At 73.1% G+C, this 55,458-nt stretch carries 54 protein-coding genes (1 of these 54 only partly in view); 19 read left to right on the top strand and 35 right to left on the bottom strand.

Annotation, left to right across the window (positions count from 1 at the left end):
• Positions 1 to 1,345, top strand: the 3' portion of a protein-coding gene (locus tag ACYF6T_RS11630; RefSeq protein ID WP_461695718.1) for an NAD-dependent malic enzyme. 359 nt of this gene lie to the left of the window's left edge; 1,345 of the gene's 1,704 nt are visible here — the last part of the coding sequence; the start codon falls outside the window, past its left edge; it ends in the stop codon at positions 1,343 to 1,345.
• A gap of 23 nt (positions 1,346 to 1,368) precedes the next feature.
• On the top strand, positions 1,369 to 2,136 hold the full coding sequence (locus ACYF6T_RS11625) for a YoaK family protein (RefSeq protein ID WP_461695717.1): 768 nt from the start codon (positions 1,369 to 1,371) through the stop codon (positions 2,134 to 2,136).
• Here ACYF6T_RS11625 and ACYF6T_RS11620 read toward each other — a convergent pair.
• Complete coding sequence (locus tag ACYF6T_RS11620; RefSeq protein ID WP_461695715.1) at positions 2,093 to 3,085, bottom strand: alpha/beta fold hydrolase; 993 nt, start codon at positions 3,083 to 3,085, stop codon at positions 2,093 to 2,095. The genes ACYF6T_RS11625 and ACYF6T_RS11620 overlap by 44 nt on opposite strands.
• Before the next feature lie 401 nt (positions 3,086 to 3,486).
• On the opposite strand from ACYF6T_RS11620, the gene ACYF6T_RS11615 reads away from it, so the two are divergent.
• Positions 3,487 to 5,097, top strand: a complete 1,611-nt coding sequence (locus tag ACYF6T_RS11615; RefSeq protein WP_461695714.1) for a purple acid phosphatase family protein — start codon at positions 3,487 to 3,489, stop codon at positions 5,095 to 5,097.
• On the opposite strand, the gene ACYF6T_RS11610 is transcribed toward ACYF6T_RS11615, so the two are convergent.
• A complete protein-coding gene (locus tag ACYF6T_RS11610) occupies positions 5,057 to 5,338 on the bottom strand; it encodes a substrate-binding domain-containing protein (protein WP_461695713.1) in 282 nt (93 codons plus the stop codon). The two genes, ACYF6T_RS11615 and ACYF6T_RS11610, sit on opposite strands and share 41 nt — an antisense overlap.
• A 792-nt stretch (positions 5,339 to 6,130) precedes the next feature.
• Here ACYF6T_RS11610 and ACYF6T_RS11605 point away from each other — a divergent pair.
• Positions 6,131 to 7,897, top strand: a complete 1,767-nt coding sequence (locus ACYF6T_RS11605) for a tannase/feruloyl esterase family alpha/beta hydrolase (RefSeq protein ID WP_461695712.1) — start codon at positions 6,131 to 6,133, stop codon at positions 7,895 to 7,897.
• 371 nt (positions 7,898 to 8,268) lie between these two features.
• On the opposite strand, the gene ACYF6T_RS11600 is transcribed toward ACYF6T_RS11605, so the two are convergent.
• The 3 genes from ACYF6T_RS11600 to ACYF6T_RS11590 form a co-directional block, all read right to left on the bottom strand.
• Positions 8,269 to 8,433 (bottom strand): hypothetical protein, encoded by a 165-nt coding sequence (locus ACYF6T_RS11600; RefSeq protein ID WP_461695711.1) that lies wholly within the window; start codon positions 8,431 to 8,433, stop codon positions 8,269 to 8,271.
• Positions 8,434 to 8,757: 324 nt separating this feature from the next.
• A complete protein-coding gene (locus tag ACYF6T_RS11595; protein ID WP_461695710.1) occupies positions 8,758 to 9,822 on the bottom strand; it encodes a YihY/virulence factor BrkB family protein in 1,065 nt (354 codons plus the stop codon).
• A 42-nt stretch (positions 9,823 to 9,864) separates the two neighbouring features.
• Positions 9,865 to 12,801 carry an AfsR/SARP family transcriptional regulator gene (locus tag ACYF6T_RS11590; protein WP_461695708.1) on the bottom strand — a complete coding sequence of 979 codons (2,937 nt, stop codon included), beginning with the start codon at positions 12,799 to 12,801 and terminating at the stop codon, positions 9,865 to 9,867.
• Between the two features lie 197 nt (positions 12,802 to 12,998).
• On the opposite strand from ACYF6T_RS11590, the gene ACYF6T_RS11585 reads away from it, so the two are divergent.
• The 5 genes from ACYF6T_RS11585 (at position 12,999) to ACYF6T_RS11565 (ending at position 17,541) form a co-directional block, all read left to right on the top strand.
• Positions 12,999 to 13,766 (top strand): IclR family transcriptional regulator, encoded by a 768-nt coding sequence (locus tag ACYF6T_RS11585; RefSeq protein ID WP_461695706.1) that lies wholly within the window; start codon positions 12,999 to 13,001, stop codon positions 13,764 to 13,766.
• Positions 13,767 to 13,902: 136 nt separating this feature from the next.
• The gene (locus ACYF6T_RS11580; protein WP_461695704.1) at positions 13,903 to 15,057 is read left to right on the top strand and encodes a cytochrome P450; all 1,155 of its coding nucleotides are present in this window, start codon (positions 13,903 to 13,905) and stop codon (positions 15,055 to 15,057) included.
• Between the two features lie 6 nt (positions 15,058 to 15,063).
• The gene (locus ACYF6T_RS11575; protein ID WP_461696010.1) at positions 15,064 to 15,150 is read left to right on the top strand and encodes a hyalucidin A family RiPP precursor; all 87 of its coding nucleotides are present in this window, start codon (positions 15,064 to 15,066) and stop codon (positions 15,148 to 15,150) included.
• 66 nt (positions 15,151 to 15,216) lie between these two features.
• A complete protein-coding gene (locus ACYF6T_RS11570) occupies positions 15,217 to 16,443 on the top strand; it encodes a cytochrome P450 (protein ID WP_461695703.1) in 1,227 nt (408 codons plus the stop codon).
• A 210-nt stretch (positions 16,444 to 16,653) separates the two neighbouring features.
• On the top strand, positions 16,654 to 17,541 hold the full coding sequence (locus ACYF6T_RS11565) for an oxygenase MpaB family protein (RefSeq protein ID WP_461695701.1): 888 nt from the start codon (positions 16,654 to 16,656) through the stop codon (positions 17,539 to 17,541).
• 318 nt (positions 17,542 to 17,859) lie between these two features.
• Here the strand turns inward: ACYF6T_RS11565 and ACYF6T_RS11560 are convergent, their stop codons facing one another.
• The 8 genes from ACYF6T_RS11560 to ACYF6T_RS11525 all read right to left on the bottom strand — a co-directional run bounded on the left by ACYF6T_RS11560 (position 17,860) and on the right by ACYF6T_RS11525 (position 25,637).
• On the bottom strand, positions 17,860 to 18,294 hold the full coding sequence (locus ACYF6T_RS11560; RefSeq protein WP_461695700.1) for a hypothetical protein: 435 nt from the start codon (positions 18,292 to 18,294) through the stop codon (positions 17,860 to 17,862).
• Positions 18,295 to 18,369: 75 nt separating this feature from the next.
• Positions 18,370 to 19,212 (bottom strand): lysozyme, encoded by an 843-nt coding sequence (locus ACYF6T_RS11555; RefSeq protein ID WP_461695699.1) that lies wholly within the window; start codon positions 19,210 to 19,212, stop codon positions 18,370 to 18,372.
• Positions 19,213 to 19,251: 39 nt separating this feature from the next.
• Positions 19,252 to 19,701 (bottom strand): ATP-binding protein, encoded by a 450-nt coding sequence (locus ACYF6T_RS11550; protein WP_461695698.1) that lies wholly within the window; start codon positions 19,699 to 19,701, stop codon positions 19,252 to 19,254.
• Positions 19,702 to 19,746: 45 nt separating this feature from the next.
• Positions 19,747 to 20,196, bottom strand: coding sequence for a response regulator (locus tag ACYF6T_RS11545; protein ID WP_461695697.1), 450 nt, complete (start codon positions 20,194 to 20,196; stop codon positions 19,747 to 19,749).
• Positions 20,193 to 21,734: a sensor histidine kinase gene (locus ACYF6T_RS11540; protein WP_461696009.1), complete on the bottom strand. Its 1,542-nt coding sequence runs from the start codon at positions 21,732 to 21,734 to the stop codon at positions 20,193 to 20,195. Before ACYF6T_RS11540 ends, ACYF6T_RS11545 begins: the two co-directional genes overlap by 4 nt.
• A 77-nt stretch (positions 21,735 to 21,811) precedes the next feature.
• On the bottom strand, positions 21,812 to 23,074 hold the full coding sequence (locus ACYF6T_RS11535) for a PP2C family protein-serine/threonine phosphatase (RefSeq protein ID WP_461695696.1): 1,263 nt from the start codon (positions 23,072 to 23,074) through the stop codon (positions 21,812 to 21,814).
• Between the two features lie 161 nt (positions 23,075 to 23,235).
• Positions 23,236 to 24,075: an RNA polymerase sigma factor SigF gene (locus ACYF6T_RS11530; protein WP_461695695.1), complete on the bottom strand. Its 840-nt coding sequence runs from the start codon at positions 24,073 to 24,075 to the stop codon at positions 23,236 to 23,238.
• Between the two features lie 167 nt (positions 24,076 to 24,242).
• Entirely contained in the window at positions 24,243 to 25,637 is a 1,395-nt protein-coding gene (locus ACYF6T_RS11525) for a DHA2 family efflux MFS transporter permease subunit (protein ID WP_461696007.1), read from the bottom strand.
• 162 nt (positions 25,638 to 25,799) lie between these two features.
• On the opposite strand from ACYF6T_RS11525, the gene ACYF6T_RS11520 reads away from it, so the two are divergent.
• Positions 25,800 to 26,231 (top strand): MarR family winged helix-turn-helix transcriptional regulator, encoded by a 432-nt coding sequence (locus ACYF6T_RS11520; RefSeq protein WP_461695694.1) that lies wholly within the window; start codon positions 25,800 to 25,802, stop codon positions 26,229 to 26,231.
• Positions 26,232 to 26,315: 84 nt separating this feature from the next.
• On the top strand, positions 26,316 to 27,008 hold the full coding sequence (locus ACYF6T_RS11515) for a GAF and ANTAR domain-containing protein (protein ID WP_461695692.1): 693 nt from the start codon (positions 26,316 to 26,318) through the stop codon (positions 27,006 to 27,008).
• Between the two features lie 10 nt (positions 27,009 to 27,018).
• Here ACYF6T_RS11515 and ACYF6T_RS11510 read toward each other — a convergent pair whose 3' ends face one another.
• The 3 genes from ACYF6T_RS11510 to ACYF6T_RS11500 form a co-directional block, all read right to left on the bottom strand.
• Positions 27,019 to 27,195, bottom strand: a complete 177-nt coding sequence (locus tag ACYF6T_RS11510) for a hypothetical protein (RefSeq protein WP_461695691.1) — start codon at positions 27,193 to 27,195, stop codon at positions 27,019 to 27,021.
• Between the two features lie 117 nt (positions 27,196 to 27,312).
• Positions 27,313 to 27,813 carry a hypothetical protein gene (locus ACYF6T_RS11505; protein WP_461695689.1) on the bottom strand — a complete coding sequence of 167 codons (501 nt, stop codon included), beginning with the start codon at positions 27,811 to 27,813 and terminating at the stop codon, positions 27,313 to 27,315.
• Positions 27,814 to 27,817: 4 nt separating this feature from the next.
• Entirely contained in the window at positions 27,818 to 28,342 is a 525-nt protein-coding gene (locus ACYF6T_RS11500; RefSeq protein WP_461695688.1) for an ATP-binding protein, read from the bottom strand.
• A gap of 198 nt (positions 28,343 to 28,540) precedes the next feature.
• Between ACYF6T_RS11500 and ACYF6T_RS11495 the strand changes: the two genes are divergently transcribed.
• Complete coding sequence (locus ACYF6T_RS11495) at positions 28,541 to 28,771, top strand: DUF397 domain-containing protein (protein ID WP_461695687.1); 231 nt, start codon at positions 28,541 to 28,543, stop codon at positions 28,769 to 28,771.
• A gap of 98 nt (positions 28,772 to 28,869) precedes the next feature.
• Complete coding sequence (locus ACYF6T_RS11490; protein ID WP_461695685.1) at positions 28,870 to 29,790, top strand: helix-turn-helix domain-containing protein; 921 nt, start codon at positions 28,870 to 28,872, stop codon at positions 29,788 to 29,790.
• 12 nt (positions 29,791 to 29,802) lie between these two features.
• Here the strand turns inward: ACYF6T_RS11490 and ACYF6T_RS11485 are convergent, their stop codons facing one another.
• The gene (locus ACYF6T_RS11485) at positions 29,803 to 30,621 is read right to left on the bottom strand and encodes an SAM-dependent methyltransferase (protein ID WP_461695684.1); all 819 of its coding nucleotides are present in this window, start codon (positions 30,619 to 30,621) and stop codon (positions 29,803 to 29,805) included.
• Positions 30,622 to 30,993: 372 nt separating this feature from the next.
• On the opposite strand from ACYF6T_RS11485, the gene ACYF6T_RS11480 reads away from it, so the two are divergent.
• Complete coding sequence (locus ACYF6T_RS11480; protein ID WP_461695682.1) at positions 30,994 to 31,605, top strand: hypothetical protein; 612 nt, start codon at positions 30,994 to 30,996, stop codon at positions 31,603 to 31,605.
• Between the two features lie 6 nt (positions 31,606 to 31,611).
• Here the strand turns inward: ACYF6T_RS11480 and ACYF6T_RS11475 are convergent, their stop codons facing one another.
• Entirely contained in the window at positions 31,612 to 32,367 is a 756-nt protein-coding gene (locus ACYF6T_RS11475) for a DUF4097 family beta strand repeat-containing protein (RefSeq protein WP_461695680.1), read from the bottom strand.
• Between the two features lie 215 nt (positions 32,368 to 32,582).
• Here ACYF6T_RS11475 and ACYF6T_RS11470 point away from each other — a divergent pair, with 215 nt between their 5' ends.
• Complete coding sequence (locus ACYF6T_RS11470) at positions 32,583 to 33,503, top strand: SGNH/GDSL hydrolase family protein (protein WP_461695679.1); 921 nt, start codon at positions 32,583 to 32,585, stop codon at positions 33,501 to 33,503.
• Between the two features lie 23 nt (positions 33,504 to 33,526).
• Here ACYF6T_RS11470 and ACYF6T_RS11465 read toward each other — a convergent pair whose 3' ends face one another.
• The 3 genes from ACYF6T_RS11465 to ACYF6T_RS11455 all read right to left on the bottom strand — a co-directional run bounded on the left by ACYF6T_RS11465 (position 33,527) and on the right by ACYF6T_RS11455 (position 37,439).
• The gene (locus ACYF6T_RS11465; RefSeq protein WP_461695677.1) at positions 33,527 to 35,101 is read right to left on the bottom strand and encodes an alpha/beta fold hydrolase; all 1,575 of its coding nucleotides are present in this window, start codon (positions 35,099 to 35,101) and stop codon (positions 33,527 to 33,529) included.
• Entirely contained in the window at positions 35,098 to 36,309 is a 1,212-nt protein-coding gene (locus ACYF6T_RS11460) for a serine hydrolase domain-containing protein (protein ID WP_461695675.1), read from the bottom strand. Before ACYF6T_RS11460 ends, ACYF6T_RS11465 begins: the two co-directional genes overlap by 4 nt.
• 161 nt (positions 36,310 to 36,470) lie before the next feature.
• Positions 36,471 to 37,439 carry a peptidoglycan-binding domain-containing protein gene (locus ACYF6T_RS11455; protein ID WP_461695674.1) on the bottom strand — a complete coding sequence of 323 codons (969 nt, stop codon included), beginning with the start codon at positions 37,437 to 37,439 and terminating at the stop codon, positions 36,471 to 36,473.
• Between the two features lie 252 nt (positions 37,440 to 37,691).
• Between ACYF6T_RS11455 and ACYF6T_RS11450 the strand changes: the two genes are divergently transcribed.
• A complete protein-coding gene (locus tag ACYF6T_RS11450) occupies positions 37,692 to 38,846 on the top strand; it encodes an FAD-dependent oxidoreductase (RefSeq protein WP_461696005.1) in 1,155 nt (384 codons plus the stop codon).
• A gap of 115 nt (positions 38,847 to 38,961) precedes the next feature.
• Positions 38,962 to 39,414, top strand: coding sequence for a hypothetical protein (locus ACYF6T_RS11445; protein WP_461695673.1), 453 nt, complete (start codon positions 38,962 to 38,964; stop codon positions 39,412 to 39,414).
• Positions 39,415 to 39,424: 10 nt separating this feature from the next.
• On the opposite strand, the gene ACYF6T_RS11440 is transcribed toward ACYF6T_RS11445, so the two are convergent.
• The 14 genes from ACYF6T_RS11440 to ACYF6T_RS11375 all read right to left on the bottom strand — a co-directional run bounded on the left by ACYF6T_RS11440 (position 39,425) and on the right by ACYF6T_RS11375 (position 53,729).
• Entirely contained in the window at positions 39,425 to 40,405 is a 981-nt protein-coding gene (locus ACYF6T_RS11440) for an MASE1 domain-containing protein (protein WP_461695672.1), read from the bottom strand.
• 60 nt (positions 40,406 to 40,465) lie between these two features.
• Positions 40,466 to 41,296 (bottom strand): PP2C family protein-serine/threonine phosphatase, encoded by an 831-nt coding sequence (locus ACYF6T_RS11435; protein ID WP_461695671.1) that lies wholly within the window; start codon positions 41,294 to 41,296, stop codon positions 40,466 to 40,468.
• 112 nt (positions 41,297 to 41,408) lie between these two features.
• Entirely contained in the window at positions 41,409 to 43,049 is a 1,641-nt protein-coding gene (pgm, locus tag ACYF6T_RS11430) for a phosphoglucomutase (alpha-D-glucose-1,6-bisphosphate-dependent) (protein WP_461695670.1), read from the bottom strand.
• Between the two features lie 131 nt (positions 43,050 to 43,180).
• Positions 43,181 to 44,407 (bottom strand): PP2C family protein-serine/threonine phosphatase, encoded by a 1,227-nt coding sequence (locus tag ACYF6T_RS11425; protein WP_461695669.1) that lies wholly within the window; start codon positions 44,405 to 44,407, stop codon positions 43,181 to 43,183.
• Between the two features lie 88 nt (positions 44,408 to 44,495).
• Entirely contained in the window at positions 44,496 to 45,275 is a 780-nt protein-coding gene (locus ACYF6T_RS11420) for an alpha/beta fold hydrolase (protein ID WP_461695667.1), read from the bottom strand.
• Between the two features lie 93 nt (positions 45,276 to 45,368).
• Positions 45,369 to 45,950, bottom strand: a complete 582-nt coding sequence (locus ACYF6T_RS11415) for an SMI1/KNR4 family protein (protein WP_461695665.1) — start codon at positions 45,948 to 45,950, stop codon at positions 45,369 to 45,371.
• Positions 45,951 to 46,056: 106 nt separating this feature from the next.
• The gene (locus ACYF6T_RS11410; RefSeq protein ID WP_461695664.1) at positions 46,057 to 46,293 is read right to left on the bottom strand and encodes a hypothetical protein; all 237 of its coding nucleotides are present in this window, start codon (positions 46,291 to 46,293) and stop codon (positions 46,057 to 46,059) included.
• 62 nt (positions 46,294 to 46,355) lie between these two features.
• Positions 46,356 to 46,796 carry an Lrp/AsnC family transcriptional regulator gene (locus ACYF6T_RS11405; protein WP_461695662.1) on the bottom strand — a complete coding sequence of 147 codons (441 nt, stop codon included), beginning with the start codon at positions 46,794 to 46,796 and terminating at the stop codon, positions 46,356 to 46,358.
• A 49-nt stretch (positions 46,797 to 46,845) separates the two neighbouring features.
• Positions 46,846 to 48,195 (bottom strand): transaminase, encoded by a 1,350-nt coding sequence (locus ACYF6T_RS11400; RefSeq protein ID WP_461695661.1) that lies wholly within the window; start codon positions 48,193 to 48,195, stop codon positions 46,846 to 46,848.
• A 121-nt stretch (positions 48,196 to 48,316) separates the two neighbouring features.
• Complete coding sequence (locus ACYF6T_RS11395; RefSeq protein ID WP_461695660.1) at positions 48,317 to 48,874, bottom strand: hypothetical protein; 558 nt, start codon at positions 48,872 to 48,874, stop codon at positions 48,317 to 48,319.
• A 2-nt stretch (positions 48,875 to 48,876) separates the two neighbouring features.
• On the bottom strand, positions 48,877 to 50,550 hold the full coding sequence (gene ctaD / locus ACYF6T_RS11390) for an aa3-type cytochrome oxidase subunit I (RefSeq protein ID WP_461695659.1): 1,674 nt from the start codon (positions 50,548 to 50,550) through the stop codon (positions 48,877 to 48,879).
• A 138-nt stretch (positions 50,551 to 50,688) separates the two neighbouring features.
• A complete protein-coding gene (locus ACYF6T_RS11385) occupies positions 50,689 to 51,339 on the bottom strand; it encodes a vitamin K epoxide reductase family protein (protein ID WP_461695658.1) in 651 nt (216 codons plus the stop codon).
• A complete protein-coding gene (locus ACYF6T_RS11380) occupies positions 51,336 to 51,899 on the bottom strand; it encodes a hypothetical protein (protein ID WP_461696004.1) in 564 nt (187 codons plus the stop codon). Before ACYF6T_RS11380 ends, ACYF6T_RS11385 begins: the two co-directional genes overlap by 4 nt.
• Positions 51,900 to 52,241: 342 nt before the next feature.
• Positions 52,242 to 53,729 carry a helix-turn-helix domain-containing protein gene (locus tag ACYF6T_RS11375; RefSeq protein WP_461696003.1) on the bottom strand — a complete coding sequence of 496 codons (1,488 nt, stop codon included), beginning with the start codon at positions 53,727 to 53,729 and terminating at the stop codon, positions 52,242 to 52,244.
• 216 nt (positions 53,730 to 53,945) lie between these two features.
• On the opposite strand from ACYF6T_RS11375, the gene ACYF6T_RS11370 reads away from it, so the two are divergent.
• Positions 53,946 to 54,566 carry an L-threonylcarbamoyladenylate synthase gene (locus ACYF6T_RS11370; protein WP_461695656.1) on the top strand — a complete coding sequence of 207 codons (621 nt, stop codon included), beginning with the start codon at positions 53,946 to 53,948 and terminating at the stop codon, positions 54,564 to 54,566.
• 108 nt (positions 54,567 to 54,674) lie between these two features.
• The gene (locus tag ACYF6T_RS11365) at positions 54,675 to 55,430 is read left to right on the top strand and encodes a dienelactone hydrolase family protein (protein WP_461695654.1); all 756 of its coding nucleotides are present in this window, start codon (positions 54,675 to 54,677) and stop codon (positions 55,428 to 55,430) included.
• Positions 55,431 to 55,458: the final 28 nt, after the last annotated feature.

Raw genomic sequence — 55,458 nt, 5'->3', positions numbered from 1 at the left:
CCGGCGCCCGCGCGGCATCTACCTGTCGGTGGACGCGCCCGAGGACATCGAACCGGCCCTGCGCGCCTCCGGGTTGACGGCCGAGGACGTCGATCTCGTCGTGGCCACCGACGGCGAGGCCATCCTCGGCATCGGCGACTGGGGCGTGGGCGGCATCGACATCTCCGTCGGCAAGCTGGCCGTGTACACGGCGGCGGCCGGCATCGACCCGTCCCGCACCCTCGCCGTGGTCCTCGACGTCGGCACCAACCGCGAGCAGCTCCTGGACGATCCGCTGTACCTGGGCAACCGCCACCCCCGGGTGGACACGCCGACGTACGACGCGTTCATCGACGCCTACGTCACCACCGCGGCCCGCCTCTTCCCCCACGCGCTGCTGCACTTCGAGGACTTCGGACCGGCCAACGCCCGCCGCATCCTGGACCGTTACCGCGGCGAGCGGTTCGTCTTCAACGACGACATCCAGGGCACGGGCGCGGTCAACCTCGCCGCGGTCCTGTCGGGCGTACGGGTCAGCGGGCTGCCGCTGCCCGAGCACCGCGTCGTCGTCTTCGGCGCCGGTACGGCCGGCATGGGCGTCGCCGACCAGCTGCGGGACGCCATGGTCGCCGAGGGCCTCACCCGTGAGGAGGCCACCGGGCGGGTCTGGGCGGTGGACCGCTACGGGCTGCTCACCCATGGCCAGGAGGGACTGCGGGACTTCCAGGCCGCCTACGCCCGCTCGGCCGACGAGGTGGCCGACTGGCGGCAGGACGAGAAGGTCGGCGGCATCCCCCTGGAGGAAGTGGTCCGGCAAGTCCGGCCGACCGTGCTGATCGGCACCTCCGGCCAGGGCGGCGCCTTCACCGAGAGCCTCGTGCGGGAGATGGCCGCGCACACCGAGCGCCCCATCATCCTGCCGATGTCCAACCCGACCCGCCTGGCCGAGGCCGTCCCCGCACAGCTGCTGGACTGGACCGACGGCCGGGCGCTCGTGGCGACCGGCAGCCCGTTCGAGCCGGTCACCCGGGACGGGGTCACCTACGAGATCGGCCAGGCCAACAACGCGCTGGTCTTCCCCGGCCTGGGACTCGGCGCCGTCGTCGCCCGCGCCACCCGGGTCACCGACGCCATGCTCTCCGCCGCCGCGCACGCCGTCGCCGCGCAGGTCGACTCCGGCACTCCCGGCGCCTCCCTGCTGCCGCACACCACGCGGCTGCGGCGCACCTCGGCCGCGGTGGCGGTCGCCGTGGCCCGGGCCGCGGCCCAGGACGGCGTCGCCCGGGAGACCGTGGACGACACCATCGAGGAGCGGGTGCGCCAGGCGATGTGGGAACCGGTCTACCGGCCCATCGCCGCGGTCTGACCGGCTGAGCGGCAGGTGCCCGTATGCACACCGACGTGAAGCCCGCGCAGTTCCGGGCCGGGCCCGTGAAGCCTCCACGGCGCGTGGCCGGGCTCCGCGCCGTCGCGGCCCGGGCCCGGCAGGCGCTCACCGGTGGGACGAGGGACGGCCGGGTGCTCGCCCCGCTGCTGATCCTGACCCTGCTCAGCGGCGTCATCGACGCCGTCAGCCTGCTCGGGCTCGGCCATGTCTTCGTGGCGAACATGACCGGCAACCTCGTCCTCATCGGCCTGGCGCTCGCCGGCGCCCCCGGGTCCTCGCCGGCCGGTCCGCTGACGGCGCTCGGCGGCTTCGTCCTGGGCGCCCTGCTGGTCCGTACGGTGGCGCCGGACCGCGTCGGCCACCGTACGCTGCTCGGGCTGTGCGCGGCGGCGGAGGCCGCCCTCTTCACGGCGGCGATCCCGGTCCGGTCCCCCACACCGGTCCCCGTCCTGCTGTGCGCGGTGGCGCTGGGCCTGCAGAACGCGGCCGTCCGGCGGCTGGGCGTACCGGGACTGACCACGACGGTCATGACCAGCACACTGACCGGGCTGGTCGGCAGCCGCGCCCAGGAGCGCACACCGTCGACGGCCGTACGTCAGGCCTGCAGTGTCCTCACCCTGATCGCCGGTGCCGCGCTCGGTACGGTCGTCATCCGCCTGGCCGGTACGCGCTGGGCGCTGGCCCTGGTGGCCGGGCTGGCCGTCCTCGTCGCCCTGACCGTCCTGGTCACCGTGAGGTGTCCCGGGACATGGCGGTCAGCCAGTCGGTGAGGATCCGGTTCACCTCGGCGGGGCGTTCCTGCTGGATCCAGTGACCGCAGTCGTCCAGGAGGTGGGAGGAGACCAGGCCCGGCAGCGTGGTCGGGTACGCGTCGACCGCGTCGGCCAGCCACATCGTGGAGGCGTCCAGGCGACCGCCGACGAACAACGACGGCTGCGTCAGAGGGGCGCCGTCGTAGGCGGCGAGGTCCTCCCAGTCGCGGTCCATGCTGCGGTACCGGTTCAGCGCGCCCGTCAGGCCGGTGCGCTCGAACTCCCCGGCGTAGACGTCGAGATCGCCCTCATCGAGCCAGCCGGGCAGCCCGCCCGCGGGGAACCGGTCGCGCAGCATCCCGCCCTTGCAGACGAAGTGCGGATCCGCCGCCCGCGGCCCGGGCATGGTGTCGCCGGACAGGGCCGCGTAGAACCCCGCGAGCCAGCCGCGCACGTCGGGCTCGATCTCCGCCTCGGCGCGGCCGGGCTGCTGGAAGTAGGAGACGTAGAACTCCTCGTCGCCGCCCATCCGGGCGAAGACCTCGCTGGGCCGCGGACCACCGCGGGGCGTGTAGGGGACGCTGAGCAGGCCCACCGCACGGAAGACCTCCGGGTGCAGCAGGGCGGAGTTGGCGGCGATCGCCGACCCCCAGTCGTGGCCGACGATCACGGCCGACTCCTCGCCCAGGGCGCGCACCACCGCGACGTTGTCCGCCACCAGGTCGAGCATCCGGTACGCGGACGGGTCGGCGGGCTTGGACGAGCGGCCGTAACCCCGCACGTCGACGGCGACGGCGCGGTATCCGGCCGCCGCCAGCGCGGGCAGCTGGCGGCGCCAGGAGTACCAGGACTCGGGGAAGCCGTGCACGAGCAGCACCAGCGGTCCCCTGCCCTGCTCCACCAGATGGATGCGGCCCGCCGGCGAGGCGACCAGACGATGGGTGACATCCGTGACGTGGTGCGACATGCGTCCTCCGATTCCAGCGGCCCGCCCTGGCCACGGGAGACTCCCGGTCCGCCGTGGCCGCGGCTCGACACCGATCATGCTGGGGGCGCCGCCGCGGGAGGGAGGCTTGTTGCCGTTTCGGCAACCCGCCGGTGCGCCGCGCCGGGCACGGGCGCCCGCCCGGCCGTACCGGGTCCGCATCGGGCACGGGCGCCCGTACGACCGCGCGGGGTCAGCGTCACCGCACGGCGGCGGAGTCAACGCTCGGGCAGCGGACGGCAAAGGCAGTGGCAAGGAACACCGTCCCCGCCCGCCTCGGGCGCCTCAAGGGCCAACTCGCCACACGCCGTTCACCCGCAGTCCGCCAGAGAGCGTCAGGGTGCCGTCCGTTGAGAGCTCAACAGCTCGTCAGGGAGGGCATCATGACCGCAGGGGCAGGGACATCGGACGGGACGCGGGATTCCGCCGAGGGGGTCAGCCGTCGTCACGCGCTCGGCCTGCTCGGTACGGCGGGGGCGGGCGCGGCCGTCACCCCGCTGCTGGGGGCGGGCACGGCGCAGGCCGCGCCGCCCGAAGCACCGGCCTTTCACGTCACCGCGGACTCCTCCGGCGCGCCCCCGGTCCAGGGGCTGCACCTGACCTTCGGGGCGGACCCCCGCACCCAGATGACGGTCTCGTGGATCACCGACCGGCCGGTGACCAGACCCGTGGTGCACTACGGCACCCTGGAGCACGGCTTCGGCTCCAGCGCCGAGGCCCGGACCGTGACCTACGTCGACGGCACGTCCGACCGGACCGTCTACGTCCACCACGCCCGGCTGAACCGGCTCACCCCGGGCACGGACTACCTCTACCTCGCCACCCACGCGGGCGCGACCCCCGACAGCGGCACGTTCCGCACGGCGCCGCAGGGGCGCAGGCCGTTCACCTTCACCAGTTTCGGCGACCAGTCCGCTCCGCAGGTGACCTGGGCGGCCGACGGCACGGTGGCACTGGACGCCAACTCCACTCCGGCGACGAAGGACATCGTCACCGGCATCGAGCAGGTCGCCCCGCTGTTCCATCTGCTCAACGGCGACCTGTGCTACGCCAACCTCGACGTCGACCGGGTGCGCACCTGGAACAACTTCTTCACCAACAACAGCCGTTCCGCGCGGTTCCGCCCCTGGATGCCTGCCGCCGGCAACCACGAGATCGAGAAGGCCAACGGGCCCCTCGGACTCGGCGCCTACCAGGCCTACTTCACCCTGCCCTCCACCGAGACCGACGCCGAACTGGCCGGCCTGTGGTACGCGTTCACGGTCGGCTCGGTGCGTGTGATCGTGCTGCAGAACGACGACAACTGCCTCCAGGACGGCGGCGACGTCTACATCAACGGCTACTCCGGCGGACGCCAACTCGCCTTCCTGGAACGGGAGCTGAAGGCGGCGCGGGCCTCGCGTGAGGTGGACTGGGTGGTCGTGGCCATGCACCAGGTCATGATCAGTTCCTCGGACGCCAACGGCGCCGACCTCGGCCTGCGCCAGAAGTACGGTCCGCTGTTCGACAGGTACGGCGTCGACCTCGTGCTGTGCGGCCACGAGCACAACTACGAGCGCTCGCTGGCCGTGCGCGGTGTCGTCACCGGCAGCGAGACGCTGACGCCGAACCCGGTCTCGCAGGCCACCGACTCCATCGACACCGGTCTGGGCACCGTCCACATGGTCCTCGGCGGCGGAGGCGTCTCGGGCACCACGAACCAGAAGTTCTTCACCGACGGCACCGCCAAGGTCATCACCGCGGTGTCGGCGACCCCCGGCGCCAACGGCAAGCGCACCTCCACCTACACGAAGGAGGAGGCCGTCTGGACGGGCGTCCGGGACGTCGAACACCCCTACGGCTTCGCTGCCTTCACCGTCGATCCGGGCCGGTACGCGGGCGACACCACCCGTATGCACGTGACCTACTACAACGTGAACAAGCCGCACGGCGAGCTGTCGGTGTTCGAGACCTTCACCCTCCACCGCCGCCGCTCCGACGGCCACGCGGGGTAGTCGCCGCCGGAACCGCTTCTCCGCCCGGTGACGGCCCCGGGGGCGACGCCGAGCGCGGCCCGGGCGGCGCGGCGGCCGAGGATCTCGACGTCGATGCGCACGGGGTGAGCGCGGTCGTGGACAGCGAGCCGTACTCGGTCTCGCCGAAGCCGATCACGACCACGTCCTCGGGGACGCGCCGCCCCAGGTCGCCCAGGGCCGTCAGGGTGCGCAGCGCGGTGTCGTCGTCGAAGGCGGCCACGGCAGTCGCCTCCGGATGCGCCGCCGGGTACGCCTCGACGGCGGCAGGTCCAGCCGCCCGGCGGCCTCGCGGGCGAATCCGAGACGGCCTCGGGCAACGGGACGTCGTGGTCGGGTGGGACCATGGCGATACGGCTGTGGCCGCGTTCGGCAACGTAGCAGGTCTGGAGGGCGGCGCTGGCGGCGAAGCCGTCCTCCGAGCCCCCCTCGGAGGGCTCCTGCCCGGCATGCAGACCTCGCCCGACCGCGGCAGGGCCCGCGCCGCGATGCTGTCGAGGATCTTCTGCGTGACCTCGGGCGCCGCACGACCCTGCCGGACCAGCAGGATGTCGTCGTGCTCGGCCAACTCCTCGCCCAAGCCGCGGACATGGCTGCGGGAGAAGTTGCCCTCCACTGCCGTGGTCGGAGGCGCCCTCGCGCAGCGCGCGGGCGATGCCGTGCACGTGTTCGGGGCGCCGCCCAACGGCGATCTCGCCGACGAGATCACGGTGGCCGATCCCGTGCGCGCAGCGGCACAGCTGTGCCAGGCGATGCCGGGTGACGCCCGGATGCGGCTGCTGACCAACTGGCCCCACCCATCACGGCGTGGCCAAAGCCCCTTCGTGAAGCGGACGCGCCATCGGCGTCTCCGCGAGGACGGATGCCGGCACGCTGACCTGTCTCGATTTTTTGTTGGCAATTCTGTCGTCGATATTGCTGACACTCCGCGGCGGAGCTACGTTCGGGGACCGCGGAGTCGAGCCCCACCGTTCTCGGCTCCGGCACCCCCACCCTCGTCGAACGGAGATCCCGCATGCCCGTACTCAGCAGATGGTGTCGGCGAAGGACCGCCGTCCTTCTCGCCGTCCTGGCCACCGTGCTCACGCTCGTGACCGGGGTGAGCGCGGCGCTGGCCGGCGGTGCCTCGGCCGTCGCGCAGAACGTCGCCGCGGTCGACGCGCACGCCGCCGGCACCACGACGTCCGGCATATCTCCGGCGATGTCCTGCTCCGGGGCGACCTCCCTCGACCTGGCGGCCGCCGTACCGGGGGTGCCGTTCGAGGTCACCTCGGCCACCCAGGTCGGGGCCGGCAGCAACACCCTGGGCAACTGGGCCTACTGTGACGTCAAGGGCGTGATCGCCCCGCAGATCCACTTCGAGCTGCGGCTGCCCGAGACCGGCTGGCAGGGCGACTACCTGCAACTGGGCTGCGGGGGCCTGTGCGGCAACGTCAGCACGGACAGCGCGGCAGCCTCCTACGGCTGCGTGCCGCTGACCGACGGCGCCTTCGCGGTCGCCTCCAGCGACGAGGGCCACTACCAGGGCGGCGGCCTGTTCTCCACCGACCCCAGCCTGCGTGCCGACTTCGGCTACAAGTCCGACCACCTGCTCGTGCAGGCCGCCAAGGCCCTCGTCAAGCGCTACTACGGCCAGGCCGCCACCCGCTCCTACTTCGACGGGTGTTCGCAGGGCGGCCACCAGGCCCTGACCGAGGCGCAGCGCTATCCGACCGACTTCGACGGCATCATCGCCGGCGCCCCCGCCAACAACTTCACCGCGCTCAACACCTTCTCGCACGCCTGGACCGCCCAGTCCGTCTTCCTCAACGGCGGCCCGGCCACCATCACCACAGCCGACCTGGCGCCGATCCACGCCGCCGTCCTCAAGGGCTGCGGCGCGCCCGCCGACGGGATCATCGCCGACCCGCTGGCCTGCACCTGGGACCCGGCGAGCATCCAGTGCAAGAGCGGGCAGACGTCCACCGCCGACGCGTACTGCCTCACCGCCGACCAGGTCACCACCCTGCGCCGCATCTACGCCGGCCCGACCGACGAGCACGGCCGGCTCCTGTACCCCGGCTACCAGTTGCGGGGCTCGGAGCTGAACTGGGCCGGCATCATCGTGCCGACGACCGCCACCGGCACCACCGGTGACCAGAACTTCGTCAGGGAGACCATCCGCTACCAGGTCTTCGACGAACCCCACCCCGAACTGACCTACCGGGACGTGAAGTTCACCGCCGCCTACTTCAAGAGGATCATGCAGCCCAACGAGGGCGTCTACGACGCCACCGACCCCGACCTGACGGCGTTCAAGAAGGCCGGCGGCAAGCTGATCCTGTGGCACGGACTCGGCGACCAGCACATCCCGGCCGTCGGAACGATGGCGTACTACAAGGCGGTCGAGAAGGCCATGGGCGGCGCGGCGGCCACCAGCGGCTTCGCCCGGCTCTTCCTCCTCCCGGGCGTCGCCCACTGCGGCGGCGGTCAGGGCCCGGACAAGTTCGACGCGCTCACCGCGATCGTCGACTGGGTCACCAAGGGCCAGGCACCCGACAGCCTGCTCACCAAGACGGTCGACAGCACCGGCAAGGTCACCTCGTCGCGGCCGGTCTACCCCTTCCCGTACGTCGCCGAGAACACGGGCGGTTCGGCCGACGACCCCTCCGGCTACACCCCGGTCAAGTCCACGGCCGAGGCCGGCCTGATCCTGAACTGGCTCGGCTCCTTCCGCTCCGGCTACGAGAAGGTCGGCGCATGGGTCCATGGCAAGTGGGTCCTCACCCGGGGCAAGGCGTGACCTGTCCCACGACGGTGACGGGCGGGGCCCGGCGCGATGCGGCGCCGGGCCCCGCCCGTCTGCCGTACGGTCAGCTCGCCTCGCCCCCGCCATCTCGCCGGTCAGCGGCACCGTCTCGGACGCGGTGTGCGGGATGGGCCGGGCGCGAACCCCGATGAGGACGAAGGCCACCACGGCCGCCACCAGCATGCCGATCCCGCCGACGAGGGCGCAGGGGTGCAGGGCGTCGGTGCAGCTCGCGACGTAGGCGGACAGGGCCTGCCCCACGCAGACCTGGACGACGCTGTGCGCGGTCACACACACCAGGCGGCCCAGGCAGAACAGCGCCAGACCGCCGAGGTGGGCCTTCTTGCGGCCGTAGAGATCACCGATCACCCGCAGGTCGGCAGCAGCGCCGCGGTCGGCAGGGGGAACGCGTCGGTGATCCACTGGAGCCCGGCGGTGGAGGCGTCGAGCGCCTGCCGCAGCACCGGCAGGGCGACCGAGACGCCGACGACCGGCAGGTAGGAGACGAACACGCCCACGCAGGCCGGCACGATCGTGAGCGTGATGTGCCGGGACTCGGGGGGCGACTGCGCAGGCTGGGGCGGTACGGGGGAAACGACGGCCGGCACAGCACCTCGAAACATCGTGACGTGAGCGGGGAAACCGGCCGAGGTGTGCGACGGCGGGCGATGCCACGCCCTGGGTCCCGATCGAGCGGGCGCGCATCACCGTCCGCCGCAGGACCGACGGCACCAAGCCCGGCGACTCCTTGATGGCCGGAACCCAACCCGGCCCCGCGGCGCGGGCATGCCCTTGGAACCGCGAACAAAGCTGAACCAGGCTGAACGCAGCGGTGTCACGACGCGCCGGCCGGATCAGTCGTTCTCCAGTCGGCGGACGTCCTCCTCGTCCCACGTCCTGGTGTCCCGGGGCTGGGTGTACGGCTCGGCCTCGGGCGGGTGCCCGCCGGCGATGGCCCGCTGGCGCACGCTCTCGGCGTCGAACTCCAGGCCGAGGAGGATGGCGAGGTTGCTGATCCACAGCCACACCAGGAAGACGATGACGCCGGCCATGGTGCCGTAGGTCTTGTTGTACGACGCGAAGTTGGCGACGTAGAAGGCGAACCCGGCGGACGCGGCCAGCCAGATCACCAGGGCCAGGAAGCTGCCCGGGGTGATCCACCGGAACCCCTTGACCTTGGCGTTCGGCGTCGCCCAGTACAGGATCGCGATCATCACCGTCACCAGCAGCACCAGCACCGGCCACTTGGCGATCGACCAGACCGTCAGCGCCGTGTCCCCGATCCCGAGCGCCTGCCCGGCCTGGCGGGCCAGACCGCCGGTGAAGACCACGATCAGCGCGCTGGCCACCGCCAGCACCATCAGCACCACGGTGACGCCGACCCGCACCGGCAGGACCTTCCACACCGGACGGCCCTCGGGCATGTCGTAGACGGCGTTGGCCGCGCGGATGAAGGCGGCCACGTATCCGGACGCCGACCACACGGCCAGCACGATGCCGACCAGGGCCATCACGGAGCCGGTCCCGGAGTGGTTCTGGAGCTGTTCCACGGCCCTGGTGATGATGTCGCGCGCGGAACCGGGGGTCAGTTGCCTGAGGTTGCTCAGCACCTTGGCGGTGGCCGACTTGCCGGTGATCCCCAGCAGGGACACCAGCACCAGCAGCGCCGGGAAGAGCGACAGCACCCCGTAGTAGGTCAGGGCCGCGGCCCGGTCGGTGAGCTCGTCGTCCTTGAACTCCTTCAGGCTGCCCTTGAACACCGCGCCCCAGGCGCCCTTCGGCAGCCGGGTCGGTGTCGGCGGCGCCGCCCGCTCCACGTCTCGGTCCGGCCCCGCGTCCTCCGGCGCCGGCACTCGGGGAGCGCTCGCCCGCTCGGGCTCGTCATGGGTCTTACGCCCGGGAAGATGCAGTTTCGTCATACCGCCCGGGTATCCCGCCGCACCCCGCTCAAGCCGGGCGCTCTACACGCCGTACGGTGCCTGACGCCGCGCCGGCTTCGGGGACGGGGGCGCGTGCGTGCGGAGCTTGGCGCGCAGGGCGTCGGCCTCCGGCAGGCCCAGCTCGTCGAAGAGGTCCAGGGCCTCGTGCCAGGCGTCGAGTGCCGCGCCCGACTCGCCCGCCGCCTCGTGGGTGTCGCCGAGGTAGGTCAGGCCGATGGCCTCGCTGCGGCGGTCGCCGGTCTTGCGGAAGAGGGCGAGGGCCCGGTCGTAGCACTCCACGGCCGTGGTGTGGCGGCCCAGGTGGCGGTGGATGTAGCCGAGGCTGTCCCAGGTGTGTGCCTCGCCGCTGAGGTCGCCCGTGGCCTGGACCAGCGGCAGCGCCTGCCGGCAGTGGGAGTGGGCCTCGCGCAGTTCGCCGAGTTCGGCGAGGTACCAGCCCATGTCGTTGAGGGCGACCGCCTGGCCGCCGCGGTCGTGGGCGAGGCGGAAGTGCTCCAGCGAGCGCCGGGAGTGGTGCAGTGCCTCGCGGGGCGCGCCGTGCGCCCAGGCCATCTTGGCCAGGTTCTGCCGGGTGCGGGCCTGGCCGGCGTGGTTGTCCAGGCGGCGGAAGAGGGCGAGGGCCCGGGTGAAGTGGTCGCGGGCGCCGGCGGGGTCGCGCAGCTGGAAGCGGGCCAGGCCGAGGCCGCGGTGGGCGGTGGCCTGTCCGGTCGGGTCGTCGTGGACGGTCGCCGCGTGGAGGGCGGCGGTGTGGACGTCGGTCAGGGCCTGCCAGTTGCCCTGGCGTTCCAGGAACGTCGTCAGCATCGCCGCGAGCTGCCAGGTGTAACGGTCGAGACCGGGCGCCGGTCGCTCCACGGCCGACAGCAGGACCGGCTGCTCGGCGATCAGCCACGCCAGCGCCTCGTCCCCGTCGGCCGGTTGGCGGGGCAGGGCGCCGGGTTCGGCCGGGGCGAGGGTCATCGGGTGGCGGCGCCGGGTCACCAGGGCGTCGGCCGCGTAGGCGGTGTGCAGGTAGTGGTCCAGCACTCGGCGCCGCGCGGCCCGTACGGCGGGTTCGTCGTCGTGGACGGCCACCAGCTCGGCGGCGTAGGCGCGCAGCAGGTCGTGGCAGGTGTAGCGCCGCGGGGTGTGTTCGGTCAGCAGGTGGGCCGCGGTCAGCTCCGCGGCCGCCTCCCGGACCTGCTCCACTCCTGTGCCGGCGAGTGCGGCGAGGGACGTCAGGTCGGCGTCGGGGCCGGGGTGCAGGCCCAGGAACCGGAACAGGCGGGCGGCCGGCGGGCTGAGTGTGCGGTAGGACCACTGGAAGACCGTCCGTACGGCGGTGGCGGGGTCGCCGGTGTCCAGGGGGTCCAGGATCCGCTCGGCGGTGCGCAGTTCGCCCGCGAAACCGGACAGCGGCACGGCGGGCCGGGCGGCGGCGCGGGCGGCGACGACCGCGAGGGCGAGGGGCAGCCCGGCGCAGCGCACGACGATCTCGTCGACGGCGGCGGCCTCGGCGGCCACCCGGGCGGCGCCGAGGCGGGCGGCGAGCAGCTCACGGCACTCGGCCGGCGTGAGCAGGTCCAGGGCGAGCAACTGCGCTCCCTGGGCGACGGCCAGTCCGGTCAGCGGACCGCGGCTGGTGACCAGGGCCAGACAGCCGGGCGCGCCGGGCAGCAGGGGCCGTACCTGTTCGGCGTCACGGGCGTTGTCGAGCAGCACCAGGACGCGCCGGCCGGCCAGCAGGCTGCGGTACAGGCCCGCTTGCGCGTCCGGCGACTGCGGCACCCGGGCCGCGGGCACCCCCAGCGCGTCGAGGAAGCCGCGCACCGCGCGGTCGGGGGCGAGCGGCGTGCCGCCGGGGTCGAAGCCGCGCAGGTTCACGTACAACTGCCCGTCGGGGAACGCCTCGCGCACCCGGCGCGCCCAGTGCACGGCGAGCGCGGTCTTGCCCACTCCCCCCATGCCCGACAGCGCCGACACGACCACGGCCGCCGGACGGCGCCCGGTATCGGCCAGCAGGGCGTCCAGCCGGGAGAGTTCGTCGGTGCGGCCGGTGAAGGAGTGCGCGCCCATGGGGAGTTGAGCGGGCACGGTGTGCGGGGCGAGTACACCACGCTGATGCCCACCCACACCGTCGCGCACCTCCGCGACGGTGGGCGGTGCCGCCGGGGCGGCGGGCGCGGCGTCCTGGGCGTTCGTGAGGGGGCGCTCGTGGAGGATCTCCTGGTGCAACTCCCTGAGGCGGCGCCCGGGTTCGGTGCCGAGTTCCTCCACCAGACGCCGTCTGGTCTGCGCGTAGCAGCGCAGCGCCTCGCCGCTGTCGCCGGCCGCGTGCAGGGCCCGCATGAGGGCCTCGGCCAGCGGCTCCGTCAGCGGGTACTCGCCCAGCAGGTCGGTCAGCAGGTCCACGACGGACGCCGGGTCGCCGCCGTGGACCTCGATGCCGGCCAGGCGCACGGCGGCGTCCACGCGCTGCCGGCGCCAGGTCTCCCGCATGCGGGCGGGCCAGCCGCCGTGCAGTCCGGCGAGCGGTTCGCCGCGCCACAGGGCGAGCGCCTCGCGCAGCAGCGCGGCACGCGTGTCGTCGGGCTGCGCGTGGTCGCGGGCGCCGGCGGCCAGACGGTGGAAGCGGTGCAGGTCGACGTGGTCGGGGTCGACGTCCAGCTGGTAGCCCCCGGAGCGGCGCAGCACCGGCAGGTGCCCGTCACCGGCGTCGTCCAGGCGTTCCGCCAGCCGCCGGATGCGGGCGATGTGCGCGTACAGGGCGCGGCGCGCGCCGTCGGGCGGATCGGCGTCCCAGATCCGTTCGACGAGCACGTCCACCTGCACCGGCCGGCCGGCGTCCACCGCCAACGCGGCCAGGACAGCGCGGCGTTGGGGCGGACCGAGGTCCACCGACGCACCGCGCACCAGCACTTCCACCGGCCCCGACAGACACAGCCGCAGCACCATGCCCACCCCCCGTGCACATCGCATCCACAGTCTCCTCACATACGCGTGCAGGGCGACAACCTTTCGGCAAAATCTCGGCCCACCCCCGCCCTTCACGCTGTTGCGAGCGACGCCCGCTCCGGCACGGCAGCGCGGCGCGCACCACCGCCCCGGACCGACCACTCCTCGGGGCCACACGTGAACACGGGGGTTGACACGTGCATCGATCGACCACGGCGACCATGACGACGACGGCGCCGGACTGGAGCGCCCCACGGCAGGCGGCACCGGCGCCGGACCTGCACGGACCGGAGTCCGCGACAGCCGGCCGCGGCGTCCTGGAGGGGGCCTTCGCCCTGCTGAACGCCCTGCGTCAGGCGGAGGACGCGGGGGTGACGGCACTGGCCTCGGCGTGCGGTCTGCCCAAGACGACGGCGTACCGGCTGCTCGACCAACTGGTGGAGCTGGGGGCCGTCGAACGCCGTGCGGGCCGCTACCGCATCGGGCCGGGCATGTTCCGGCTGGGCCACGGCTGGCAGCCGTATCCCGGTCTGCGACGGACCGCCGGGCGCCCGCTGCGGCGGCTGGCGGCCGTCACCGGCATGACGGTCGGGCTGGCCGTCCTGTACGAGGGGCAGACCCTGGTGCTGGACTGGACGGCGCCCCCCGACAGTCCCTGTCCGCTGCCCGAGGGCCGGCAGACCTGGCCGTGGTACACGGCGGCCGGCAAGATCCTGGTCGCCTGGGCCCGTCCCGGTCTGCCCCTGGGGCCGCTGCCGCAGACCTGGGCCGGGCAGGCGGCACGCATCCGGGAGAGCGCGGCCGCCTTCGACCGGCAGGAGGTGCTGGCGGGGGTGTGCTGCGCCGCCGTGCCCGTCTTCGCCCGCGACGGCGCGCCGGTGGCGGCGCTGAGCGTGCTGACCGACCCGGACCACAGCCTGGAGCGCCTCGCCGACACCGCCCGCCGCGCGGCCTCGGCCATCAGCGCCGGCCTGCGCCACGCCCGGTGACGGACACGCCGCGGCTGTTCCGCTCATCGGCACAACGGACGACAGCGCCGGGCCCGCTCAGCAGGCTGGACCCGCCGGCGCGAGCACCGTGGTCCCTGGGCGGCGCCAGGCCCGTACACACGCTCGGGAGGGTGCCATGGAGTCGTCACCGCACCGCCGCGTCGGCCCGCCGGGCCCGCCGACCGCCGGGTTCGACGGCGTGCACGGCGTGTGGCGTTCGGTCGAGGGCGACGTGTGGGTGGCCGATCCGGAAGCGGCCCGCGAGGTGCTGGGCAACCGTCACGCGGTGGTGGCGGAGACCTCCGACTTCTACCGCAACCGGCACGGCGTCTTCGGGCCGCGCCCGGCGCAGATCGCCATCGGCCGCGCCGCCCGCGACCTGATACGCCGTCACCTCGACGCCCACCGCGCGGAGTTGCCCGGGCTGGTCGCCGAGCGGCTGGCACCGCACAGCGTGTGGCCGGACGCCGGGAACCTGTTCGTCCTGCACCACCTGCGGGACGTGCTGCTGCACCCGGACGCCCCCGCGCGCGTGCACCGGACCGTGACGGCCGTCGTCGCCCGCGCGGTGCTGGCGGGCGCGCGCCGACGCCACGCGCCGCCGTCCCGGCTGCTGTTCCGGCACCGTGCCCTGCGCGTCCTGCGCGGCGAAGTGCGCGCCCGGCAGCACGAACGCCGCGTCACCGGACCCGCCCGGCCGCGCGACCTCCTCGACGTCGTCGTCGACGGCGCCGGCCCGCAGGCCGACCCGCGGGACCTCGTGGAGGTCTATCTCTCCTTCCTGTTCGCCGTGACCGGCTCGGTCGGGTTCGCGCTCGGCTGGTCGGTCCTCCTCCTGGGCACGCACCCCGAACGCGCGGCGGCCGAGCCGGGCTGGACGGTACGCGAGGCGCTGCGGCTGTGGCCGGTGGCGTGGCTGTTCGCCCGCACGCCGAGCCGGGCGCAGGAGCTGGGCGGCACCCGGGTGACGCCCCGGGACCGGCTCGTGGTGTGCAGCTACCTGGTGCACCGGCACCCCGGGCACTGGGAGCGTCCCGACGAGTTCGTCCCGCGGCGCTGGGCGGCGGGCGTGCCGGACGGGGCGTATCTGCCGTTCGGGCTCGGCCCGCACACGTGCGCCGGCGCGACCGTCACCGTGCGGCTGCTGGAGGACCTCGTCACCCTGCTCACCCGTGACTGGCGGGTGTCGGTCACCCATGACGGCGGCGGGCCCCAGGTGGGTCCGGCGCTGGCTCCGCCGCGGTTCACCGCGGCGCTGAGCCCCCACGACGGCTGCCCCGGGAGGAGGTGAACCAGCATGCGCGCGCTGTATCTCAAGGCGAAGTCGGTCCTCAACATCCGAGGCCAGTACGAGTACTTCTGGTACCTGTACCACCACATCTGACCGGCCCTGCGCGGGGAGGCGCCGAGCCGGTCGCCTCCTCGCGCGCCCACGAGGAGAACGTTCACGATGACCACCCCGCAGCACCCGGAGGACTTCCTGCGTTTCATGCGGATGCGCAGCGCACAGGAGGACGGCGTCTTCTGGGTCGACGACCAGCGGCTCGGTGTGTTCGAGCCGGAGGCGGCACGCCGGGTCAGCGCCACGAACTGGCACCGGTTCGTCATGCACGACCGGCTCGTCGACATGGTGCGCCGCCGGTCCAGCCCCGAGATGCGCTGGAGCCGGATCCGCTCGGCCTGGCTGACCCAGCTGCACACCCTCGCCACCGCCGAACACCACGGCCGGCTGATCGAGCGCATGGAAGGGATCATGGACACCCGGGTCGGTGAGGATCTCGACCTGACCATGCTCATGCAGGACGTGACCCTGCGCTCGCTGCTGCCGCTCGCGCTGAGCGGCCTCACCTCCGCGGAGGCGGAGCTGGTGCGCCGGGACCTGGAGATGAAGCTGCTGCGGCTGGTCTCCCCCGAGCCCGGCAGCACCTGGCACCACCTGCGCTTCATCGCCGTGCAGGTGCGCTCGGGACTGGTGGTGCGGCGGGTGCTGCGCCAGCGCGCCCGGGGCCGGCGCGGACGCGAGCCGGACCTTGCCGACCCGTTCGTGGACCTGCTGCCCGAACTCGGCATGGACCGAGCGCTGGACGTGGTGACGGCCGTCCTGACGGCCATCGGAGGCCCGCCTGGGACGGCCGCGGCGAGCCTGCTGTACGAGTTCGCCCGCCACCCGGACTGGCAGCGGCGTCTGGCGGAGGAGCTGAGCGCCGTGGACCCCGTGGAGTTCCGCACGGCCCCGACCGCCGCGGCTCCGCTGACCCACCGGTTCGTGAAGGAGGTGCTGCGGATGTGGAGCCCGCCGCTGCTGCTGGTGCGCCGCTCCAAGTTCGCCTTCGACCTGGGCCGGACCCGGCTGGAGCCGGGGCAGTGGTATCTGCTGAGCCCGCACATGATCCACCGCGACGAGCGGGTGTGGAAGCAGCCCGACGTCTTCGACCCCGACCGGTTCCTGCCGGGCGCGCCGCACGGCCCGGCGGACCGCAGCTGCTACGTGCCGTTCGGGTGGGCGCCGAAGAAGTGCATCGGCGCGAACATCGGCACCGTCCAGCTGATGGCGCTGCTCCACCTGCTGTGCACGCGCTACCGGTTGAGCGTCGAGCGGCCGCAGGAGGTCACGATGGCCCTGCGCTTCGCACCGGTCCCGGAGAACTTCCGCGGCCGGCTGGCCTTCCGGGACTGACGCCGACGTTCCCCGGCCCAGGTCCGGGGGGTGTGGCCGCGGCGGCGACCCGCAGTGCCTGGGGCCGGCCTCATCCGCTCCGCATGCCCGTCTGGTCCCCGGGCCCCTTCGACGCCCTCCCGCCGCATCCGAACGACCAGCGCATGCTGAACACTGGAGGGAGGAGCACCGTACGAGGGCGCGAGCGCCCGCGAAGGAGGACCGGTGTCGATGAAGGCCGTCGGATCCGGCGTGCCCGGTCTGCGCAGGCAGCTGGGCTCGGCCCTCTTCACCCATGTCGCCGGCCCCGACGGGCCGCGCGACCGCGCCCGCATCCACGACACCCCCGGACCCCGCTGGTTCGGGCCCGAGCGTCCCATCCGCCGGGTGCACGCGGACGCCTCCATGTTCATCGGCGGGCTGTCGGCGCTGCTGCTGCAGTCCCTCCACCCGCTGGCCATGGCCGCCGTGGCCGCCCACTCCGGCTACCGCGGCGACCCCTGGGGCCGGCTCCAGCGCACCAGCCTGTTCCTCGCCACGACCACCTACGGCACCGCGGACCACGCACGACAGGCCTGCGCACAGGTCCGGGCGGTGCACGCGCGCGTGCGCGGCGAGACCGCCGAGGGCGAGGCGTACCACGCCGGGGACCCGCATCTGCTCGCCTGGGTGCACGCCGCCGAGATCGACAGCTTCCTCAGGGCCCATCAGCGCTACGGCGCGCGGCCCCTGTCCGCGGACGGCTGCGACGCGTACGTCGCCGACACCGCGCGGATCGCCCGCGAACTCGGCGTGGTCGATCCCCCGGCCAGCCGCGCCGAACTCGCCGGCCTGCTGGCCGCCTACCGTCCTGAGCTGCGGGCCACCCCGGCGGCGCGAGAGGCCGCCCGCTTCCTGCTGCTGACCCCGCCCGTCCCGCTCGCCGCCCGCCTGCCCTACGGCGTCCTGGCCGCGAACGCGGTCTCCCTGCTCCCCTCCTGGGCCGCCCGGCAACTGCGCCTGCCCCGGCTCCCGGTCGTCGACGAATGGTGCGTCCGCCCCCTCGGCACCGCGATCACCTCGACCATCCGCTGGGCGCTGGCCCCGTCACGCCCCGCGGCGTTCTCGACGACGGCCTGACCCACCGCCCTATGGGGCGGGTTCGCCGCCCGCCCCATACGGCGGCAGGCCGCAACGGCCGACCCCGTGGACCCGCGACCACCGCACCCCCGGAAATGCGATGCACCGTTGGGGCGGTCAGCCTCACGCACCGCGGCCCAGACGCTCGCGTACCCGCCCCGCGCACGGCCGGCGGCACAGCGGAGGGCGCGTGGGCGACGAGCACCGCGGCGGAGGGGCGGGCGCGGTGTGCGGCCGTGGTCCTGGTGCTTGGCGGCCCGCCCCCCACGCGGCCGGCCGGCGAAGTCCGTCGTCGTCAACGGGCTTCGCCGGTCGGGGTCAGATGCGGCCGCCGGTCAGGCGGGTGATGGGGCCGTAGCTGCGGCGGCCGGCGCGGCGGCCCGCGGCGTACGTCGTCGCGCCGAGCGCCGTCAGGCCCGCGCCCACGCCCGCGACGAGCGCCTTGCGCTGGGCGATGACCGTCCAGGCCGTCTTGGCCAGGGCCACGGCCTGACCGGAGGCGGCCACGACGGCCTGGCGGCCCGCTTCCACGCGCTCGGCCGCCGTCTGGGCGACCGCGGTGGTCGTCTCCGCCGTACGCTCGGCCGTCTCGGCGGCCTTTGACGCCGCGTCACCGGTCTTCGCGGCGGCCTTGCCGGCCGCCTCCGACGCCGGAGCGGTCGCCTTCGCCGTGGAGCGCCGGGCCTTGGCGGCGGCACCCCGTGCGGATCCGGAATCTTGATTCGTGTCGTTGTTCGATGGGCTCATGGACATCGCGTTGCCGCTCGCTCGGACCACAAACACGTTCCGGCAAGACCGCGTTCACCGACGCGAGCTGAGGCCCGCCCGTCAGCCGAGCGCGAGTTCCCGCAGCCTCTGCCGGGTGCCGTTGAACCGGTCGTGGTCGCCGACCGTCGGCCCGGACGAGGTGTACTGCCACATCGTGTACGACGACCAGCCGGCCGGCAGCGTGCCCACCGAGGCGGCGTACCGGGCCACCCACAGGGGGTTGGTGGAGCCGAAGGCGGTGGAGCCGCCCGTGCACTGGGCCCACCAGCTGGTGGAGGTGTAGATGACCGCGTTGCGGCCGGTACGGGCCTTGTAGCGGCTCAAGAAGTCACGGATCCAGCCGACCATGCCGCTCGCCGACAGGCCGTAACATGCCTCGCCGTAGGGGTTCCACTCGATGTCGAGGGCGCCCGGCAGCGTTCTGCCGTCGCCGGACCAGCCGCCGCCGTGGTCGACGAAGTAGTCGGCCTGCGCGGTGCCGCTGCCGGAGTCCGGGGTGGCGAAGTGGTAGGCGCCGCGCACCATGCCGATGTCGTAGGCACCGTCGTACTGGCCGGCGAAGTAGGGATTGCGGTAGGACGTGCCCTCGGTGGCCTTCGTGTAGGCCCAGCCCACACCGCTGCTCCACAAGGTGGACCAGGCGACGTCGCGCTGGTAGCTGGAGACGTCCACACCCTCCGTCAGGCCGGCCCGCGGACCCGGGAGTCCGGCCCGTGAGGTGTCGACGCCGTCGTGGGCCAGCACCCCCATGCCCATGTAGGCGCTTCCGCGCACGGGTATGGACTCGGCCGAGGCGGGCGCCGCCGTCAGGGTGGACAGGACGAGCAGAAGACCGGCGAGGGCCGCGGCGGACACGCGCAGGCGCCGGTACGGGGAGAGCGTCGTTTTTCGCACGGTATCCATCCGACCGTCGATCGGCCCGTGCCGCACCTCAAGCGGGTCCTACCGGTCGTCCCGCAACGCGATCCGGACGGTGACGCGTTTGCCCTCCGGCTCCCGCTGCACCTCGTACGACTGGACGAGCGCCGTCACGATCTCCAGGCCGTGCCGGTTCGGCCGCTCGGGGTCGGCGGCCTGTACGACCGGCAGCCGCGCGGCGCGGTCGCGGACCGCCACCTCCAGCAGCTCCGCCACGATCCGCAGCTCCATCGTCACCGGACCGGGCGCGTACTTCCGGGCGTTGGTGACCAGCTCGCTCACCACCAGCTGGGTCACCTCCACGGCCCGCGCCGAGGGCCGCGGACCCCCGACGGCGGGCAGCCTGCCCAGGAACGCGGCCGCGAGCCGGCGCGCCTGCGCGATGCAGCCGGCGTCCGTGTCGAAAACCGCCGTGGCCCGGGTGTGCCCGGTGTCCCGAGCCGTCCCACTGTCGTCCGTACAGGTTGCTTCCATCCGTCTCGCCTTCGCCGCCGCCACCCCGAGCCGGTCGGCCCGCCGTCACCTGTGGGTGCGGGGCAACCGGACGACCTGGACGAAGAAGTCGTCGATCTGGCGCACCGCGGCGATGAACTGGTTCAGGTCGACGGGCTTGGTGACGTAGGCGTTGGCGTGGAGTTTGTAGCTGCGCAGGATGTCCTCCTCGGCGGCGGAGGTGGTGAGCACCACCACGGGGATGTGCGACAGCTCCGGATCGGACTTGATCTTCTCCAGGACCTGACGTCCGTCGTACTTGGGCAGGTTGAGGTCGAGGAGGATCAGGTCGGGCTGCGGTGCCTCGGCGTGCTCGCCGCGGCGGTAGAGGAAGTCGAGCGCCTCCTCGCCGTCGCGGACGACGTGCAGGGTGTTGCCGATCCTGTTGTCCTCGAACGCCTCCCGGGTCATCAGCTCGTCGCCGGCGTCGTCCTCGACGAGAAGCACGTCTACGGGGGTGGCGGCGGGAGTGGTCATGCCAGGACCTCTTTCTGCGTGTCGTGCGAGGCGTCCGTCACTTCGGCGGCGACCGGGAGGGTGAAGCAGAAGCGCGTGCCCTCACGGTGGGTGGTGTCCATCCAGATGCGCCCACCGTGATACTCGACGATCTTCTTGCACAAGGCCAGCCCGATGCCGGTGCCACCGTAGGCGTCCCGGCTGTGCAGCCGCTGGAAGATGACGAAGACCTTCTCCGCGAACTCCTGTGAGATCCCGATGCCGTTGTCGGTGACGGTCAGCAGCCAGGAGTCGGGGTGGTCGGGATCCTGGTCGCAGGTGATGCGGATGCGCGGCGCGCGGTCGCGGTGGCGGAACTTCACGGCGTTGCCGACGAGGTTCTGCCAGAGCATGGCCAGCAGCATCGGGTCCCCGACCACCTCGGGCAGCTTCTCCGGCCGCTCGACGCGGGCGTCCGACTCGCTCACCGCCGTGTCCAGGTTGTCCAGGGCCTTGTCGAGGGCCTGGCCGAGGTCGACGGGCAGCCGGGCGTCGTTGACGCGGCCGACGCGGGAGAAGGTGAGCAGGTCGTTGATGAGCACCTGCATGCGTTTGGCGCCGTCCACGGCGAAGTCGATGTACTGCCGGCCGCGGTCGTCGAGCTGGTCGCCGTAGCGTTTCTCCAGCAGCTGGCAGAAGGAGGCGACCTTGCGCAGCGGCTCCTGCAGGTCGTGGGAGGCCACGTAGGCGAACTGCTCCAGTTCGGCGTTGGAGCGCCTGAGTTCGACGGCCTGCGCGTCGAGGTCGGCGGCCTGCTGGGTGAGCGTCCGCTGCTGGTCGCGGGAGGCGTCCAGTTCGGCGACGATCTGCTGGCGCATCTCCTCGACGTCGTGTGCCACCGCGGCGAGGTCCTTGGGTCCGCCGCCGGTGATGACATGGCCGAAGTCGCCGCGCGCGACCCGGCGGGAGGACTCGCGCAGGGCGGCCACGGGGCGGGCCACCAGCAGGTTGATCAGCACCGTGAGCACGGCGCACGTCAGGAGGAAGGCGCCGACCATGGCGCCGAGGACGCCGGTGCGCAGGACCCGTACGTGGTCGAGCCGGTCCTTGCCGGCGTGGACGGCCCGGGCCAGGTCGGCGTTCTGGTCGGCGAACAGGCCGCGCAGCCGGTCGAAGGCCTTCTTGCCGCGCTCCGTGGTGGCGGTGTCGACCGTGCCGGGGTGTCCGACGGTCACCTTGGCGATCACCGGCTGCGCGTAGGTACGGCGCCACTGGCCCGCCTGCCGTTCGATCGCCTCCAGGTCCGCGAGGAGGGCGGGCCGGTCGCCGACGAGCCGGCGCAGCCGGGCGGCGGAGCGGGCCTCGTCCCGCTTGCCCTGGGAGTACGGTTCGAGGAACTGCGGGCCGGCGGCTATGGCGTAGCCGCTGACCCCGGTCTGCTGGTTCACCAGGGCCGCCTGGAGCCGGTAGGCCTCCGTCTGGGCCGGCAGGATGCGATCGGACAACTGGTCGCTGGTGTCCGACGTCTGGCCCAGCAGTCTGACCCCGATCACGGTGCCGACGACGACCAGCAGCACCATCAGCGACACCACCAGGTAGAACCAGCCCCGCACCGTCAGCCGACGGCTCAACCACGGCCCGCGGGCCTCACTCGCGCTCACTGTCCCTCTCCGACCTCGTCCTCCGGCTGCCCCGGCCGCCAGCTCAGGTGCAGCACCGCCACGTCGTCGTCCAGTCCGCCGTGGTCCTCCGCGAGCTCCTCCGCGGCCTGGATCAGCCCGTCGACGAACGGCTCCGCCTCCCGTCCGGCCAGTCCCCGGGCGAGGCCGAGCAGCCCCTGTTCGCCGAGCCGTTCCGGCCCGTGGCCCACGTGCCCTTCGAACAGCCCGTCGGTCAGCAGCACCAGCGCCGCGCCGGGCGGCACCTCGAGCTCCTCGACCGGCCAGCGCGCCCGGCCCGGGACGACGCCGAGCGCGGGCCCGGCGGGCACCTCGACCCACTCCACGCGCTGTCCGGGGGTGCGCAGCAGCATGCCCGGGTGCCCGGCCCGCACGATCCGCACGCGGTGGGTGTCGGGCTCGACGGTGAGGCTGGCCAGCGTGGCGAAGACGTCGCCGCGGGCCCGCTCGGCCACCAGGATCTCCTCCAGGCGCGCCACCTGTTCGGCTCCCGCGACGCCGCTGAGCACCAGGGTGCGCCAGGCGATCCGCAGGGCGACGCCGAGGGCCGCCTCGTCGGGGCCGTGTCCCGAGACGTCCCCTATGAGGGCGTGGACGGTGCCGTGCGCGCTCTGCACGATGTCGTAGAAGTCACCGCCCAGCAGTGCCTGGGAGCGGCCGGGGCGGTAGCGGGCCACCACGTCGACGCCGTCGCCGTGCAGCAGCGGGCGGGGCAGCAGGCCCCGTTCCAGGCGGGCGTTCTCCTGGGCGTGCATCTGGCTGGCCTGCAGCGCCACGGCGGCCTGCTCGGCCTGCTTGCGCTGGATGGCGTAGCGCACGGCCCGCCCGAACAGCTCGGGCTCGACGCGGCCCTTGACCAGATAGTCCTGGGCGCCCGCGGCGACCGCGGCGAGGCCGGTCTCCTCCTCGGCCAGACCGGTCAGGACGACCACGGCGACCTGGTCGGTGTGCCGCTGGATCGTCGAGACCGCCTCCAGCCCGTGGGCGTCGGTCAGATGCAGGTCCAGCAGCACGCAGTCGGGTGTCTCGCGGGCCAGCACCTCGCGGGCCTCGGCCATCGAGCGCACCCAGCGCAGGCGCATCTTGGGGGCGCTGTCGGCGACCAGCTCCTCCACCAGCAGCGCGTCGCCGGGGTCGTCCTCGACGAGCAGGACGGACGGCTCGCGCCACTGCCACACCACGCCGGTGCCGTCGCGCGGGGCCGGCACCGAACCGACAGCCCTCGGCTGCGACGTCACCATCTTCTCGGCATCCTCAAACTACGCACACACCCACTTCGGTCTAGACCATAACGCGCGCGGACGGCCGGTCCGCCGGGGGCCCGGCCCGGAGCACGCGCGCGGCGGCCGGTGCCGCCGCGCGTGTGGTCCTGACGGTGAGCCGCCCGCTCCTGGAGGGCGGTTCAGCCCGTGCCGAGGAGGCCTTCGCGCAACTGCGCGAGGATGCGGCCGAGCAGCCGGGAGACGTGCATCTGGGACACGCCGAGCTCCTTTCCGATCTCGGCCTGGGTGCGCTCCTCCACGAAGCGCAGATGGAGGATCCGGCGTTCGCGTTCGTCGAGTTCCGCGACGAGCGGGGCGAGGGAGTGGAAGTCCTCCACGAGCTCCAGCGCCCCGTCCTCGCAGCCGATGAAGTCCGCCAGCACGCTCTCGCCGTCGGCACCGGCGGACAGGGTGGCGTCCAGGGAGGAGGAGGTGTAGCCGTTGGAGGCCAGCCGGGCCTCGATGACCTCTTCCTCGGACAGGCTCATCAGCTGCGACAGCTCCGCGACGGTGGGCGTGCGGCCCAGGCGGCTGCTCAGCTCCTCCGTCGCCTTGGCGAGCTGGACGCGCGCCTCCTGCAGCCGGCGCGGTACGTGGACGGCCCAGGAGGTGTCGCGGAAGAACCGCTTGATCTCGCCGACGATGTAGGGGATCGAGAAGGAGGTGAACTCCACCTCGCGCGAGATCTCGAACCGGTCGATCGCCTTGATCAGTCCGATGATGCCGACCTGGACGATGTCCTCCATCTCCTCCGGGCCGCGGCTGCGGAAGCGGGAGGCGGCGAAGCGCACCAGTGAGATGTTCATCTCGATGAGCGTGTTGCGTGCGTACTGGTACTCCTCGGTGCCCTCTTCCAGCACCGCCAGCCGTCCCAGGAAGTGACGTGTCAGCTCGCGGGCGTCCTTCGGGGCGACCTGGGAGGGGCGGACGACCTCGGTCAGTTGTCCCCTACCGGTCTCCGTCGTGATCGGCGCCGTCATCGCGCTGTCCCTCCCCTGCGTTCCGTGCGGCCGGTCGGCCGCCCGGGCTGGCGTGTACCCCCGTTTTCCGTTCTCATCCATCGGAATCGTGGACTTGCCCCGAAGGGGTCCGGAGGGGGGCTCACCGCGTCGTACCGGCGGACCTCCCGCCGGTGGGGTCAGGGACCTCAGTGGACGCTCTCCCGGCGCGAGCGCGGTGGGGTGGAGCGGCCGGAGACGGTCGTGCCGGAGGCGGCGGCGCGGGCCGGGGCGTCGGGCAGGGTGAAGGCGAAGACGGACGTCACGGCGGCGAGCGCGGCCAGCACCAGGTACGCCTGCTGGTAGGCGCTGACGGGCGCCTGCGCGGCGGCCGCCGCGGGCGTGTTCAGGACCAGTGCGGTGGTCGCGACGGCCGGGGCCAGGGCGCCGCCGGTCTGCCGGACGACCGTGTTGAGCATGGAGGCCTGGGTCACGTCCTGCCGGGCTATGGTCGCCAGCGAGGCCACCGTCGTCGGCATGAAGACGCCCCCCATGGCGATGCCGAGCAGGAACATGTAGGCGCGGAAGGTCCACAGCCCGGTGTGCTCGTCGCAGGTGGCGAAGAGCAGCAGGACGGCGCTGACCCCGGCCAGACCGCAGCCGACGATCAGGCGGGGGCCGACCCGGGCGTAGAGGACCCCGGCGACCTGGACGGTCAGCAGGACGCCGAACGCCTCGGGGAAGGTGCTGGTGCCCGACTCCAGCGCGGTGTGGCCCTGCGCCTGCTGGAGGAAGAGCGGGCCGAGGTACATCGCGCCGAGGATCGGCACCAGACCGACGAGGTTGATCAGGTTGGTGTCCCGGAAGAGCCGGTCCGCGAACAGGCGCAGCTTCAGCAGCGGCTCGGCGGTGCGCAGTTCGAAGGCGACGGCGGCGGCGAGCAGGACCGCGCCGGCGACCAGGGCGGTGACCACGGGGCCGGAGGACCAGCCGCGGTTGGGGCCCTCGCAGACGCCGAACATCGTGGTCCCCAGCCCCGCGGCGCTCAGCAGCAGGCCGGTCAGGTCGAACCGGCCGGGCCGGGGGCCGCGGTGTTCGGCGAGGAAGAACAGCCCGAACAGGACGGCCGGCAGGCCCACCGGCAGGTTGACGTAGAAGACCCACCGCCAGGACAGGTGGTCCACGAGCAGGCCGCCGAGGATGGGGGCGGCGGCCGGGGCCACCTGCTGGGGGATGATCATGTAGCGGGAGATCCGCACCTGTTCGGCGGAGGTGAAGGTGGCGAAGAGCAGTGCCGCGGAGGCCGGGAAGAGCACGCCGGCCGAGATTCCCTGGACCGCGCGGAAGGCGACGAGCCGGGCGAGGTCGGGTGCCGTGCCGCACAGCAGGGACGAGCCGAGGAAGGCGGTCAGTGCGGTGAGCAGGACGCGTTTGCCGCCGAAGCGGTCGACCAGCCAGGCGGAGGCGGGTATGGCCATGGCCAGGCAGACCGGGTAGACGACGACCACGCCGTCCAGGGCGGCCGTGGTCAGCCGGAACTGGCCGGCGATCGAGGGCAGCGCGACGGTGGTGATCGCCCCGTCGACGATCGCCATGAACGTCACGCTGACGCACATGACGGGGACGACCAGGCGCTGGCTGAGACGGATGGGGAAGCGGGAGCGACGAGGAACCGGAAGCACATGCTGAGCATACTCACTATGTGACTGCTCATAGAATGGGTTTTTTCGGCACGCAAGGCGGCCACGTCGGATCCGGGGAGCGGTATGGCAGTGCAGGGCAGCAGCGACGTCCTCGTCGACGAGTTGTACGAGACCACCCACCAGCTGCGCCGGTTCGTGGAGGAACGGCTGCGGGCCGGCGGTGCCTCCGTGGCCAGGCTGCGCGCCCTGCGGATGCTGGCCCGCGCCGAGCAGCCGCTGCGGATGCGGGACCTGAGCGAGATGACGGGGGTCGCGGCCCGGACCACGACCAGCATCGTGGACAGCCTGGAGCGGGACGGACTGGTGGAGCGGGTACGGCACCCGCACGACCGGCGCGCGTTCCTGCTGCGGCTCACGGAGGCGGGCGTGCGGTGCCATCGGAAGGCGGAGGAGGTGGACCGTCTCGCGCTGGCCGAGGCGACGGCCGCGCTCGGCGAGGAGGACCGGGCCGAGCTGCGCCGTCTGCTGGCGCGTATTCGCACGGCCACCACCTGATATTCGGGTGCCGAGCGCGTACCGTCTCAGGGTAAGGATCAGCCGACAGGTCGCGGCAAGTGGCCCCGAACGCAGAGGTGACCGATGCAGTGGCGGGAGTTTGCCGAACAGATGGCCCAGCTGGCACGCGACCTGCTGACCAAGGAGTCGGTGCAGGAGACGCTGGACGCGATCGCGTCGTCGGCGGTGCGGCTGATCCCGGGGTGTGACGCGGCCGGCATCCTCGCGGTGCGCAAGGGCCGCTCCGTGACCCTCGCGTACTCCGGCGAGATGGTCCAGGAGAGCGACCGCATCCAGGGCGAGCTCGGCGAGGGCCCGTGCTTCGACCTGGCGCACGGCGCCGCCGACGAGCGCGCCTACCGCATCGAGGACGTGACCAAGCCCCAGCCGACGTGGCCGCGCTTCGCCCTGGAGGCCCGCCGGCTCGGGATCGGCAGCATGACCGGCGTCCTGCTGTACACCGACCGGGACGACTTCGGCGCCCTGAACCTCTACTCACGCCGTCCGGGAGCCTTCACCCACGACTTCGAGACCGCCGGCTGGCTGCTGGCCTCGCACGCGGCCGTGGCGCTGTCCAGCGCGCGCACGATCGACCAGCTGGAGCACGCCATGGACACCCGGCACGCCATCGGCGAGGCCATGGGCATTCTCATGGAGCGCCACCGGCTGAGCGAGGACGACGCCTTCAACGTCCTGCGCAAGATCTCACAGGATCACAACGTCAAGCTGCGCGACATCGCCCAACGGGTGCGCGACGAGCACACGAACGGCTCCTGACCCGCCCTGGTCACCGTCTGCGGCCGCGCACGGACCATCCGGTGCCGACGCCCGCCAGGTGCAGTGCCAGCACGGCGAGACCGAGCAGCATCACGTTGGTCGAGGTGAACGTGTCGTTCGTGGACAGGTCGGCCGCGTTGATGAGGAAGGCGATGAAGAAGAGAACCGCGGAGATGATCGCCAGCATGGTGGGCGCCCCTTCGCTCGTCGGTGGTGCGCGTCGCACCGTGTGCACTCCGGATGCCCCCAACTCCCGGCCGCACACGGGCTCTTGTACGCGCTTCACCGGCCGGCGGCGATGCCGTCACCCGGCCAGCGACGAGGCCAGCTCCTCGGCGGCCCGCACCAGTTCGGCATCCCGCTCCCCCAGCAGCCGCGGGAGGGCGCCGGCGTGGTCGCGCACGGCTCGGCGCGCGGCGCACTCCCAGTCGACGTAGTGGCCGTGGTGACGCCGCAGCTTCGGGTAGGCGGCGGCCGTGGTCTCCCACTGGCGCGCCTCGGCGATGTTGCGCAGCAGGTGCAGGATCTGCGGCCGGCAGGTGACCTGCGGGCGCTGGGCGAGGTCCCACAGGAACGGGACGGTGGCCGCCGTGGCCTGGTCGACGACGAAGCCGTACTGGCAGATGCGGTTGCGCAGCCTCTCCAGCGCGCCGCGGGCCACGGCGGCGTCGCCCGAGGCCACGGCGGCCAGCAGGAAGGGGATCGCCGCCGCTGAGCCGGAGGTGTCTCTGAGCTCGCTCCAGGGCACCTGTGTGACGTCGGCGAGGGTCGCCGCGGGCCGGTCGTGTCCCAGAAGTCTGCTCATGGCTTCAGGCCTTCAGCGCTGAGTCGCGGGCGGCGCCGGCCCGGATGGGCAGCATGGCCCAGACGGTCTTGCCGGCGGGGGCGGAGCGGGTCCAGCCCCAGTGTTCGGACAGGGCGTCCACGATGTGCAGGCCGCGCCCGCGGTCGTGGAACGGGTCCGTGACCTGCGGGCAGGCGGGCAGGGCGGCGCCCGGGTCGGTGACGGCGCACAGCAGGTGCGCGGTCCGCAGGGTGAGCCGCAACCGCACGCCGGGCCCGGCTCCCGGCGCGTCGGGCCGCGCGTGCTGTACGGCGTTGGCGACCAGTTCCGACACGACGACCAGGGCGTCGTCCCGGCAGTCGTCCACGTGCCAGCGGGCGAGGGCGCCGGCGGTGAAGCGGCGCGCCCGGGCGCAGTCCCGCTCGGTGCCGCGCAGGTGCAGCGCGAAGGTCCGGGGTGCTTCCCCCGGTGGCCCGGCCAGGGGCGCGCGGGGCTCCACCGTGCTCGTGGTCGGGCCGGACAGCGCTGCTGGGTGCGCGGGCAACGACACGGCGTCTCCCTGAGAGGACGTCAGGACGGGGCGTCGACGCGGAGGTTGACGCCTTGGTTATTATCCACGACGACAGCAGCTTCGTGCAATTTCACGGGAAATTGCGCGAGGGAGACGGACATCGGCTCGGCGCGCGGCGGCCACCCCTTGCGGGGTTGGCGGTCGACGACGAGGCATCGCACCTGCAAGGAGATTGACGTGACGTCAGTTCGCAACGGCGCGCAGGCCAGTTCCCTGGCCGTGACCTGGATCAAGAGCCGCCACAGCAACGCCGAGGGCAACTGTGTCGAGGTCGCCGCCCTGCCGGGCGGGGACATCGCCGTGCGCAACTCCCGTGATCCCCACGGACCGGCACTGGTCTACACACCGGCCGAGGTCGCCGCCTTCCTTGCCGGTGCGAAGGACGGCGAGTTCGACCATCTGCTCTGACAGCGGCGAGCGGCTTCCAGTCGTGACGGATCCATGCGCCGACAGGCTGTCCGAATGCGATAATGCAGCCTGTCGTCGTCTGCCCACCGGGAGTCAGGATGCCCTCCGAGTCACCGCGCGTCTCCCGCGTCGAAACCTATCTGAGTCGCACCGAGCCCGCCCCGACCTTGCTCAAGATGCTGGTCGGGGTACTCCTGGTGGGCTTCCGCGAGGACGCCGGACTGGCCCAGGAACAGGCCGCCCGCACCGTGGGGTTCAGCCCGGCGAAACTGTCGCGCATCGAGGCCGGCAAGGGTCGCCGTCCGCCGACCGAGAGCGACGTCCGAGCCCTGCTGGAGCTGTACAAGACCGACGAGCACGAGGCCTCGGTGCTGCTGCAGCTGCTGCGCCGGGCCGGGGAGCCGGGCTGGTGGCAGCGGTTCGACAAGCGGCTGATGCCGGAGTGGTTCGACCGGCTGGTGGGGCTGCAGGAAGCGGCCGAGACGATCCGTACGTACGAGCTCCAGTACGTTCCCGGCCTGTTGCAGACCCCCGCCTACGCCCGCGCCGTGGTGGAGCGCGGACTTCCCTCGGCGTCCGCCCGCGAAGTGGAGCGCCGTGTCGAACTGCGCACCCGGCGGGCTCAGTTGCTGCAGCGTCCCGACGCACCCCAGCTGTGGGCGATCGTCGACGAGTCGGTCCTGCTGCGCGTCCTGGGCAGCCGTGAGGTGATGCGCGAGCAGCTGCACCACCTGATCGCCATGGCGCAGCTGCCGCACGTGACCGTGCAGATCGTCCCCCTGGACGTGACGAACGCCTCCGCGCCGTCGATCCCCGTCACCTATCTGCGGTTCGGCGGCTTCGACCTGCCCGACGTCGTCTACCTGGAGCAGATCAGGAGCGCCACGTTCCTGGAGGATCGCGACGAGACGGAGGAGTACCGGGCGGTCCTGGACCGTCTCGCGGACGAGGCGCTCACTCCCGCCGAGTCACTGGCCCGGCTGCGGCAGACCGCGGCAGGGCGGTACGCGGACGAGTGACCCCGCGGACGGCTAGCGCAGCATGCCCACGCCGCCGAACTCGATCCACTCCTGGGTGAGCTGACGCGGCGCCGCCTCGTTGTCCGGGCGCCAGGTGGACACCTCCACCAGGCCGGGTTCGAGGATCTCCAGCCCCTCGAACCACTCCGCCACGTCCCTCTCCTCCCGCACCCGGCCCCAGTGGCCCTGGGTCGCCTGGTCCATGAAGTCGGTGACGAACTCGCGCACCTTCGGGTCGTCGCTGACCAGTTGGCACATCACGAGACAGCTGCCGGGCGCCAGCCGCTCGGTCACCCGCCGCACCACCGCGAGCGGTCCGTCGCTGTCGCTGTCCGGGATGCAGTGGAACACCGAGTTGAACAGGACTCCGACCGGCTGCGAGAAGTCGATCAGCCGCTGTGTGTCGGGGTGGGAGAAGATCTCGTCGGTGTCGCGCATGTCGGCCTGGATGACGGCGGTGCGGTCGTTCTGGTCGAGCAGGGCCCGGCCGTGCACCAGCACCATCGGGTCGTTGTCGACGTAGACCACGTGCGAGGACGGGTCGATGCGCTGCGCCACCTGGTGCACGTTGTTCTGCGTGGGCAGGCCCGACCCGTGGTCGAGGAACTGCCGCAGGCCGTACTCCTGGGCCAGGGTCGCCACCACCCGCTGCAGGAACCGCCGGTTGTTCAGCGCCAGCGCCCGGGTGCTGGGCACCACCTTGTCGAGTTCCTCGCAGGCGGCCCTGTCGACGGCGTAGTTGTCCTTGCCGCCGAGGTAGTGGTCGTACATGCGCGCGGCCGTCGGCACTGTCTCGTCGATCTTCGTCGACATACGCTTGTCCGACTCCATCGTCGCCCCCCATGTCCGCACCCCGTCCGGTGCACCGGCACGTCAGGCCCTTCATCCTAGGCACGCCGCAGCCGCGCAACCACCCACTCGATCGATCTGCCGCACGGCGGCGTGCGCGGCCGTCGCCACTCCCACGGGGCTCCCACGCCTCGCACGTCACCCATGCCGCTCCGCTCCGGCACGCAATACCCCCAATGCTTCCGTGCGCCCCCGAGCGCGGCGGGATTCCGTGCGTCGATCGGGCATTCGACCGCAGACCGGGTATCTCTCAACGAGGGTCCGTGCAGGCGGAGTTGGGGGGCTGACACTGTGGCACGCCGGTCACCGACGCCCGGCCGTTTCCCTACGCGCCGTGTGGGCAGGCGGCACCTCGTGCGGTCCCTGCGGGCCGAGGGGCGCTACGGGCCTCGTTTCCGCGAGGTGCTGCCGGCGCTCGCCGGTGTGGTGCTGGTGGTCTGCGCGCTGGTCGCCCTGCTGGCGGTGGGGTACCGCGTCGCCGGGGTCGCCGTGCCGGTCGGCGGTGTCGCCCTGCTGGCCCTCGCCCTGGCCGTCGCGATCCGGCGGCGCCGGCCGGCCGCCCGGCGCCGGCTCGGCTACTACACGCCCGCCGAACTGCTCGAACTCGACACCGAGGGCCTGGCGTTGGCCGTGGCCCGGATGCTGCGCCGGGACGGCTGGCGGGTGCGGCTGCTGCCGGCACCGGACCGGCCGCGGCTGTGCGCCCGGGACCGCGGCGGACGCCGGCTCGACGTGGCCTTCCGGCCGGTGGCCGAGCCGCTGCCCGACGAGGACCCGCCGCATCCGCACCCCCACCGGGGCGGCGCCGAGCAGCCGTTGCGCCTCGTCGTGCACCGGGGCACCTTCCACGCCCGCGATGTGCGGTGGGCCCGGCGCCAGGGCAGGACCTGCCTGCTCGACGGCCCGGCCCTCACACGCTGGGCCCAGGGCACCCGCCTCAACGAGCTGCTGTCCCAGAGCCGGTGACCGTGGTCAGTCGCCGCGCGCGTCGACGTCGCCGTTGACCGTGGTGAGCGTCATGGTGCGACCGCGGTCGGCGCCTTCGGTGGGCAGCGTCACCGTGGTGCGGCCGTTGGCGGTGGTCGCCGAGACACGGTAGGCGGGGCCGCCGTGGGGCACGGTGACGTCGACCGAGCCGTTCGTGGTCGCCGCGGTCACCGTGGAGGGCACGTCGGCACAGGCGAGGCTCACGTCGCCGTTGGTGGTCCCGGCGGCCAGCCGGCCGGCCGCGAGGGCGTTCGCGCGGACCGACCCGTTGCGCGTGGACAGCCGTACGACGGCGTCCTCGCGGCCGGAACGGGTCACCGTGACATCGCCGTTGACGGTCGTCAGGTCGAGCGGCGCCGCGACACCGGCCGCGTCGAGGCCGGCGTTGCGTGCCGTGACGGTGACGCCCACGTCGTCGGGGACGTCCACTTCGGGCATCCGGGGGCAGGGGCCGTCGCCCTCGTCGGAGCACGACAGGTCGAGCGTCCAGGTGCCGTCGTGGTGGGTCCAGTGCCGCCGCACGTGACCGTCGACGGTGACGCGGCGGCCGTCGGTGGCGCGCAGGCGCAGCCCGTTGTCCGTGGTGATCACCAGCCGGGTCCGCGCCGCCGTGAGGGCGGGTGTTCCCGCCGCTTTGAGGTCTGCGGAACCATGGCCGTCGCCGCCGCACGCGACGGCGAGGGGAAACAACGCCAGTACGACGCTCACGCGCCGCAGGCGCCTTGTCGGCATCGCCTTCATGCACCGTCGGATGCCCCGACTCGGCGTCCTCATGACTGCGGCGCCGGGCGCGCGGCACCGGCAGCGCGCCGGTATCGCGCCGAAACGAACGAAATCGTCGCTGCACACCTCTGGCCCGGCGACTCTACCGGCCGGTATACAAGCTCAGTTGAACAGGCGACGGCCGTCTCGGGGGGCCTCGACCTGCGTGCCGGTTCTCATCGAGGAGGCCCTTCATGATGCGTGACTCGCGTGCGGTCGCACCGGCGTCCCGCCGTCGTCGTACCGGTGCCAGGGCGGCCGCCGCGGCGGCGAGCGGGTGCGCCCTGGTCGTGGTGCTCGCCGCGCCCGCCGCGGCGCACGGCGCGGACACCGGCCGCGGGACGCACTACGTCTCCCTGGGCGACTCCTACACCTCCGGGCCGCTCATTCCGCAGCAGGTCGACGCCAACTGCGCCCGCTCCGACCACAACTACCCCTCGCTGCTGGCGGCGGAGCGAAGAATGACGGCCTTCAAGGACGTCAGCTGCGCGGGCGCGACCACCGAGGAGATGTGGAAGCCGCAGGGCACCAACGAGCCCCAACTGGACGCCGTGCAGCGCGACACCGACCTGGTGACGGTCCAGATCGGCGGCAACGACATCGGGTTCGGCACCATCATCGGCACCTGTGCCCGGCTCGCCGCCCAGGACCTGGCGGGCAACCCGTGCCAGCGCTACTACACCGCCTCCGGCGCCGACCAGCTCGCGCAGGCCGTCCTGGAGACGGCGCCGAAGGTGGCGCGGGTGCTGCGGGCCGTGCACGCCAGGGCGCCGCACGCACGGGTGGTGGTCGTCGGCTATCCGGACCTGCTGCCCGACGACGGCAGCGGCTGCTACCCCTCGGTGCCGTTCGCGGCGAAGGACTTCCCCTACCTGCGCGACACCGAGAAGCGCCTCAATCTGATGCTCCGGCTGGTGGCCGCGTTCAACCGGGCCGAGTACGCCGACACCTACGGTCCCACGGTCGGCCACGACATGTGCAAGGCCCCGGCCGACCGCTGGATCGAGCCCCTCCAGCCCGCCTCCCCCGCCGCGCCGGCCCACCCCAACGCCAAGGGCGAGGCGGCCATGGCGCAGGCGGTGAGCCGGGAACTGGGCCGGGGGCGCGGTCACTGACGCGTGCGTCCGGTCAGGAACGGTCAGGAACGGTCACAGGTGACGTCCGCCGACGGCAGCCGGCCGGTGGCGAGGTAGGCGTTGACGGTCGCGTCGACGCAGTCGCTGCCGAAGACGCCGTACACCGCGTGCTGGTCCGCCCCGCGCAGCGTGAGCAGGCGCGAGGAGGGCCACATGCGGTGGACGTCCGTCGCGCCCCGGTAGGTGGTGCGCGGGTCGCCGGTGGCGTTGACGAGCAGGGCCGGCAGGTCCGCCCGGATCCGGGTCGGGCGCTCGCGCGGCGGCTCCCAGAAGGCGCACGGACCGATGGTGTGGGTGACGGGCCCGAACAACGGGTCCTGCAGGCGCGCCCGTTGCACGTCGCGCCAGTACGTCTCCGGATCGCGCGGGGCGGCCACGTCACCGCACAGGATCGCCGACTGGACGCTGCCGTAGGCGGATTCGGCGCCGCTCAGCAGGAAGTCGAGGGCGTCCGCCAGCCACGGCGACGGCGTGCCGACGGGCCGGCCGCCGGCCGCGCGCCGCAGGTCCCGCACCGCCTGCGCGAAGTCGCCGTAGGCGCTGTCGTTGTCCTGGGAGAGCCCGTTGAAGACGACGAGGGGCAGCACCTGCTCGTCCACGCGCCGGTCACCCACCGTCAGGGGTGCGCGTGCGGCCGCCGCCCGGACGCGGTCCACGACCGCGAGCACCGCGCCCGGAGTGCGGCCCAGGCCGTACGCGGTGTCGCGGGCGGCGGCCCAGGCGGCCCAGTCGCGCAAGGCGTGCCGGTTGGCCCGCTCGGTGCCGATCAGCAGCCGGGGACCGTAGCGGGCGGGGGCCACGACACCGTCGAGGACGACCCGGTCGGTGCGACCGGGGAACATGGTCGCGTACACCTCGCCGAGGTAACTGCCGTAGGAGTAGCCGAGGTAGGAGATCGTCCGCTCACCCAGCGCGGCACGGATCACGTCCATGTCGCGCGCGGTGTCGCGGGTGGTGACGTACGGCAGCACGTCACCCTCGTGGGTCCGGCAGCGACGGGCGAGGTCGGCGGCGAAGGCCACCGAGCGTTCGAATCCGGCGCGGTCGCTTCCCGGGCCGCGGAAGGAGGAGCCGGTCGGCCAGTGGCAGTCCAGCGGGGTGCTGCGGCCGACGAACCGCGGGTCGACGCCGACCACGTCGTAGCGCGGGCCGACGTCGCGCATGGCCTGGCGCACCCATGGCGGGTCGGCGAGGGTCTGGCCGCCGGGGCCACCGCTGTTGAGCAGCAGCGCGCCGACGCGATGGGCGGAGTCGGCGGCCCGGATCCGCGAGACGGCGACGGTGATCGTGCGGCCGCCGGGACGGGCGTAGTCCAGCGGGACGGTGACGTCGGCGCATCGGGCGCCCGCCTGCTGGAGTTCCTTGCCGGTGTCGTCGTCGGGTCCCAGCACGCAGCTCTTCCAGGTGAGGTGCTGCTGATGGAAGCGGGCGAGCGGGTCCGGGGCCGGGCGGGCGGGTGCGGCGGTGGCGGGCGACGCGGCGAGGGCGAGCGCGCCGGCGACGCACAGCCCGGCCGTTCGTGCCCTGCGCGAGCGGGCGCCACCGGTCCTCGGGCCGGGCCCTGCGATGCCGGTCATGCCGATGTCCTCTCCGAAGGCGTGGATGCGCACAGGGACTTGTCGATCACGTCGAGGAAGTCCTCTTCGGCCTGGAGCGTGGCCGGTACCTCGTTCAGGGCGACGGCGACGCTGCGGCCGCCGGGTGAGACGGCGACGAGCGCCCGGTGGCCGCCGGGCATGGTCCCGCCGTGCCCCCACCACGTTCCGCCGCAGGACAACGGCGAGCCGATCAGGCCCAGGCCGTAGCGCGCGCCGGGCCACAGCCGGTCGGGGTCCGCGGGCACCGTCCGCCGCATCTGCGCCAGTTGGGCCGCGGGCAGCAGACGGCCGCCCAGCAGGGCGGTGGCGAACCGGGTCAGATCGGCGGGCGTGGAGACCAGCGCGCCGCCGACGCCCGCGAAGGTCGTGTTCCAGGCGGTCCCGTCGACGCGCTGGCCGTCGGTGGTGAAGTAGCTGTGGGAGTGCGGTCCCTGGATGCGGGTGCCGTCACCGGGCCAGTAGGTGTCGCGCAGCCGGAGCGGGGTGATGACGCGGCGGGTGATCTCCGTCTCCGGACGGTGACCGGTGACCTCCTGGACGATCAGGCCGAGGACGAGGTAGTTGGTGGTGGCGTAGTGCCAGGAGCCGTGCGGGCTGGGCAGTTGGAGGGCGCGGGCGACGAGGGCGCGCGGTTCGAAGTGCCGGTGGCGCAGCCGTTCGGGATGCTCCCATTCGGAGGCGTCGAGGTAGTCCGGCAGCCCGCTGGTGTGCTGCAGGAGCTGCCGTACGGTGATCCGACGGCCGTCGTGTCCGTGGCTGCGGATCAGACCGGGCAGGTACCGGTCGACGGTGTCGTCGAGCGAGAGGCGGTGCTCGGCGGCGAGTTGGAGGACGACGGTCGCGGTGAACGTCTTGGTGACGCTGCCGATGCGCAGACGGTCGGTGGCGTTCATGGGACGACCGGTGCGCAGATCGGCTGTCCCGGCGTGTTCGGTCCATCTCCCGCAGGGGGCGGCCGGGTCGGCGTCGGTGCCGAGGACCGCGGCACCGGCGATGCGGTCCCGTTCCGTGAGGACGCGCAGCGCTTGACGGACCTGGTCGTGCGGGGCGCACCGTGCCGAGGCGCGGGAGGGCGGGGCCGGGGGCTGTGCCGTGGCCGCCGGGGCGGTGGCCAGCGCGAGGGCCGCCAGCACGGCCGCGAGGCCGGTGCGCCGTGCGCGGCGCGAGTTCGGTAAGAAGGTCGGCATGCGACCTCACGCTAGGCGCGTGGCGTCCGGCCGGCACTCCGGCGAGCCGGTGCTCCGCGGTGGGGGCACCCCCACCGGACAACGGGGAGCCCACCCCCTCGACGACAGCGCCGGACGCCGGTACGGCAGCGCCGGAAGAGCGGTGCGGGCCATTCAGGCCGTCACGGCTCTGAGGTCTCCGATTCGAGAGCGGCCCGGGTGGCGTGGCCGTAGACCCCGGACTCGTCCGTGAAGATCAGGCGGGCGAACTGGTAGCTGCGTACCGCGTTCTCGACGTCCTTGTCGTAGTCGCCGTCGGCGTCACCGGTGTAGAAGCCGATCTGCCGCAGGCGGAGCTGGAGTTCGACGACCTCGGGGCCCTTGTCGCCGTAACGGAGCACCGGGGGCTGGCCGTTGGAGGTGGTGGGCGCGGGGGCGGTCGTGCCGGTGGTGCTGGAGGGGGTGCTGGTGGGACTGGCGGTGGCGGCCGGAGTGGTGGCCGTGGTGGTGGCCGTCGTGGGGGTGGTGGAGGTCGAGGGCTCGGACGAGGGTGACACCGATGTCGTCGAGGAGGGCTGTGCCGGTTCCGCGCTCGTGGCCGAGGAGCCGTCGGGAACTCCCGCGCGGACACCGCCGGTTACGGAGTCGTCCCGTGAGGGGCCCGTGTAGGAGAAGAGACCGCCGACGAAGCCACCGGTCACCAGCACGGCCACGGCCGCGCCGGCACCGGTGACCAGCACCGTGCGGCGCCGGGAGCGGGGGGCGTCGGCGGGCGGTGGGGATGAGGAACCGGCGGTCGGCGGCTGGTCGTGGCCCGGGGAAGGGGAGTCGGGGCCGGGATCAAGCGGGGCAGCCGGCTGTTCCGTGTCACCGGCCGGCGCCGCGCCTTCCGGCCCTTCCGGCCCTTCCGGTTCTCCCGGTGCTCCCGCTGCTTCCGGTGCGGGAGCGTGTGCGGACGCCGGGTCCTTGTCGCCGAACTCCACGAACGGCCGTATGCGCAGCGGGTTGAAGTCCTCCGCTGCCGCCGCCTCCGCGTGCCGCGTCTCCCGGTGGGCCTCGGCGGCGCGGCGGGCGCAGGAACAGGCAGGGCTGCCGTCCGCCACCCGCGGCGTACCGCACTCGGGGCAGGCGGGCCCCGTCGGTTCACTCACAGTGCTCCCTCTCCGTACAAGGTTCAGAGTTTAAGCAGTTCTGCTGCACACAACCTCCACAACCTTTCGAAATCTGGAATCGGCACGTCCGAAGGGCCGGGAACAAGCCGGGACGAGGTGCGGATCAGGCCAACTCGGGTGTCCGCGCAAGGCGTTGGCGGCCACACGGACCGCGCCGCGCGGTGACAGCGGGGGCGGCGTGGGAGGGTGGGCACCGTACGGACACGAGTGGGGAGCGGTGCGGTGCGGATCATGGTCATCGGCGGGGGGATCTGCGGTGCGGCGACGGCCCTGGCCCTGCACAAGGCGGGCTTCGAGGTCGACGGGTACGAGGCCCACCCCGACGCGGCCGAGGACCTCGGCGCGTTCCTCACCCTCGCCAGCAACGGCATGCGCGCCCTGGCCCAGGTGGACGCCACTCCGGCCGTCACCCGCCTCGGCTTTGCGCTGACCTCGATGCGGGTGCTGGACGCCACGGGCACCGAGCTGGCGCACGTGCCGCTCGGCGAGTCCGACGACCCGTCGCTGCGCTACCGCTGCCTGCGGCGCGGCGACCTCGGCGCCGCCCTGCAGGCGGAGGCGGCACGCCGGGGCATCGGCATCCGGCACGGCGCCCGGCTCGTCTCCGTGGCGGACGGCGCCGGCGGTGTCACCGCCCGCTTCGCGGACGGGAGTTCGGCCACCGGCGACCTCCTCATCGGCGCCGACGGCCTCAACTCGACCGTACGGCAGGCCGTCGCGTCCGCCGTCCGCCCGCGCTACGCGGGCCAGCGTGTCTTCTACGGTCGCACCGGCTCCGCGCCCGTCCCGGCCGGGGACGGGTGCATCACGATGGTGCGCGGCAGTGCGGCGGCCTTCGGCTACGCGGTGTCGCCGGGCGGGGAGACCTCCTGGTTCGCGCGGGTCGCGGGCGAACCGCTGTCCGGCGACGAGATCACGCACGGCACACCCGACCGCTGGCGCGCGGAGCTGGTGCCGTCGCTGCGCGGGGACGCCACCGCGGCCGCGGACATCGTCGCGGCCACCGGAGAGGACCTCCTGGTCACCAACGCCACCGAGATCCCCACCGGCACGCCGTGGCGCTCGGGCCGGGTCCTGCTCCTCGGCGACGCCGCCCACGCCGCCTCCCCCGCGACCGGGCAGGGCGCCTCGATGGCCCTGGAGGACGCCGTCGTCCTCGCGAAGTCCCTGCGCGACGCGCCCGACACCGACACCGCGCTTGCCCTCTACGAGACGCTGCGCCGCCCGCGCACCGACCACAACACCACCGTCAGCGGCAACATATCCCGCGGCACCCACTCCCCCGGCCGCTCCGACCGCGGGGCGGCCCCGTCCCGGGCCGACGACGACCTCGTACGGCTGCTGGAGTGGTCGTCGGACATCACGGCCGCACACCCGGTGGCGTAGGGCGGGCGGGCCCCGGCCGTGTCGATGATGTGCGGGTGTGGTCCGTTCGAGTGGTGCGGGCCGGCGGCCGGTCGTAGCGTCGGTACAGGGACTCCCGCACGAGAGGGGTGGGGCCATGCGCCGACGGGTCGTGGGTACGGCGGTCGCGGTGTGCTGTGTCGCGTCGCTCGCGGCGGCGGGGGCGTCCCCGGCCGCGGGGACGACCGGGCATGCCGCGCGGCGGCCATCGGCGGTGCCCGTCATCGTCGACTGTCTGTGGCACCCGCACGTGCGCCCCGCCGGCTTCATGCTCGCCTGCGGCGACGGCAACAGCCGGCTGACCTCGCTGCACTGGTCGAAGTGGGGCACCGACACGGCGCGCGCCGAGGGCGTCAACCTGGTCAACGACTGCAAGCCCTACTGCGCGGCGGGCACCTTCCACGCCTACCCCGTGACCGTGCGGCTGAGTGATCCGCACCCCTGGAAGAAGCGCCCCACGCTGTGGCACTTCACCGAGATCACCCTCACCTATCCCGGCAGCAGGCCCGACGTCTACGCCCAGACGGTCACCCTGCCGCTGTGGGAGTGACCCCGGCGCCTCAGCGCCGGTCCAGCGGCGGCCGGCCGTCCGGGGACTCGCCCGCGGTCAGGTGCTGCAAGACCTCGACCAGTTCCTGGCAGGCACGTTCCACCGACCGTCTGGTGCTGCGCTGCTCGGCGATCACCGCGGACAGCAGCAGGGCCGTCAGCGCCATCGAGCCGTTGAAGGCCTGGAGTTTCATCAGGGTCCCCACGCGGGACAGCCCCTCGAAGGGGCCGACGTGGTCCGTCGCCGCGACGGTGGCCAGCACGGAGGCGAACAGCGCGCACGGCATGGACCCCGGCAGCTCGAACCGCAGGGCCGCCCAGATCAGCAGCGGGTAGACGAGGAACATCAGGCTGACGGGGCTGCGGGTGGCGTACGGCACCAGGACGGCGGCGATCACGGTCAGCGCCGCGGCCTCCTTCCAGCGGGACAGCGGCGGCGGCCAGCGGGCGGCCCGCAGCATCAGCAGCACCGGCGTCACGATCAGGACCCCCATCGCGTCACCCACCCACCAGGCCACCCACACCGGCCAGAACTGGCCCGCCGGGAGCTTGTCGGTCAGGACCAGGAGCCCGGCGCCGATGGTCGCGCTGATGAGCATGGCCGTCAGCGCGGCCAGGAACACCAGGGCCAGGCCGTCGCGCAGCCGGACGAGGTCGGTGCGGAAGCCCACCCTGCGCAGCAGCAGGCAGGCGCAGACGGGGGCGGCGGTGTTGCCCAGCAGGGTGCCGAGCACGGTGGGCTGGAGCGAGGTGGTGATGGACAGCACGACGAGGAGGGTGCCGAGGGTGATGCCGGGCCAGCAGCGCAGGCCGAACAGCAGCAGGCAGGCGACCGCGACGCCGGTGGGCGGCCAGATGGGTGAGACGACGGCGCCCTGGACGACGAGCTGGCGCATCAGGCCCAGTCGTCCGGCCGCGAAGTACACGACGGCCACGCCCAGCGTCTGCAGTACGAGGACGACGGGCCGGCGCAGATCCTGGGTACCCACCACAGCTGTCATCAGACACCGGCGCCGCCGTGTCGGCGAGGCGAGAGGTGCCCGCGGCGGGCCCTATGGCTGAATCCCGGGCCCGTCGTGGCCGACGACCAGAACGGCCGCGTCGTCCTCGTGTCCGACCCGTTCGGCGACCTTGATGACGGCGTCGGCGAGCGGGCCGGCCTCCATGCCGGCGACCGCGGCGATCCCCGCGAGGCGGACGATCTGGTCGAGGCCCTCGTCGACGTTGAGCGTGGGCCCTTCCACCACGCCGTCCGTGACCAGCACGAAGACGCCTCCGGTGGTGAGCCGGTGACAGGTGACCGGGTACTCCATGCCCTTCTGGACGCCGAGCGGCGGGCCGCCCTGGTCCTGGGCGACGCCGGACCTGCCGTCGGCCGTGGCCCAGATGTGGGGGATGTGGCCGGCCCGGGCGCTCTCCATGATCCCGGTGGCCGGGTCGAGCCGTATGAAGGTGCAGGTGGCGAAGAGGTCGGTGCCCAGGGACATCAGCAGGTCGTTCGTACAGGCCAGGAGTTCGCCCGGTTCGCTGGTGACCGACGCCAGCGCGCGCAGGCCGACCCGGACCTGGCCCATGAAGGCGGCCGCCTCGATGTTGTGCCCCTGGACGTCGCCGATCGACAGCCCGATCCGGCCGTCGGGCATGCGGAAGGCGTCGTACCAGTCACCCCCGACGTTCAGCCCGTGGTAGGCCGGCGCGTAGCGGACGGCCAGGCGGACGCCGGGGGCGGCGGGCAGGTGGGAGGGCAGCATGTCCCGCTGGAGGGCGATGGCGAGCTCGACGCGGGAGCGCTGCAGTTCCGCGAGTTCGCGCGCCTGGGCGGTCAGCGAGGCGAGTCTGGTCAGCAGCTCGTCACTGTCGTCCGTGGGGCGCGTGCGGGACATCGATCACTCCGGTGAGGGCATCAGCCCCTTCACGACAACATTCAGGGTAAAAACGACCATATTTTACCCTTGTGTGCCATATCCGCCCAGGAGGTGGGTCCCTTACGGATCCTCAGCCGCCCAGGGCCGCCATGACGACCTCCTTGGCCTCCTCCTGGACCTGGCGGAGGTGATCGGGGCCGCGGAAGGACTCGGCGTAGATCTTGTACACGTCCTCGGTGCCCGAGGGGCGGGCCGCGAACCAGGCGTTCTCGGTGGTGACCTTGATGCCGCCGATCGCGGCGCCGTTGCCCGGCGCCTCGGTGAGCACCCCGGTCACCGGCTCTCCGGCCAGGGTGTCGGCGCCCACCTGCGCGGGCGAGAGCTTGGCCAGCAGGGCCTTCTCCTCGCGGCTGGCCGGGGCGTCGATGCGCGCGTAGGCGGGCTCGCCGAAGCGGGACGTCAGCTCGGCGTAGTGCTGCGAGGGCGTCCTGCCGGTGACGGCGAGGATCTCGGAGGCGAGCAGCGCGAGGATGATGCCGTCCTTGTCGGTGGTCCACACCGAACCGTCCCGGCGCAGGAACGAGGCGCCGGCCGACTCCTCCCCGCCGAAGCCGAGCGAGCCGTCGACCAGCCCGTCGACGAACCACTTGAACCCGACCGGCACCTCCACCAGCCGGCGCCCCAGGTCCGCGGCGACGCGGTCGATCATCCCGGACGACACCAGCGTCTTGCCGATGCCCGTGCCGGCGGGCCACTGCTCGCGGTGGCGGTAGAGGTAGGCGATGGCGGCGGCCAGGTAGTGGTTGGGGTTCATCAGCCCGGCGTCCGGGGTGACGATGCCGTGCCGGTCGGCGTCGGCGTCGTTGCCGGTGGCGATCTGGAAGCGGTCGCGCCGCTCGATGAGCGAGGCCATCGCGTACGGGGAGGAGCAGTCCATGCGGATCTTCCCGTCCCAGTCGAGCGTCATGAAACGCCAGGTGGGGTCCGCGAGCGGATTGACCACGGTCAGGTCGAGCCGGTGCTGTTCGGCGATCCGGCCCCAGTAGGCGACCGAGGCCCCGCCCAGCGGGTCGGCGCCGATCCGCACGCCGGCGGCGCGGACGGCGTCGAGGTCGAGGACGTGGGGCAGATCGGCGACGTAGGCGCCCAGGAAGTCGTGGTGGCGGGTGGTCTCGGCGGCGAGCGCCCGGGTGTACGGGATGCGCCGTACGTCCTTCAGGCCGCCCGCGATGATGGCGTTGGCGCGGTCCTGGATCCAGGACGTCGCGTCGGAGCCGGCCGGTCCGCCGCTGGGCGGGTTGTACTTGAAGCCGCCGTCGGCGGGCGGGTTGTGCGAGGGGGTGACCACCACGCCGTCGGCGAGGCCCGAGGTGCGGCCGCGGTTGTGGGTGAGGATGGCGTGCGAGACCGCAGGCGTGGGCGTGTAGCCGTCGGCGCTGTCGATGAGCACGGTGACCTCGTTGGCCGCGAACACCTCCAGCGCGGTGACCTTCGCGGGCTCGGACAGGGCGTGGGTGTCGGCGCCCAGGAAGAGGGGGCCGTCGGTGCCCTGCGCGGTGCGGTACTCGCAGATGGCCTGGCTGGTGGCGGCGATGTGGTCGTCGTTGAACGCCGTCGCCAGCGACGATCCCCGGTGACCCGAGGTGCCGAACGCCACCCGCTGGCCCGGGTCGGCCGGATCAGGGTGCAGCGCGTAGTACGCGGTGACCAGCCGGGCGACGTCGACGAGATCCTCCGGACCGGCCGGCTTGCCCGCTCGCTCGTGCTGCATGTACCCGCTCCTCCACATCGGTTCCACCGGAAACGCTTGCCCAGCCATCTTCCCTCGCGACGCCGACGGCGGGCGAGGGGCCCCCGACGGACCGTCAACGCGTGTGGTGGGCTTCGACGCGGGACCCTCGTTCAGGAGACCCGGTGCCGCAAGCGGGCCGTGATCACCGCGATGTCGTCCTCCGGCTGCTCGACCGTCAGGTGGGTGAGGACCTCGTCCAGGACCTCGGCGACGTCCTTCCCGGGGCGCAGGCGCAGGCCGGCCAGACGGGCGAGGGAGGCGTCGATGTCCTCTCCGCGGCGTTCGACGAGTCCGTCGGTGAACAGCACGAGGGTGTCCTCGGGGCCCAGTGTGACGGTGGTCGTCTGGTAGTCGGCCAGTCCCGTGCCCAGCGGCGGGCCCACGGCCAGCGGGACCAGTTCCCCGTAGCCGTCGCGGTGGAAGACGGCAGGCGGCAGATGGCCGGCGCCGGCGAAGGCGACCGTGGCGCGGGCGGGGTCCAGCAGGGCGAGCAGACAGGTCGCGGGTCTGCGGTGGTCGTCCTGCGACATGGCCGTGTCCACGCGGCGCAGGATGCGGTGCGGCGGAAGGTCCTTGGAGGCGACGTAGCGCAGCATCGAGCGGTAGGCGTTCATGTCGACCGCCGCGTCCAGGCCGTGCCCTATCACGTCGCCGATGACCAGCAGCGTGCGGTCGTAGTGCAGCCGTACCGTCTCGAACCAGTCCCCGCCGACCACCGCGCCCCGGCCGGCCGGCAGATAGCGGGTGGCCATGTCGACGTTGGGATGCGGGCGGCCCGGCTCGGCGAGCAGGCTCTCCTGCAGGTGCAGGGCGGTGGTGCGCAGCCGGCGGTGTTCGACGGCGTGGTGGAGGTGGGCGGCGGTCAGCCGGGCCGCGTAGTGCACGGCCGTGGCCTCGCCGTCGGTGAACGCCCGGCCGGTGCGCACGGCCACGACCGCCCCGTAGGCGCGGTCCCAGGCCAGCAGCGGCACGGACAGCGCGGCCACCGGCTCGCGCCCGTCCGGGCTGAAGGACGCGGTGATCGGATGACCCGCGTCCAGGGCGCGCACCAGCACGTCGCTGCGCGGCACGTGACGCAGGTCCTCCACCAGTTCGCGCCGGCCCGCCGAGGCCGCGGGGCGCAGCGTGCCGCGCCGTGCCCGCCGTTCCTCCTCGTCCGTCAGGAGGTCGACGGCCGCGGCCTCGCACAGCTCCTCGACCAGGAAGCGGGCGCACTCCCCGGCCGTTCTGCGCTCGTCCAGCGAGCTTCCGATCGTGGCGACGGCCCGCCCGGCGAGGGCGAAGCAGTCCGCCGGGTCCGGCTGGGCCCCGGCTGTGCGGTCACCTTCCAACACCATCCCCTTCTGCCGCGTCCCATCCCAACATCAGCGGGGCCGGAGGGCCGGTAGCGACCCGGGGCGAGTGTGCGCGGAGCGCGGGCGCGGGTCAGGCCGGGACGGTCACGAACGTCTCGATGGCCGCGGTGACCTCCGCCGGCTTCTCCACGGGCAGTTCGTGGCCGCCGTCGATGATGCGGACCAGGGCATGGGGATACGCCTTCGCCATGCGCAGCATCTGCTTCACGGGGAGCTGGATGTCGTGGTAGCCGTGGATCAGCAGGGTGGGCGCCTGGATCTCGCCCACCCGGTCGAGCACGTCGAAGGCCCGCATGGCGCCGTAGAGCGTCATGACGACCTCCTTCGGGGTCGCCGCGGAGGCCTCGACGTACTTGCGGATCTCCTCGCGCGGATAGCCGGGGGCGAAGGCCCGCTGGATGTTGGCGGCGACGAACAGCCGGTAGGGCACGAGGGTGGAGAGGCCCATCAGCAGGCCGCGGCCCCGGCTGTAGGTCATGCGGCTGATGGAGTCCACCAGCACCAGCCGCTCGACGCGGTCGGGCTCGGCCAGGGTGACCGTCTGGGCGATCATGCCGCCCATGGAGTGGCCGACGAGGACGCACCGGTCGACCTCAAGGTGGTCCAGGAGGGCGAGGACGTCCGCGGCGAGTTCGTCGACGCTCCGCACGCCCTTGCCGGTGCTGTCGCCGTGGCCGCGCAGGTCCAGGCGTATCACGCGGCGCTTGCGGCCGAAGTGCTCGATCTGGTGGTCCCAGCGGTGCCGGTTCGCCGTCCAGCCGTGGACGAAGACCAGGGGCACGCCGTCGCCGTCGCGGGGCCCCTCGTCGTCGTACGTCAGCGCTGCGCCGTCGACTTCGAGCTGCGGCATGGGGGCCTCCTGGATCCAGTCCGGTTACTGGCCGGTACGGTAGCCGGGAGCGCGGGTTTCCGTCACCGTCCCCGGCCGGGGACGCGGAGCCGGTCAGAAGTCCCAGGACAGCTCCTGCTCGTCGACGACGAGCCGTTCGTAGCAGTCCAGCAGGCCGCCGGTCTCCAGCGCGGTGGCGGTCATGTCCAGCAGCGCCGGCAGCGAGGACCACATCGGGTGGGAGGGGAAGCGGCAGCCGTCCTCGTGGTCGGCGTCGCCTATCCGTCCGGTGCGGCGCGTCGGGCGCTGGTCGACGACCAGGTGGTCGCCGCAGCCGTCGGCGGCGAACGGGATCCACTGGCGGTGCCACCACGGGCCGTACTCGGACTCCGGATCCCGCTCCTCGTCGGCGGCGGACGGCGCCCCGTGGATCCGGGTCCGCATGCGCCAGTCGTCCACGATCCGCTCGGTGCTCAGCATCGTCCAGAACGGCGGCAGCAGGACGCCGCAGCCCGTGCCGTCGTGCCGGAGCAGGGACTCGGTCAGCGGTTCGGGAAACGGCATGCCGACGGCCTCCTCGGCGGCGGCGATCGCCTCGGGGGCGGCGGGCGGCGCCAGTTCGGCGCGGGTGCGCGGCGCGTGCCGCGCGAGCCAGGTCTCGATGCGGCTCCAGGACGCGGTGGTCGACGGGGTCATACGTCGCATGGTGCCAGCCGGCACTGACATCTGACGCCCCGTCGGCACGCGGAAGGCCCGGACCACCGTGTCGTCACGGCGTCCGGGCCCGCTCGGCAAACCGCCGTCAGCCTCCGCTGAGGCGCGCGCGCAGGAGGTCCTTGCCGAGTTCGGCGCCCTTGCGGCTGTCGGCCTGGGCCTTGCGGAACAGATCGGCGACCTCGGTGTCCTTCTCGCGCTCGGCGTCCTGGATGTAGCTCTCCAGGCGCAGGGCGTTGCTCAGGCACGCTTCCACGTACCAGATGAGGTTGTAGTCCTTGTCCGGCGTACCGGTCACGCCGCCGGTCTCGCTGCTGCTGGTCATCCGAACCTCCTCCAGCGGTTGTCGTTCCGGAGAGGTCCGAGTACCCGTCCCGCGCCCGCCAATCAGCCCAGGTCCCAGAGGAATCGGTGGGTGTGGATGCCGAAGTACGGGAACGACTGGATCCGCTCGACGCCCTCGATCGGCCGGACGACGTCGTTGACGAAGTCCAGCAGTTCCCGCGGGCCCGGTGCGACCACCTCGGCGAACAGGTCGAAGCCGCCCGAGGTCAGCACCGAGTAGACCACTTCGGGCCGCCGGGCCAGTTCGTCGGCGACCGCCCGCGGGTCGCCGTCGACGCCGATGCCGAGCAGGGCCATGGCCTGGCCGCCCATGGACATCGGGTCGGTGACGCCGACCACCTGGACGGCCTTGGAGTCCAGCAGCCGCTGGAGGCGCTGGCGGGCGGCCGACGCGGACAGGCCGACCCTGGGGCCGAGGTCGGCGTAGGCGATACGGCCGTCGGTCTGCAGTTCGCGCAGGATGGCCCGGTCGATCTCGTCCACGTCGTCACACGTCCTTTCCGGCGGGGTCGGCCCACCCTATCGACGCCGGTCAGCCGACCAGTTCGGACAGGGCGGCGGCGAACAGGCCGGTGTGGGTGTCCACGTCCTGCTCCGTCGTGTCGGGGCACATCAGGGCCATGTTGTGGAACGGGGTGAGCAGGATGCCGCGGTTGGCGAGGTAGAGGTGGAGGAAGTCCTCCAGGTCGGGATCGGCGGCCGCGGCGGACTGGGTGCCGGTGCGCGGCGCGGGGTCGGCGAAGCGGTACTCGGTGCGGGCGCCGAGCCTGCTGACCGACCAGGGCAGGGCGTGGGCCTCGATGCCGGCGCGGACGCCCGCCTCGAACCGTTCGGACAGCTTGGCCATCCGCGCGAAGGCCTCGTCCGTCAGGACGTGCTCCAGGGTGGCCCGTACGGCGGCCATCGACAGGGCGTTGCCGGCCAGGGTGCCGCCGACGCCGCCCATGTCGACGAGGTCGAGGTCGCCGCGGCCGAGGAGTTGGTCGGCCAGTTCGGCGGAGAGGCCGTAGGCCCCGGCCGGGATGCCGCCGCCGATGGCCTTGCCGATGGTCAGCAGGTCGGGCTCCAGGTCCCAGGCCGCCGTGCAGCCGCCCGGGCCCGCCGAGAAGGTGTGCGTCTCGTCGTTGATCAGCAGTGTGCCGTGCCGGCGGGTCAGTTCGCGCACGCCGGCCAGGTAGCCGGGTTCGGGCAGCACGATGCCGATGTTGGTGAGGGCGGGTTCCATCAGGACGGCGGCGACGTCGCCGTGGGCCAGTTCGCGCTCCAGCTGGTCGAGGTCGTTGAACTCCGCCACGCGGCTGGTCAGCGTGACGTCGCAGGGGGCTCCGACGTTGCCGGGGCGGGCCGTTCCCCGGCCGTCGGGGCCGACCACGATCAGCGACTCGTCGACGCTGCCGTGGTAGCTGTAGCTGTTCACCAGGATCTTGGGGCGGCCGGTGACGGCGCGGGCCAGCCGGATCGCCCACCGGTTGGCGTCGGTCGCCGTCAGCGAGAAGCTCCAGCGCGCCAGCCCGAAGCGGCGGGTGAGTTCGGCACCGACGTGTTCGGCGTCCTCCGTCGGCAGCATCGCCGTGGCGCCGCCCAGCTCGCCGAAACGGCGCTGGACGGCCTCGGCGACGACCGCCGGGGAGTGACCGGCCATGGCGCCGGTGTCCCCGAGGCAGAAGTCGACGTACTCGTGCCCGTCGACGTCCGTCACCCGAGCACCCCGCGCGCCGGCCAGATAGCGGGGGAAGGAGCCCGCCGTCTTGTTCATCCACGTCATCGGCACCCGCCCGAAGAGGTGGTCGGCGCGCGCGTACGCCTCCCTCGAACGCGGGCAGCGGCGCTCGGCCTCCGCCTTCTCGCGGGCCAGCAGGTCCTGCAGGCGGGAGCGGTCCATGGCACACCTCAAGGGGTCGGACGACGATCGAACATGCGGAGCGTACGACTCGATCCGGTGCGTTCACAAGCGACGGCAACAGATTCAATCGTCCGTACAATCGTTTCGATCGCCGCGCGCACTAGTGGCGGGACTGCCGGTGGCCCGCGTCCGACCGGGAGCGAGCCGCGCGTGCCACCGCCGTCGCCAAGGCCAGGAACACGGCGACGATCGCCGCGGGAGCCAGGACGGCCGTCGGCCGGCCGAGGCCGTCCCCGGACCCGGCGGCGGTGGCGAGGACCGCGCCCGCCGCGGCGGCCGCCACTCCGGAGGCGACGAGGGCGGCGAAGACGTACCGGAAGCCGTGACGCGGCGGCGGAGCCGACCCCAGCGCCGCCCAGTGCCGGGCCGCCTCCCGCGCCTCCCGGCGATGCCGCACGGCGGCGCCGGCGCGCAGGCCGGCGGCCACCGTCATCGCCGCCACCGCCGTCGCGCACGCCGCCTGCCACGCCGCGCCGGCGAGCAGCAGTACGGCGAACCCCGCCACTCCGGCCCAGCCGCTGAGGCAGGCCAGGGCGGCGGTGCGGCGCGCCGGCGGCCGGTCGGCTCCGGCGCGCAGGTCGGCGAGGGCCGGGACGTACCAGACGCTGCCGGCCGCGGTCAGCAGGGCCGCGCCCAGCCCTGGGACGGCGTGCGACACGCTCAGCTCACCGCCTCGGCCGCCGCGGCGATCTCGGGGTGGTGCAGGTCGAACGCCGGGGACTCGGAGCGGATGCGGGGCAGCGAGGTGAAGTTGTGCCGCGGCGGCGGGCACGAGGTCGCCCACTCCAGCGATCGGCCGTAGCCCCACGGGTCGTCGGTGTCCACCTTCTCGCCGTACTTGGCGGTCTTCCACACGTTGTAGAAGAACGGCAGCAGCGACAGGCCGAGCAGGAACGAGCCGATGGTGGACAGGGTGTTGAGGGCGGTGAAGCCGTCGGCCGCCAGATAGTCGGCGTACCGGCGCGGCATGCCCGCCACGCCCAGCCAGTGCTGGACGAGGAAGGTGAGGTGGAAGCCGGCCGTCAGCGTCCAGAACGTCATCTTGCCGAGGCGCTCGTCGAGCATCTTGCCGGTCATCTTCGGCCACCAGAAGTGGAATCCGGCGAACATCGCGTACACGACCGTGCCGAAGACCGTGTAGTGGAAGTGGGCGACGACGAAGTACGAGTCGGACAGGTGGAAGTCGAGCGGCGGCGAGGCGAGGATCACGCCCGTCAGTCCGCCGAAGACGAAGGTGATCAGGAAGCCGGTGGTCCACAGCATCGGCGTCTCGAAGGACAGCGAGCCCTTCCACATCGTGCCGATCCAGTTGAAGAACTTCACACCGGTCGGCACCGCGATCAGGAAGGTCATGAAGGAGAAGAACGGCAGCAGCACGCCGCCGGTGACGTACATGTGGTGCGCCCACACCGTCACCGACAGACCCGCGATGGCGATCGTCGCGCCGATAAGGCCCATGTAGCCGAACATCGGCTTGCGGGAGAAGACCGGGACGACCTCGGAGACGATGCCGAAGAACGGCAGCGCCAGGACGTACACCTCCGGGTGGCCGAAGAACCAGAACAGGTGCTGCCACAGCAGCGCACCGCCGTTGGCGGCGTCGAAGACGTGGCTGCCGAACTTGCGGTCGCACTCCAGGGCGAACAGCGCGGCCGCCAGCACCGGGAAGATGATCAGGACCAGCACGCCGGTCAGCAGCACGTTCCAGGTGAAGATCGGCATGCGGAACATGGTCATGCCCGGTGCGCGCATGCAGATGATGGTGGTGATGAAGTTGACCGCGCCGAGGATCGAGCCGAACCCCGACAGCGCCACGCCCATGATCCACAGGTCGGCGCCGAGGCCGGGCGAGTGGACGGCGTCGGACAGCGGGGCGTACAGGAACCAGCCGAAGTCGGCGGCGCCGCCCGGGGTGAGGAACCCGAACGCGGCGATCGAGGAGCCGAACAGGAACAGCCAGTAGGCCAGCATGTTCAGCCGCGGGAAGGCCACGTCCGGGGCGCCGATCTGCAGCGGCATGATCCAGTTGGCGAAGCCGGTGAACAGCGGCATCGCGAACATCAGCAGCATGATCGAACCGTGCATCGTGAACGCCTGGTTGAACTGCTCGGTCGACATGATCTGCAGGCCCGGCCGGGCGAGTTCCGCACGCATCAGCAGGGCCAGCACACCGCCGACGATGAAGAACGCGAACGCGGTGACCAGGTACATCGTCCCGATCTTCTTGTGGTCGGTGGTCGTCAGCCACTGCGTCCACGACGGGCGCGGCGCTCGCGTGGCCGGCCCCGTGGGCGCGGCGGGCTCGACTCCGGGCCGTATCTGTACTTCGTCCACCGAACGGTGTCCTCTCAGCTGCTCATGTGACGTGCCGCCACATGATCGGCTCAGGGGTACGGGGGCTCGGTAGGGCCTAACGGTCCCCGCGCGCGGCCGCGTTGGGGCCCAAGGGTCCCTCTTCGGGGCCCCGGCCCGTCACAGCAGCGTCTGCCAGTAGCTCCACCAGCGCGTGGCGATGAGCATCACGATGCTCAGGCACCAGGTCAGCGGCACCACCCAGTGGAACTCGCGCACTCCGGCCACCAGTCCACGCGGCGCCCGGATCACGCCGTGGCGCAGGTTGTGCACGGTCGTGTACCAGAACAGGGTGATGGTGGCCGCCCAGGCCAGGCAGCACCACAGGCACAGCGCGCCGATCACGTACAGCGCCTGGGACATCAGCCACATGCAGAAACCCGCGCCGAACAACGTGCCGGCGTTCAGGCCGAGCCAGAACCAGCGCCGGAAGCGGGCCCCGGCCAGCAGCGCCAGCCCGGCCGCCACGACCACCGGGTAGGCCAGCAGCCCCAGCATCGGATTGGGGAAGCCGAACACGGATGCCTGCGGACTGCGCATCACGTTCGAGCACGACAGGACCGGGCTGAGGTTGCAGGACGGACTGAAGGCCGGGTCCTGCAGCAGCCGGAACTTGTCGACGGTGATCACGAAGGAGGCGAGGATTCCGAGAGCGCCGGCCGTGATCAGCAACCAGGCGAAGGCGCGGGAGCCGCCGGTGGCGCCCTCCGGGGTGATCTGCCGGGTCCGGGGCGCCAGGGCCCGCTCGTGGGTGGCGGTGTCGCCGGTCATCCGGCGTGTCCCGTCCGGTCGTCGAGCAGGGCGGGCGCTGAGCGCACCAGGGGCGGTGCCGGCCGGGCGGCGGACCGCGGTGGACCGGTCGTCCGCTCGGCGCCCCGCGGCCACACGACTTCCACGGGGACGCCGTGGGCGCGGGCGTAGGCGACGAGATGGGCGGTGGCGTCGCGCCCGCTGGACGGCGAGCCGTCCCACACCGCCAGCAGTCCGCGGCAGCCCGCGATCATCCGCTCGTCCGCGCCCACGCACGCGTCGCGGTCGCCGGGGTCGTACGCCAGCAGGCGCACCTGCGCGGCGAGGCCCAGCAGTTCGCCGGTGGCCACGCGGTCGCCCGCCGGCAGCAGGGCGGGCACCATCCCCTGCGTGGGCGTGACCACGACCAGCGATCGGCCCGCCGCCCGCGCCGCCCGCCCGAACAGCACCGGCACCCCCGCACCGGCCCGCACCACACCGACCGCGCGCGCCGGCAGCCGCTGCAGGGCCGTGCCCAGCTCGGCCTCCACCAGCTTGCGCGTATCGGGAGTCAGGTCGGCCTGGCCGACCGCCGCGATCATCATCCGTTCGCCTCCTGTCCTCACACCGCGGGTCCGCCCGCGCACGACGGGGCGCGACCGCGGGATCAGTGAAGCCAGAACGCCCGGCGGACGACAGGGCCGAACGGCCCTGCGCCGACGGCTGCGACGCACTTGCGGACCGGTGGCGATCCCCTTGCTCGATGGGCCACGTCGGCCGCTTCCCGGTGCACGCGCGGCGGGGGCCCGACCGGTCCCCCGCTCCGGTCGCGCCCCCACGGCGCGTCGAACTTACGTGCCTGGTTGAGCCCTTGTGAATCGTGCCGGTGCCCGCCTCGGCGCCCGAAGGGCTCACCCGTGCACAGGTGCGTCCGGCTTGGCCGGTTATGTCCCGTGCAGGGCGGGTGCGTCGAGGTCACCGAGCGCCAGATGGGCGAGGACGACCTCGTACAGGTCGCTGCCGGAGGCGAGGAGCTGGCGCTCCAGGACGGGCTCCGCGCTGCGCACGTGCTCGCGGACGGTCTGCGCGTGCACCCCGAGGGTCTGCGCGGCCCGTTCGGCGTTGGCGCCGACGGCGATCCAGGTGCGCAGGGTGCGGCGCAGGTCCCGGCCGTCCCCGGCGAGCCGGCCGAGCAGGTCGTCGGCCCAGACGCGCAGGGCCGGCCCGGTGAGCAGGTCGCTAAGGCCGGCCGATCCGGCGGCGGGCGGGGGATCGCCGGGCAGGTCCGCGGATCCGGCGTGGGAGTTGAGGGCCAGGTGGACGACGGCCCGGACGGCCAGGTCGGAGAAGTCGGCACGCAGCAGCGTCTCGACGCGTTCCATGCGGGCGCGGACGGTGTTGCGGCTGACGCCGAGGACCTTCGCGGCGCTGACGGCGGTGAACTCCAGGCCCAGACGCGTGGTGGCGAGCAGTTCGGCGCGGGTGTGGTGCGCGAGGGCGTCGAGCGGGCGCAGCACGCGGGCGGTCCACGCCCGCAGGGCGACCGGGTCCATCAGCCGCTCGGGGTGGCTGCGTTCGGCGTACACGGCCTGCTGGTCGGGCCGGTAGCGGGCCACGGCCAGGGCGCTGACGGCCTGGCCGTAGGCGGTGGCGATGCGGGCGAGGCTGTGCGGGGTGCTGCCGCCGAGGAAGACGCCGGGGTGCCGGCCGATGAGCGAGCGCAGCGCGTCGGCCGCCGCGTCGCGCGGTGTGACGACGATGACGTGCGCGTCGACCGCCGGGCAGCGCACGACCAGCGCCCGCTCCCCCGTCACGTCCAGGCACTCCTCGGCGATCCGGTCCCGGTCCGCGACGCACCCTTCGAGGACGTACACGCACGCGGTGTCCGCGTCCAGCAGGCCGGGCCACAGCCCCGCGGCCACCCGGCGCGCGGAGACGGTGTCCTCGACCATCAGCAACTGCAGGATCGCCAGGCGCAGATCGGCGGCGGCCCGCTCCAGGCGGCGCCCGGCCGCGGTCGCCTCACCTGCCCTGAGCAGGAGTTCGACGACCTGGGCGGTGTACGCGACGATGTCGGAGGTGCGCCGGTCGAAGGGGGCCGTCCGGGCGGCCGCGAGCACACCGGCCGGCGCGGGGTGGGGCTGCTCGACCTTCACCAGGCGCAGGTGCCGTCCCTCGCCCTCCCACGCGGCCGAGGCGATCCGGCCGGCGGCGATGTCCGCGACCAGCTCCCGGTCCAGCGGGACGGGTGTGCCGGCGACGAGGGCCCCGGTGCCGTCCTGCAGACAGGCGGTGCCGTGCACGGCGTCGGCGAGCCAGGCCACGACCTTGCGCACGTCGCGTGCGCTCGGCCGCAGCTGGTCGAGCAGCGCCTCCGCCCAGGCGGAGGTGTCGGCGTCCGCCCGGCGGGGTCCGTCGTTGCGGCCAGCCATGTCGGCCTTCTCCTCGTCCATCGCTTCGACCTCGGGGTTTCGGTCGGGGACGTTACCTCACACGGGCCCGCCGGCCGCCCCGCCGACGGGCCCGCGATCCTGACGGGTTACCGACGACGGCGATCCCTACCGCGTTACGGGGCGGCCACCCCGCTCGCCGGGGCGGCCACCCCCACCCTGCGCGGCGCACGGCCGCGCACGGCATAAGCTCGGCCAATGGCGAAGTACTTCGACGTGCACCCCGACAACCCCCAGCCGCGCACCATCGCCCAGGTCGCCGACAGCGTCCGCCAGGGCGCGCTCATCGCGTATCCGACGGACTCCTGCTACGCGCTGGGCTGCCGGCTGGGCAGCAAGGACGGCATGGAGCGCATCCGCGCCATCCGCCACCTGGACGACCGGCACCACTTCACCCTGGTCTGCCAGGACTTCGCGCAGCTCGGCCAGTTCGTGCGGGTGGACAACGACGTCTTCCGCGCGATCAAGGCGTCCACGCCCGGCAGTTACACCTTCATCCTGCCGGCGACCAGGGAGGTGCCGCGCATGCTCCAGCACCCCAAGAAGAAGACGGTCGGCGTGCGCATCCCCGACCACGTGGTGACCCAGGCGCTGCTCGCCGAGCTCGGCGAGCCCCTGGTCTCCAGCACGCTGCTGCTGCCCGACCAGGAGGAGCCGATGACCCAGGGCTGGGAGATCAAGGACCTCCTGGACCACGTGCTGGACGCGGTGGTCGACTCCGGGGACTGCGGCACCGAGCCGACGACGGTCATCGACTTCTCCGACGGCGAGGCGACGATCGTGCGGCGCGGCGCGGGGGACGTCACCCGGTTCGAGTGAGCCCGGGGCCCCTTCGAGCCGGGTCGGTGGCACGTGCAACGATATCCGGACCGGGTCCCTCCGACCGGGCCCGGCCACCGTCGCGTGCGCAGAGAGGCAGACCTCCCCATGACCTCCGTACAGGGAACAGCCGTGGAGATCCCCACCGAGGACGGCGTCGCGGACGCCTATCTGGCCCACCCCGGTGACGGCGGTCCGCACCCGGCCGTCCTGCTCTACCAGGACGCCTTCGGGCTGCGCCCCCACCTCCGGGCGATGGCCGACCGGCTCGCCGAGGCCGGCTACACGGTCCTGGTGCCGAACGTCTTCTACCGGCACGGCCGTTCGCCCGTCTTCGACCTGCCCGAGTTCATCGACCCCTCGGCGCGGCCGGAGATCTGGGGGCAGATCAAGCCGGTGATGGAGGCGCTGACGCCCGAGCGGGCCGTGCGGGACGCGGGCGCCTATCTGCGGTGGCTGGCCGAGTCGCCGCTGGCGGCCGACGGGCCCGTGGCACTGACCGGCTACTGCATGGGCGCCCGGCTCGTCCTGCGCACCGCCGGCGCCTACCCGGAGCGCGTCGCCGCGGCGGCCGGGTTCCACGGCGGCGGCCTGGCGACGGACGCGCCGGACAGCCCGCACCTGGCGGCCGGGCGCATCACCGCCGAGCTGTACTTCGGCCACGCCGACGAGGACCCCTCGATGCCGCCGGAGCAGCAGGAACGCCTGGAGCAGGCACTGACCGCGGCGGGCGTGCGGCACCGCTGCGAGGTCTACGCCGGCGCGCCCCACGGATACACGCAGGCGGACACCGCCGCCTACCACAAGGAGAGCGACGAGCGGCACTGGGAGGCGCTGCTCGACCTGCTGCGGCGCACCTTCTGACACCGGTTCGGGCGCCCACCGCGCGGTG

Source organism: Streptomyces sp. 7R007, assembly GCF_054850255.1.
This window is presented reverse-complemented; position numbering and strand designations above follow the sequence as displayed.

Bases quoted from the DNA above. Each gene is read 5' to 3' on its own strand.
- ACYF6T_RS11555 (WP_461695699.1), bottom strand. From the start codon at position 19,212: ATGGATACCGTGCGAAAAACGACGCTCTCCCCGTACCGGCGCCTGCGC.
- ACYF6T_RS11580 (WP_461695704.1), top strand. From the start codon at position 13,903: ATGGAGTCGTCACCGCACCGCCGCGTCGGCCCGCCGGGCCCGCCGACC.
- ACYF6T_RS11490 (WP_461695685.1), top strand. From the start codon at position 28,870: ATGCCCTCCGAGTCACCGCGCGTCTCCCGCGTCGAAACCTATCTGAGT.
- ACYF6T_RS11380 (WP_461696004.1), bottom strand. From the start codon at position 51,899: ATGATCGCGGCGGTCGGCCAGGCCGACCTGACTCCCGATACGCGCAAG.
- ACYF6T_RS11560 (WP_461695700.1), bottom strand. From the start codon at position 18,294: ATGTCCATGAGCCCATCGAACAACGACACGAATCAAGATTCCGGATCC.
- ACYF6T_RS11445 (WP_461695673.1), top strand. From the start codon at position 38,962: ATGCGCCGACGGGTCGTGGGTACGGCGGTCGCGGTGTGCTGTGTCGCG.
- ACYF6T_RS11510 (WP_461695691.1), bottom strand. From the start codon at position 27,195: ATGCTGGCGATCATCTCCGCGGTTCTCTTCTTCATCGCCTTCCTCATC.
- ACYF6T_RS11385 (WP_461695658.1), bottom strand. From the start codon at position 51,339: ATGACCGGCGACACCGCCACCCACGAGCGGGCCCTGGCGCCCCGGACC.
- ACYF6T_RS11625 (WP_461695717.1), top strand. From the start codon at position 1,369: ATGCACACCGACGTGAAGCCCGCGCAGTTCCGGGCCGGGCCCGTGAAG.
- ACYF6T_RS11620 (WP_461695715.1), bottom strand. From the start codon at position 3,085: ATGTCGCACCACGTCACGGATGTCACCCATCGTCTGGTCGCCTCGCCG.
- pgm (WP_461695670.1), bottom strand. From the start codon at position 43,049: ATGCAGCACGAGCGAGCGGGCAAGCCGGCCGGTCCGGAGGATCTCGTC.
- ACYF6T_RS11615 (WP_461695714.1), top strand. From the start codon at position 3,487: ATGACCGCAGGGGCAGGGACATCGGACGGGACGCGGGATTCCGCCGAG.
- ACYF6T_RS11460 (WP_461695675.1), bottom strand. From the start codon at position 36,309: ATGCCGACCTTCTTACCGAACTCGCGCCGCGCACGGCGCACCGGCCTC.
- ACYF6T_RS11410 (WP_461695664.1), bottom strand. From the start codon at position 46,293: ATGACCAGCAGCAGCGAGACCGGCGGCGTGACCGGTACGCCGGACAAG.
- ACYF6T_RS11435 (WP_461695671.1), bottom strand. From the start codon at position 41,296: ATGTCCCGCACGCGCCCCACGGACGACAGTGACGAGCTGCTGACCAGA.
- ACYF6T_RS11605 (WP_461695712.1), top strand. From the start codon at position 6,131: ATGCCCGTACTCAGCAGATGGTGTCGGCGAAGGACCGCCGTCCTTCTC.
- ACYF6T_RS11515 (WP_461695692.1), top strand. From the start codon at position 26,316: ATGCAGTGGCGGGAGTTTGCCGAACAGATGGCCCAGCTGGCACGCGAC.
- ACYF6T_RS11400 (WP_461695661.1), bottom strand. From the start codon at position 48,195: ATGGACCGCTCCCGCCTGCAGGACCTGCTGGCCCGCGAGAAGGCGGAG.
- ACYF6T_RS11465 (WP_461695677.1), bottom strand. From the start codon at position 35,101: ATGACCGGCATCGCAGGGCCCGGCCCGAGGACCGGTGGCGCCCGCTCG.
- ACYF6T_RS11565 (WP_461695701.1), top strand. From the start codon at position 16,654: ATGAAGGCCGTCGGATCCGGCGTGCCCGGTCTGCGCAGGCAGCTGGGC.
- ACYF6T_RS11595 (WP_461695710.1), bottom strand. From the start codon at position 9,822: ATGACGAAACTGCATCTTCCCGGGCGTAAGACCCATGACGAGCCCGAG.
- ACYF6T_RS11365 (WP_461695654.1), top strand. From the start codon at position 54,675: ATGACCTCCGTACAGGGAACAGCCGTGGAGATCCCCACCGAGGACGGC.
- ACYF6T_RS11415 (WP_461695665.1), bottom strand. From the start codon at position 45,950: ATGACCCCGTCGACCACCGCGTCCTGGAGCCGCATCGAGACCTGGCTC.
- ACYF6T_RS11585 (WP_461695706.1), top strand. From the start codon at position 12,999: ATGACGACGACGGCGCCGGACTGGAGCGCCCCACGGCAGGCGGCACCG.
- ACYF6T_RS11520 (WP_461695694.1), top strand. From the start codon at position 25,800: ATGGCAGTGCAGGGCAGCAGCGACGTCCTCGTCGACGAGTTGTACGAG.
- ACYF6T_RS11530 (WP_461695695.1), bottom strand. From the start codon at position 24,075: ATGACGGCGCCGATCACGACGGAGACCGGTAGGGGACAACTGACCGAG.
- ACYF6T_RS11545 (WP_461695697.1), bottom strand. From the start codon at position 20,196: ATGACCACTCCCGCCGCCACCCCCGTAGACGTGCTTCTCGTCGAGGAC.
- ACYF6T_RS11475 (WP_461695680.1), bottom strand. From the start codon at position 32,367: ATGAAGGCGATGCCGACAAGGCGCCTGCGGCGCGTGAGCGTCGTACTG.
- ACYF6T_RS11420 (WP_461695667.1), bottom strand. From the start codon at position 45,275: ATGCCGCAGCTCGAAGTCGACGGCGCAGCGCTGACGTACGACGACGAG.
- ACYF6T_RS11505 (WP_461695689.1), bottom strand. From the start codon at position 27,813: ATGAGCAGACTTCTGGGACACGACCGGCCCGCGGCGACCCTCGCCGAC.
- ACYF6T_RS11425 (WP_461695669.1), bottom strand. From the start codon at position 44,407: ATGGTGTTGGAAGGTGACCGCACAGCCGGGGCCCAGCCGGACCCGGCG.
- ACYF6T_RS11370 (WP_461695656.1), top strand. From the start codon at position 53,946: ATGGCGAAGTACTTCGACGTGCACCCCGACAACCCCCAGCCGCGCACC.
- ACYF6T_RS11485 (WP_461695684.1), bottom strand. From the start codon at position 30,621: ATGGAGTCGGACAAGCGTATGTCGACGAAGATCGACGAGACAGTGCCG.
- ACYF6T_RS11450 (WP_461696005.1), top strand. From the start codon at position 37,692: ATGGTCATCGGCGGGGGGATCTGCGGTGCGGCGACGGCCCTGGCCCTG.
- ACYF6T_RS11535 (WP_461695696.1), bottom strand. From the start codon at position 23,074: ATGGTGACGTCGCAGCCGAGGGCTGTCGGTTCGGTGCCGGCCCCGCGC.
- ACYF6T_RS11470 (WP_461695679.1), top strand. From the start codon at position 32,583: ATGATGCGTGACTCGCGTGCGGTCGCACCGGCGTCCCGCCGTCGTCGT.
- ACYF6T_RS11540 (WP_461696009.1), bottom strand. From the start codon at position 21,734: ATGGTGCTGCTGGTCGTCGTCGGCACCGTGATCGGGGTCAGACTGCTG.
- ACYF6T_RS11590 (WP_461695708.1), bottom strand. From the start codon at position 12,801: ATGCGATGTGCACGGGGGGTGGGCATGGTGCTGCGGCTGTGTCTGTCG.
- ACYF6T_RS11570 (WP_461695703.1), top strand. From the start codon at position 15,217: ATGACCACCCCGCAGCACCCGGAGGACTTCCTGCGTTTCATGCGGATG.
- ACYF6T_RS11575 (WP_461696010.1), top strand. From the start codon at position 15,064: ATGCGCGCGCTGTATCTCAAGGCGAAGTCGGTCCTCAACATCCGAGGC.
- ACYF6T_RS11550 (WP_461695698.1), bottom strand. From the start codon at position 19,701: ATGGAAGCAACCTGTACGGACGACAGTGGGACGGCTCGGGACACCGGG.
- ACYF6T_RS11375 (WP_461696003.1), bottom strand. From the start codon at position 53,729: ATGGCTGGCCGCAACGACGGACCCCGCCGGGCGGACGCCGACACCTCC.